The sequence below is a fragment of the Pseudarthrobacter siccitolerans genome, from assembly GCF_001046895.1.
GTDB lineage: Bacteria > Actinomycetota > Actinomycetes > Actinomycetales > Micrococcaceae > Arthrobacter > Arthrobacter siccitolerans.
Map to the genome: position 1 here is coordinate 114288 of NZ_CAQI01000042.1, position 54669 is coordinate 168956.

Genomic DNA, 54669 nt, shown 5'->3' on the forward strand with positions numbered 1-54669 from the left:
TGGCCGGCGGCGAGGTCCGCGTCGGTGACCTCACAGCAGAGCTGGGCCTGGCCCAGTCCACCGTCTCTGCCCACGTCGCATGCCTGCGCGATTGCGGCCTGGTGGAAGGCCGGGTGCAGGGCCGCAGCGTGTACTACTCACTGTCCCGCCCGGAACTGATGGACATGCTCGCCCAGGCCGAGGTCCTCCTTGCCGCCACCGGCAACGCGGTCAGCTTGTGCCCGAACTACGGCACCGGCAGCACCGGCGCAGCCCTGACGAAGGAGAACGCACAATGAGCGACGCCTGCGGCTGCAGCGACGAGAAGACAGAGACCGGCGAATCCGAAGAAGCGGAGGAAGCCGTAGGTTTCTGGCAGGTCACCGAGGTCCGGGCGGCCGCGGTTTCCGGTGCGCTGCTTCTCGCGGCATGGATCGCATCGTTGGCCGGGGGGCCCCAATGGCTGACACTTCCTCTGGAGATCGCCGCGCTGATCGTCGCGGCCTGGACGTTCGTTCCCTCCACCCTCCGCCGCCTCATGCAGGGCAAAATCGGGGTCGGAACCCTGATGACGATCGCTGCTGTCGGCGCTGTCGCTCTCGGGGAGTTCGAGGAAGCGGCCATGCTGGCCTTCCTCTACGCGATCTCTGAGGGACTCGAGGAGTACTCGCTGGCGAAAACCCGCCGTGGCCTGCGCGCCTTGCTGGACCTTGTCCCGGCCGAGGCGACCGTCCTTCGCGACGGCACCGAGGTCACTGTGGACCCGGCAGAACTCGTCCTCGGGGACCGGATGGTTGTCCGGCCCGGAGAACGCCTGGCCACCGACGGCAGGATCCTCACCGGCCGCACGTCCCTGGACACCTCGGCGCTGACCGGCGAATCCGTCCCGGTCGAAGCCGGGCCGGGCAGCGAGGTCTACGCCGGGTCAATCAACGGCACTGGCCCGCTCGAGGTGGAAGTCACCAGCACCGCGGAAAACAACTCCCTGGCCAGGATCGTGCACATCGTGGAGGCCGAGCAGTCCCGCAAGGGCCCGGGCCAGCGCCTGGCCGACTCCGTCGCCAAAAAGCTCGTCCCCGGCATCCTGATCGCCGCGGCCCTGATCATCGTCTTCGGCTTCATCGTCGGCGAACCGCTGCTGTGGTTCGAACGCGCCCTCGTCGTCCTGGTCGCGGCTTCACCCTGCGCCCTGGCCATCTCCGTACCCGTCACGGTCGTCGCGTCCGTCGGTGCTGCCAGCCGCATCGGCGTGCTCATCAAGGGCGGCGGTGCCCTGGAAACACTCGGCAAAATCCGCACTATTGCCCTGGACAAGACCGGAACGCTCACCCGGAACAAGCCCGCTGTCATTGATGTCGCCGCGGCCGGCACCGCGACCAGGGAACACGTCCTGGCCCTCGCGGCCGGCCTGGAGGCCCGCAGCGAACACCCGCTGGCCCGCGCCATCCTCGCCGCCGCCGAAGACCGGGCGGCCGTAACCGATGTCGACACCGTCCCCGGCGCAGGCCTGACAGGCCGGTTCGAGGGCAGGACCGTCCGCCTTGGCCGGCCGGGCTGGATCGACGCCGGAGCCATGGCTGCAGAGGTCGAACGGATGCAGCATGACGGTGCCACCGCCGTCCTGATTGAGGACGACGGCCAGGTTATCGGGGCTGTCGCGGTCCGTGACGAGCTGCGACCCGAAACCCGTGAAGTCATTGCCCGGCTCAGTGCCTCCGGCTACACCACGGTTATGCTCACCGGTGACAACCTCATCACCGCCACGGCGCTGGGGAAGGCCGCCGGTATCACGGAAGTCCATGCCGACCTCCGGCCCGAGGACAAGGCCGAGATCATCCGCACGCTCCAGGGCCGTGCCCCCACCGCGATGGTCGGCGACGGCGTCAATGACGCCCCGGCTTTGGCGACCGCCGACAGCGGCATCGCCATGGGCGCGATGGGCACCGACGTCGCGATCGAAACCGCGGACATCGCCCTGATGGGTGAGGACCTGAACCACCTTCCCCAGGTCCTCGACCACGCCCGCAGGACCCGGAGCATCATGCTCCAGAACGTGGGGCTGTCCCTGGCGCTGATCGCGGTACTGATACCACTGGCGCTGTTCGGCATGCTCGGCCTGGCCGCCGTCGTCCTCATCCACGAACTGGCCGAAATCGTCGTGATCGCCAACGGCGTCAGGGCAGGCCGGATCAGCCGCAAGACCACGTCCAACGCCGCCAAGCCCGCCCCGGCGCTGGAACCGGCAGCGTGAGCGCCGATACCGCTGTGCCGGATGCGCCCGCCCGGCAGTCCCGACGGTCCAGGACGGTGCTGCTTCTGGTGGCTGCCGTCCTGGCCGCAGCCGACCTGGTTGTCAAAGCCGTAGCCGAAGCGCTGCTCTCCACCGGCGTGACGACCGATCTGGGGCCGATCAACATCCGGCTGCTCTATAACCGCGGTGTCGCGTTCAGCCTCGGCGCGGACCTGGCACCGTGGGTCGTCATCGCCGCGACCGGGCTGATCATTGCGGCCCTGATCTGGTACACCGTCACCACTGCCCCTGCCATGCCCGGCCTCTCCCGGGCAGGAGCGGCCATGCTGCTCGGAGGAGCCACCGGGAACTTCATTGACAGGCTCGACGGGCAAGGGGTCGTGGACTATCTGCACAGCGGCTGGTTCCCTACCTTCAACCTCGCCGACGTGTTCGTCACCACCGGAGTAGCCCTCCTGGTCCTGGGAACCATACTGTCCCCGCGGTCACGGACTGGCGACTGAGCCCTCCTTCCGCCCTTCACCGGCCGCGCTGGCCTTGGAAAGGATGCACCCATGCTTGCCATCATCGCGGCCGCAGCGGCCATGTTCGCCGCCACCAACATCGACGACATCGTCGTTTTGACCGTCTTGTTCCTGGCCTCCGCGAAAGGCCGGCCCCGGCCCTGGGAGATCGTCGGCGGGCAGTACCTGGGATTCATCACCCTGGTCGGCATCAGCGTTCTGGCTGCCCTTGGGCTGGCGTTTGTCCCGGATGAATGGGTGGGCTGGCTGGGCCTGATCCCGCTGTTCATCGGCGTGGTCGGGCTGATCCGTTTCCTGCGCAAACGAAGAGAAGAGGAAGCGGAAAGGACCGTCAGCGCAGTCGGCCTGCTCAGCGTCGCCGGCATCACCATCGCCAACGGTGCGGACAACATCGCCATCTACACGCCGATCTTCCGCACCATGCGGCCTCAGGACACCGTGGTAACCATCATTGTGTTCCTCATCCTGGTCGCCGTCTGGTGCGCACTGGGACGCGTTGTGGGCACCCACCCGAAAGTCACTGAGACCCTTGAAAAGATCGAACACTGGCTGGTCCCTGCGGTGTTCATCGGGCTGGGTTTGTTCATCCTCGTCAGCTCCGGCGTCGTGCCCCTGCTGCTCAGTGCCTGAGCAGTCTTTCAGGATCCAATATGCCTCACGGACGAACCCGCAGCCCCTGACCCAAGCCATGCCGACACGCCTACCCTGACCAAGAAAGTACCACCGATGACACAGGCTCCGCCGACAACCACCACGCCCGCCGACCCCACACGGAAAATACGCATGATCATCTGGATAATCCTGGGAGTCGTCATGGCCGCCAGTTTGATCTGGTACGCAGTGTTCACCGCCAACAAACCAGAACCGGCGGCCCTGCAACCGGCAAGCGACGCCCAGCTGGTCAGGGATGATAGCCACCGGCTTACGACCCCAGCGGCCGAAAAGGCCCAGCTCGTGGAATTCCTGGACTTCGAATGCGAATCCTGCCGCGCCGCCGTGCCTCTTGTGGAAGAGCTCAAAAAGGAATACGGGGACCGGATCACCTTCATCAACCGCTACTTTCCCTTGCCCGGGCATGCCAACTCCGGCACCGCGGCCCTGGCCGTCGAGGCCGCCGCCCAGCAAGGCAAGTACGAGCAAATGGCCGCCAAACTTTTCGAGACCCAGTCACAGTGGGGCGAAAAGCAGGACTCCCAGGCAGCAGTGTTCCGAAGCTATGCTGAAGAACTCGGCGTGGACATGGGCACGTACGACGCAGCCGTAGCTGCCGAGGAAACCAAGGAACGAATCCGTAGGGACATCGCCGATGGCAAAGGCCTCGGCGTAACCGGTACGCCCACCTTCTTCCTCAATGGAGAGAAGCTCACCCTGAACACCGAAGACCAGTTCCGGCAGTTACTCGCAGATGCCGCGAAGTAGTGCCGGGTAGCCCGCTCACTGTTTTCGCCTACGCTCAGCTCGCAGCAGTGGCCGACGGGACAGCTGACATTCCGCTCGTCAACAGCTATCTGGACCAGAAGTACCTGAGACCAACGGACCGAAGTCATTGAACTCGGCCGAGACCCGTTTGTCCTCGCACTTCCGGCACGATTCGCAACAACATCTGAAACAGTGTCGTTGCGGGACTTCGCGGACGCACCCTGAGTCAGGCGCGCGGCCCGCCACGGGCTTCCGTACGGTCACAAGTTGGCAGCACCCAGGTCGGCTTCACTCCAGACCTCATCGCTCCTGCAGACAAACTACGACCTGATGCTGGATCTCGTGGCAGCTGGACTCGGGGTGGCCCTCGTTCCCAGCAGCACGGCGCGTTCCAGACCATCGGTCCAAGCCTGCGAACTGCGAGAATCCTTCGACTTGGCCCGCCCTGAAGCTTTGGTGAAACGAGCTTCATGATCAATCCCCTGCAACCCTGGAGCTGAGCGAATTGATCGCCCAGCGTTTCAGCCAAACCGCCAAAGCTCACGCCTGACGGTGCCGCATGAGGTTTTTGGCGTCGGCATCGCGTTGCGCCAGGAAAGGTACGCAGAAGGTGGCCTTCGGGCTCCGCGACAGAGTGATGGACGACGGTAATAACGGTGTCGATGTGATGCGCAGGCATAGTCTTCCCATGTTTACCGCACCTCCGGGCTGTGCCCTTAAGCATGTATGCGTGAAGGCATTTGCGCGGCGGCCGGTTTACCGTAAAACATGTGCGCGGAAGCAGCGCCTGCCCGAACCCGGCGAGCTGCTGCCCGGGCTCGCCGTGGGCGACGTACGAGCGGTGAGCGCGACCTCGACGTCACGCGCAGCAGGACAGCTTCGAGACGTCGGTGGTGAAGGCCTTGGCGACGATCCGGATGCCCTCGGCCATGGTCAGGTAGGGGGCCCAGGCATCGGCGACCTCTGAGATGGTCTTGCCGAGCACGTGGACGCCGGCGGCCGCGAGCTCGCCTGCGTCCTTGGCGACCGCGGTCAGGCCGAGGATCTCGCCGGTATCGGCGTTCGCGACCATCTTGATGAAGCCGCGGGTGTCCCGGTTGACCAGCGCACGGGGCACGTGGTGCAGCGGCAGGACCCGGCAGTCGCAGCGGATCCCCGCGGCGATGACGTCCTTCTCCGTCATCCCGACCGTGCCGATCGCCGGACCGGTGAACGTCACCCTCGGCAGCCGCGTGTAGTCCACCGACTTCTGGGCGTCGACGAACGCGTTCTCGACGACCAGGGTCCCGTGGTGGGCCGCAACGTACACGAACTCCGGGTGACCGGTTACGTCGCCCGCGGCCCAGATCCGCGAGTTGGACGATTGCAGCTGATCCGTGACCACGACCTCGCCGAACTCCCCGGTCTTCACTCCTACTGCGTCGAGGTTCAGCCCGTCGGCGACCGGACGCCGTCCGAGCGCCACCAGGACCTGGTCGGCGCGGAACTCCTGCTCCCCGAGGGACACGTCCGCCGTGACCACCGTCTGGCCCGTCGCCGCGTCACGGGCGACTCGGGCGGGGACCGCGCGGCGGACAACCCGGATGCCCTCGTCGGCGAACACCTCTTGCAGGGCCTTGGAGACCTCCGGCTCCTCCTTCGAGGCCAGTCGGGAGCGCACCAGTACGGTCACCGTTGACCCGAGGCGGGCGAATAGCTGCGCTTGCTCCAGCGCGACGTAGCCGCCGCCGAGGACCAACAGAGACTCGGGGACCTCGGTCAGCTCCATCGCCGTGGTCGAGGTCAGGTATCCGGTCTCTTCCAACCCGTCGATCGGTGGTGTCCAGGGCCGGGACCCGGTCGCGACCAGGTACTGATCGGCCTCGATGGTTTCGACCGTCCCGTCGGCCCCGGTGACCTCGAGGACCGGAGCGTCGGGCGATCCCGTGAAGGCCGCGTGGCCCCGCCGAACCTGCCAGCCGTAGGTGCCGGCAACGTCGACGTACTTCTCGCCCCGCAGCGATTCGACCAAGGCCTGTTTGCCGCCGACGAGAGCGGGCATGTCCACCGGGTCCGCGGCGGTGGCGATTCCCGAGAATCGCGCCGAGGCGTCCGCGGCGACGTGGCGTGCCTCCGCGGCGGCGATGAGCGCCTTGGACGGCACGCACCCGGTGTTCACACACGTCCCGCCGAAGGTGCTCCGCTCGATCATCACCACCGACTTGCCGAGCGTACTGGCACGGATGGCTGCGGCGAACGCGCCGCCGCCGGACCCGATGATCGCGAGGTTGTACTTCGTAGGCATCGCTGCTCCTGTCAACACTTGGACTCCTGCTCTGTCTCAGCCATACTGGACCTTCCAGTGCAGGGGAAGGTCAAGCGCGCTCCTGCTGAACGATCGGAGGCCGCAATGCGAATTGGCGAACTCGCCGAGCTGTCGGGCACGACAGCGAAGACGCTCCGGTTCTACGAGGAGCAGAGGCTACTGCTAGCGGCCGACCGCACTCCCTCCGGCTACCGCGACTACGGGCCCGAGGCCGTCGCACGGATCCACTTCGTCCACCGCGGCCAGGCCGCGGGCCTCACCCTCGCCCAGATCCGCCAGATTCTCGACATCCGCGACGGAGGCAGCGCGCCGTGCGAGCACGTCCGCGACCTGCTCGACTCACGCCTGAGCGACATCGAGCGGCAGATTGAGCAGCTCACCGCGCTGCGTGACACGATCATTTCGTTACGCGACGACGCAGCGCACCCAGATCCTGACCGATGTGATCCTGACCAGGTTTGCCGGTACCTCTGAGCCCCCCTCGGAGGACCCAGCACACGTTTTGCATACCAGCCATAGCCCCCAACCGCAGAAAAGCCTCGTCCGGATTCTTCTGGACGAGGTTTTTCTGCATGTTGTTGGGCTCTTCGACTCTACTGCGTTGGTGTCAGCAGTTTCCGCCGCAGCCACATTCAGAGTCGGCTGCGCTGGCAGCTGCTGCTTTTCGACGGCGGACAACGATGAGTGCGATGCCCGCGCCTACCAGCGCCACAACGGCGGCAAACCACCAGCCCGCGGCGAGGGCACCCAGCCCTGCCAGTACTCCTCCTGCAGCCAGGAACGGCAATGAGCAGGCCACCATGCATCCGATAACGGCAAGTGAGCCCGTGATCCAAGCCCACTTACTCTTCCCTGGTGACGCGGTCTTCTCAATTTTCGGGACGATCGTCACGGGGATTCCTTCTCTGTTGGGTTGCATTGCGAATGTGGTTGGATCACTGCCGCGGATTGTCACCTCGGGGTGCCGAACACGGTCTGCAGGGCGTCCTGCGCGTCCGCCGGGGCGCGTACTTCAAGCCGCAGCCCGGAGGTGTTGACCTTGAGTGTGAAGTCGAAGAAGGAGCAGCAGCTCACTTCTTCGGCGGCCAGCCGGACCAGCCCTGCTGCCCGCTCCGGGTTGTGCTCAAAGTCAAGGGCAATGCCATTGTCGATGCTGACCCGGCCCGTTGCGGTGGCAACGGCTCGGGACCACTCTTCCAAACGGGCCGGCAGTGTACTCCGGTCCAGGTTGCAGGCTGCTCCCAGGCTCTCAGGCACCATAGGCTTTGATGACGGCAGGAGTGGAAACAGTGTGGCACCAGGTGCCGGCGCAGGCCGGGTCCGCTCGTCGTGCTCTCCCGACACGAAGCAAGCGCACTCATCGCTGCACGGGCCATCCTGAGGTGCGGCCGAAAGCTTGGTCCTCGTCTGTTCCAGCTGGTCTGCCAAGGCGTTCAGTTCGGCGATCTGTTCCCGGGTGTCGTGGAGCCGACTGGCGACTATGTCGGCGAGCCGGTGCTGGACCGTGCCGCACTCCTCACTGTCCCAAGCGGCAACGAGATCCCTCACGTCCTCAAGGCTGATGTCCAGCTTCTTGGCCCGGGAGATCACGGCGAGACGGTCGAGGTCCCGTTCGTCATAGGCCCTGTAACCGTTGGCCTGCCTTGCAGCGGGGCCTATGAGCCCGATGTCTTCGTAATAGCGCAGAGTGGTCGCCGGCACTCCCGTGCGTTCGGCGACCTCCGAGATCCGCAAAGTCTTCATACCGACCACGGTAAACCTTCAACCCGGCTTGAAGGTCAAGTCCCGAGCGGGACTATTTACATCCAGCGTCCCGGTGGTCTCAGGTAAGCCGTTGGTGCTGAGCTGCAGGGACGATGAGCGGCAGGAACCGGACGTAGAGGACCATGCCGATCAGTTCGACGAGTGTTTGGGTGACAACGACCAAAGCGACCAGCGCGAGCCGGCCGGGAAGCGCCAGGGCCAACGGGAGCACGACCAGTGAATTGCGCGTCGCGCCGCTGAAGACAACCGCGCGCGTGGCCGCGGCATCGATACCGGCTGCCTTGGACGCGAGTAGGCCCAACGGAACCATTACCAGCAGGAACGCCGCGTAGAGAGGAACCACCGTAAGCAGCGAGTTCAATTCCTGGCCTACGCCGACGATCTGCGAGCCGACAACAACGGCCAGCGTTGCCATCATCAACGGAACCATCAGTAACTGCATCAACGCCATGACTGTCCGTCCCAGCGCTGACCTGCGGGCCAGTGCCTGGGTCAGCGCGGCCGCGGCCAGCGGGATGATGATGAGCACAACCAGAGCTTCCACGAAGGGTGCCGGGTCGATGGCCGCCACCAGACCGGGGCCGACGAAGACCAGCAGATAGATCGGCAGCAGGAGCATCTGCGCCACCATCAGCACCGGCGCGGCGACCAGGAGCCGATCGCTGGCTCCGCCGGCCAGGCCGGTGAACACGATGACGTAATCGATGCAGGGGGTGAGGAGCACCAGCAGAACACCGACCAGCAGTGCCCGGTCTTCGGCTATAAACCGGGTGAGGCCGAAGACAACCAGCGGGACGACAGCGAAGTTCAGAAACAGCACGGTCACCAGGAACCGCACGTCCCGCGCGGCCTTGCCGATGGAAGCAAAAGGGATGCCCAGAAACGTTGCGTAAAGCAGCAGCCCGAGTACGGGGTTGATGGAAAGCTCGAGCACCCCAGCCGAACCCGGTGCAAGGAATCCGATGGCACCGCCGGCAAGGATCGCGACGAGATACAGGGCAATCTGATGGCGTTCCATCCAGACCATGAGGTTTTGTGTGGTCACTGTGTCAATCGTAAGGGTGTGGTACCACCCGCTGGTGGCAAGACCTCGGATCGGCATTTACTGACGGGGTCCGCGCGACGGATCTGCGGTTCATATTGACGGTCCCTTCCGGGTCAGCGTGGTGCCAGCCGGTCGGACCGGAACCTGAAGGCTACCCACAGGCCGCATCGCCGGCAAATGTAGGTCGGTATCGGGCCAAGGGCATGGAGTTTCCTGCGGCTCATGGTTCTGCCGCAGCAGGCGCAGGGAAACTGGCTGTCAGAGTCCATGGTTCCTGAGCGCTTCCGCCAGCTGGTCAACGGTTGGCAGTCCTGAGAGGCCTTGGGGTGTTTGATAGACCCGGCAGGCGAGTTCATCGGCCGGCGCTCCCGCAGGGAAGATGTCGGTCCCGTCGATGGTGATGGTCGGCGATCCGGCGAATCCGCTGTCTTCGATGTCCGAGGGAGTCGTCAGTAGCCGCATGTGCACTTTGATCTCATGGCGGCCGAGGGCGGTGAGCGCTTTTTCGAGACGCTCACGTGCCTGGTCCGAGTTGGGGCATTCATCGATGTGGAGCAGTTCGAGTCTCATGACTTCATTCTCCCTTGCCCGGCTGGCGCTGTTGCGAGGGTCATGGGCTGTTGAGGTCCAGTTGCCGGGCGTGGAAGTCGAAATGTTTTGTTGGGTAGGCGTAGACCTCGTTCAGGGTCATTGACGGTTCGAAGAAGGGGTCCCATCTGTCCGGGAACGGCATTGATCTGGCCAGTGATCCGGGGCTCTCGCGTTCGAGTCTGCGGGTGATGGCGGCGATGGTTTTGTCCAGCTTGAGTCCCATCCGCCGCCTGTTGTAGAAGAGGGCTGCGCTGCGGGAGCCCCAGTAGTTGATGACGTCGAACGGCCGCGTGCCTGCGTTCAGGAGGGCGGCAAAGGCCTTTCCGACGGGTTTCGGCATGCGGCTGATGATGTGGACGAGCGGCAGGAGGGCGCGGACTACCATGTAGCCGAAGACCATGTGGAAGAGCAGTTCTTGGTTGGTCCATCGGGTGCCGTTACTCCTGCGGCGAAGATCTGCCGGGGTGGAGGTCTCCAGCCAGGTGTTGAGGTCGGCGCGTGCGCGGCTGTAGTCGGCGAGTATTTCTGCCTTGGTCGGCTGCATGCCGCTTCCTCCGTTCAGACCGGCAGCCGATTTCGGATCGTGCTGCTCCGCTCGGGCCGGGTGTGACCTCATTATTGCCCAGGCTGCAGGCGCAAAAAACTCCATCCCCCATCGCATCCAGCGAATCCTTCTCTGGCTGGACCAAGACCTTCACGGACCCGCGCCTATGAGCCGCCATCGTTGCCCGCCTCACCCTGACTTAAGTGTCATCAGGCCGCGCCTATGCGTCAGCGCTCAGTCGTCGGCTTTGCGCCGCTCAATCAACAGGGTGTGTCGCGCCACTGGCCCGCGTAGGGGCCGTGAGACATGCGGGCGATGCGGTTCCGGCGGCCCACGATTGCGAACCCTGCCGATTCGTGGAGCCGGAGGCTTGGCTCGTTTTCGGGAAATACGCTTGCCTGGATCGTCCAGATTCCGGCGATCTCGGTGGACTCGATGAGGGCATCCAGCAGTGCCGTGCCGATGCCCAGTCCTCGGGCTTCGGAGCTTACGTAGACCGAGTGCTCGACCACCCCGGCGTAGGCCGGACGTGAAGAGACTGGCGAGACCGCGGCCCAGCCTACGACAGTGTTCTCATCAGTTATCGCGACATGGCGGTGGGCGGACAGCTTCGAAGTGTCGAAGAAACTCCACTCGGGGGCCGTTGACTCAAAGGTGGCGTTGCCCGCTTCGATGCCCTCCTGGTAGAGCCGACCCACGGCGGACCAGTCCGTGGCTTCCATGCTCCTCAGAGCTACAGTCCGGGTCACAGGCTGGTCAGGATCCCCGCGACATCATCCAGCGCGCCAGGGACGAGGGAGTAGTAGGCCCAGGTGCCGCGCTTTTCACGGTGCAGCAGCCCGGCATCGACGAGGATTTTCAGGTGGTGGGACACAGTGGGCTGGCTGAGGTCCAGTGGTTCGGTGAGGTCACACACGCAGGTCTCGCCCGACGACGCTGATTTGATGATGGACAGCAGCCGCAGCCGGCCGGAGTCAGCCAAAGCCTTGAAGACCAGGGACTTCCGCTGCGCGTCCTCGGCACCCAGGACGGATTCCCCGGCAGGAGCACAACAGGAGGCATCCTGGGTTGCCGGTTCGAGGATTGGCAGTGAAGTCATCCATCCATTATGCCCGAATATCGACTTCCATCAATATGTGCAGTGCAGCTGAGTCGCGTGGCCGCGAACTCAGGATCCGGCCCTGCTCGAAGGATGCGGGACAACAACATCGTCGGCCGCCTGCGGGGCCGCCGGGAACAAGAGCGCAAGGAGGCCGACACCCACGGCCGCACCAAGGAGCTGCGCCCCGATAAAGCCGGGAGCCGAGGCGGGGCCGATGCCGGCGAAGGTGTCGCTGAAGATCCGGCCGATGGTCACGGCGGGATTGGCGAAGGAGGTCGAGGATGTAAACCAGTAGGCCGCGCCGATATAGGCCCCCACCGCGGGAGCAGCAAGGTTTCCGCGCTTGGTGGCGGCGAGAGAGAAGATCAGCAGGAGTAGTCCGGCCGTGGCGACGACTTCGCCAAGCAAGTGCCCGGACGTGGCGCGGTCCTTGCCCGATATGGATGTACCGACCTCGAACATCGCGTTGGCCAGGACGCTGCCGCCTATAGCCCCCAGGGTCTGCGCCACGACATAAATGCCAAACTCGGCCAGGGTAAGTCCTGTGCGGCTGCGCCTGCCCAGAAACCAGTCAACCAGCGAAACCACGGGGTTGAAATGTGCGCCGCTGACCGGACCGAAGACCAGGATGAGCACCATCAGGCCCAGCACGGTCGCCGTGCTGTTCTGCAGCAACTGCAGTCCCACATCGCTCGGGGACAGCTGCTGGGCAGCGATGCCCGAGCCAACGACGATGGCAACAAGCAGGCAGGTGCCGAGCAACTCGGCGACGGCGCGACGCCACAAGGGCGGCTGGTGTGAAGTCATAAGAACAGCTTGACGGAATAAATTAGTTCAGTCAAAATTGAACCAATGAAAACTGAGCGAATTGAGGGATTCCAGGCGAGGGTTGCGAAGCACGCCGCCCTCGCCGATCCTGCCCGACTGCGGATCGTCGACCTGCTGACCCTCGGGGACTACACGCCGACGGAACTGCAGGCCGAGCTTGGCATCCCGTCAAACCTGCTCTCCCACCACCTGCGCGCACTGGAAACAGCAGGCCTGGCCACACGCCACCGATCGGAAGCGGACAAGCGGCGCAGTTATGTCCGACTCGCCCCCGGCGCACTATACGGACTGGCACCCGGGAGTGAACACGCCGTGCGCCGCGTCCTGTTCATCTGTACGCGCAACAGTGCCCGGTCTCAGCTGGCCACCGCCCTATGGCGGCAGGCCAGCAGCATTCCCTCAATATCGGCCGGCACCCACCCCGCTGACCGCATCGCCCAAGGGGCCCTCGATGTCGCTCATCACCATGGCATCACTATCGAAAATGTCAGCCCACGCCAACTGGGTGACGTGGCAGCTGAGGAGGACTTCATCGTCACCGTCTGCGACAACGCCCACGAGGAACTGACCAGCGCCGGTGGAATCCACTGGTCCGTACCGGATCCCCTCCGACTCAACACCGAGGATGCCTTCGAGCGCGCCTTTGATGACATTTCACGCCGCGTCAACGACCTTGCGCCACGCCTGCACGTCGCTTAGGACCGACCCAACCACCGCCAACCAAGACTCGCCCGCACCCCCCATCAAATATTGACAATCATCAATGTATAGGGAAATACTCCATACATCGACGAACATCAATATCCGAGATTGGTGTGGCCGTGGGCGAAGCCACCCGAACTCAACACACCAACAACCAGGAGAATCCCGTGAGCACCGAAACCACCAAGAAGCCCTCCGTGCTTTTCGTCTGCGTCCACAACGCCGGCCGGTCCCAGATGGCAGCAGCGTTCCTCAGCACCCTTGCCAAGGGCGAGATCGAGGTCCGCTCCGCCGGTTCTCAGCCGGCAGACAAGGTCAACCCGGCCGCCGTTGAAGCAATGGCCGAACTCGGCATCGACATGTCCGCCGAAATCCCCAAGGTCCTGACCACGGAGGCGGTCAAAGAATCCGACGTGGTCATTACGATGGGCTGCGGGGACGAGTGCCCTTACTTTCCGGGCAAGCGGTACGAGGACTGGGTCCTGGAGGACCCTGCCGGCCAGGGCGTGGACGCCGTCCGGCCCATCCGCGATGAGATCAAGACCCGTATCGAGGGCCTGATCGACTCCCTCATCCCGGCCGCCAAGTAGCCCCGAACCCTGCGAGGAACACGCCCATGAGCAACGAACAGCTGATCATTATCGGGTCCGGCCCCGCCGGTTACACCGCCGCCATCTACGCCGCACGCGCCGGCCTGGCACCGCTCGTGCTGGCCGGCTCGGTCACCGCCGGCGGGGCCCTGATGAACACCACCGAGGTGGAAAACTTCCCCGGCTTCCCCGGCGGGATCCAGGGCCCGGAGCTGATGGACGGGCTGCAGGAACAGGCCGAGAAGTTCGGCGCGAAGGTCGTGTTCGATGACGTTACGGAAGTCCAGCTTTCCGGGCACTTGAAGACGGTGGTCACCGGAGCCGGCGAAACCCATCAGGCCCCGGCGGTCATCCTGGCCACCGGCTCGGCCTACAAGGAACTCGGGCTGCCCGAGGAGAAAAAGCTCAGCGGCCACGGCGTCTCCTGGTGTGCCACGTGCGACGGCTTCTTCTTCCGCGAACAGGACATCATCGTGGTGGGCGGCGGTGACTCCGCCATGGAGGAAGCGACGTTCCTGACCCGCTTCGGCAAGTCCGTCACCGTCGTGGTCCGCAAGGAGGAACTGCGTGCCTCCCGCATCATGGCCCAGCGGGCCAAGGACAACCCCAAGATCAGCTTCGCGTGGAACTCCGCCATCACCGCCATCCACGGCGACGCCAAGGTCACCGGCGTCACCCTCACGGACACCCGCACCGGCGAAACCCGTGAGCACGCAGCCACGGGCATCTTCGTCGCCATCGGGCACCTGCCCCGCACCGAGCTGGTCGCCGGCCAGGTCGACCTGGACGCCGAGGGCTACATCAAGGTCGACTCACCGACCACGTGCACCAACCTCCCCGGCGTCTTCGCCTGCGGCGACGCCGTGGACCACCGCTACCGCCAGGCCATCACCGCCGCCGGCACTGGCTGCGCTGCGGCCCTGGACGCCGAACGCTACCTGGCCGCACTGGAGGACGCGGACAGCATCGCCACTGCACTGGTCGAAGAACCGACCCACGCCTGACCAGCTGATAAGGGGAGGGGGTGAACTGGATGGACACCGGATGCTGCACCGACACGGGCTGCTGCGAAGAGGACGATCCGGACTGCTGCTAAGCAGCACCGCCCTGGCCTGCCGGACCCCGCATGGGCCCGGCAGGCACTCGACCCGAACCGCCACACCGCCGAAGAAAGTAAGAGAACAGCATGGAATCAGCGAAGAACCTTCCCATCGCCATCATCGGTGCAGGCCCGGTAGGCCTGTCCGCCGCCGCGCATCTGCTCGAACGCGGACTGGAACCGGTGATCCTCGAAGCAGGTCCTGCCGCAGCGGCTGCCATCGAACAATGGCGGCACATCCGGCTGTTCTCCCCGTGGCGGTTCAACCTCGACGCCGCTGCTGTCCGCCTGCTTGAGTCCACCGGCTGGGAATCACCCCGCCCCACGGCCCTGCCGTACGGTGGAGAACTCATCGACAACTACCTCGCTCCCTTGGCAGCAACCCCGGAGATCGACTCGCGGCTGCACACCAGGGCCCGGGTCATCGCCGTGACCCGGCAGGGCCTGGACAAAACCCACGTCGGGGACCGGGACACCACCCCCTTCGTTGTCCGCGTCGAACACGACGGCGCAGAAGTCCGCGACCACACCGTCGCAGCCGTCATCGACGCCTCCGGGACCTGGTCCACCCGAAACCCGCTCGGCATCTCCGGCCTGCCCGCCTTCGGTGAAACGACGGCCACAGACAGGATCTCCTCACCACTGCCCGATGTCACCGGCCGTGACCGCGCATCCTTTGCCGGCCGTCGCGTCCTCGTCGTTGGGGCCGGACATTCGGCTGCGAACACCTTGATCAATCTCTCGGAGCTGGCCAAGGACGAACCAAGAACGACGATCCTGTGGGCCGTCCGCGGGGCCAGCCCGGAGAAGGTTTACGGCGGCGGGGACGCCGACGGGCTGCCCGCCCGAGGCCAGCTCGGATCACGGCTGCGGCGACTGGTCGAGGCCGGCACGATCGAGCTGCACACCGGGTTCGGGATCGCGTCCATGAAAACGCTCGACTCCGGCGTGAGTGTCGAAGCCGCTGACGGACGCACCATCGAGGCCGACGTGATCGTGCCCTGCACCGGATTCCGGCCCGACCTGGAGATCCTGCGCGAACTCCGCCTGAACCTCGACCCTGCCGTCGAAGCGCCCGTCGAACTCGGCCCGCTGATCGACCCCGAATTCCACTCCTGCGGCACAGTCCCACCACACGGAGCCAAACTCCTCGCCCACCCGGAGAAAGACTTCTACATCGTCGGCATGAAGTCCTACGGCCGCGCCCCCACCTTCCTCCTGGCCACCGGCTACGAGCAGGTCCGGTCTGTTGCAGCAGCCCTTGCCGGCGACCACACCGCCGCCGACACCGTATACCTCCAATTGCCCGAGACCGGGGTCTGCTCCACCGACCCCGGCACCAGCTGCGACGTCCCCACAGCCACTGAGCCGAAAGACACTGGCTCCTCAAGTTCCTGCTGCGCGGCTCCAGAACCCGTACTGATCGGCATCCCCACCGGGCTGGCCCACGGCCGCTCCGGCCAAAACTGACAACCCCCACCACGCACACCACGAGCCGGCCCGACCCAAAGGGAGTACTGCCATGACCGAACCTCAGGAAACGACGCTGGGACTGCAGGACAACACCGAAGTACTGCACCGGATCAGCAACCGCCTCTCCGACCGTTTCGCCGGGACCTTCGCCGCCGAAACCGTTGAACGCTACGTCTTCGAGTCCTACACCGCCTTGGCCCGGACAGCGAAGATCAGTGCCTACCTGCCCGCCACCACCGAGCACTTCGCCAACGACCGGCTAGCGGCGCTGGCCAAGTCCAAGGGATCCATCGTCTCTGAAATCCCGGAAGTCCTCTTTGTCTGTGTCCAGAATGCCGGCCGTTCCCAGATGGCCGCCGCCCTGCTCAACGTCGAAGCCAAAGGCAGGATCCGGGTCCGCTCCGCCGGGTCCATGCCAGCATCCGAACTGGACCCCGCGGTCCTCGCGGTGATGTCCGAAATGGGCCTTGACTTAAGCAAGGACTACCCCAAACCGCTCACAGACGACGTCGTGCGCGCTTCGGACGTGGTCATCACCATGGGGTGCGGGGATTCCTGCCCCATCTACCCCGGCAAGCACTACGAAGACTGGGATCTCGCGGACCCCGCAGGACAGTCGCTGGACACAGTCCGGACCATCCGCGACGAAATCCACGCCCGCATCAAAACCCTCGTCGGATCCCTCCTCAGCATCGCCGACTAGAAACAGAAAAGAAAGAAGAAGCCCAAGCATGAACGAATCAACCAAGAAGCCCGCCGTTCTGTTCGTCTGCAGCAAGAACGGTGGAAAATCCCAACTGGCCGCCGGGCTCATGCGCGAACTCGCCGGCGACGCCGTAACGGTCCATTCCGCCGGGACCAAACCTGGGCCCGCCCTGAACGCCCAGGCTGTAGAGTCCCTGGCTGAGCTCGGAATCGACACCGGCGGCGAGTACCCCAAACCGGTCATGGACGAAGTACTCAACGCCGTCGACGTCGTCGTGATCCTGGGCACCGAAGCCAAACTCGAACCCCGAGGTACCGCACAATTCGAAATCTGGGAAACCGACGAACCGTCGGTCCGCGGCATCGAAGGCATGGAACGCATGCGCCTGGTCCGCGACGACATCAAAGAACGAGTCCAAGACCTCTACACCCAACTCGTTCGGAACTAGTCCAGGGGTCTAGCGTTCTCGTGTAGCGCCTCGGTGACCATTTCGAGTCTGACGACTTGGACTCCCGGGGCAACGGTCTTGTCAGCACCAGAGCCCTCCACTCAGCAGCAGCCATCTGCGTGCTCCTGGATGACGAGGACTCCTTCCTCTCAGTGCAGGATCATGTCTTCATAGCTAAGTATGGAGCCAGTCCAGCATCGCCGGACGATAGCCGGTAGAAGCGTCCTGGCTATGTGGAAAACCGCAGGTAACGGCATCGGAGCACTCTGCCCGTGAGCCTCCTGTGACCACCCAAATCCGAGCGGCGGCGAACCAGGGATGAGCCGCCAGTTCCGGGAACCTACGCGGAGGCACCACCAACTCTTTCCTTAACCCTCGACGGCGAGTTTGGCCGGCGCGTGCTGTCGGACCTCGACAGTTTAGTGAACATGTGGTGATCGCAGTGCGAGCGGCTGTTTGTGCTGAGTTTGCAGGGATTTTTTCTCCTTGGTCGTGCGAGGAAAACATACTCCTCTCATGGACCTCCGGGTCTATGTCCTTAACCATGTATGCGTGAAGGCATGCGAGCGGTGAGCGGGGACCTCGACGCGGAGATGAAGGCCAGTAGGCTAAGCCATCTCACCGCGGTCTCCGGGCTTCAGATGGTCCTGAACTCCATCAGCACTGGGCCTCGGACCGTTCTTCCGCACGCCTTGCGTCGACCCCGAGAGTCTTCGCCCCCACATGTCAGGTTGAGTTCTATGACCCACTCGTGACCTTGTCAGGAAAAGAAAGAAATGGACTCTCTTGTGACAGGGCGCGGTGGGGCGCTGAAGTCAGGATGGGGTGTGGTGATAGATGACCTCCGAGCGCTCACTCCCCACTCTGCTTTGTCGCGTTGGTCCTTTAACTACTGGATCCAGATTCGAGGTGGTGGTTCTCGCAGGAAAGCTTGTCCGTATGTCGACGCCTACTCCTACGGGAGTGGGACGCCTAGAATCACGGACATGAGCGCTGCCGATTCTGGACCTAAAGCGGAAGTGTTGTCGGTGGAGGATTGTTGGAAATACTTAGATGCTTCCTACATCGGCAGGTTGGCTGTTATCAGTGGGGGCTCGCCTGAAATTTTCCCGGTGAACTTTGTGCCCGTGAAGAAGACGCTTGTTTTCAGGACTGCCCCCGGGACCAAGCTCCGCTCCTTACTCACGGGAGCCCCTGTTTGTTTTGAGACGGATGGACTGAATGCTTACGGCACGGAGGTCTGGAGCGTTGTTGTGAAGGGCACGCCTGCGCCTGTCTCCGGCAATGAGCTGGAGTCAGAGCTGAAGGCGGCCACCCCGGATCGGGAACCTTGGGGGCCAGGGCTTAAAGATCACATGATCCAGCTAAGGCCGACAGAAGTGACCGGGCGCAGGTTCGCCGTCCATTCGCGTACGCGGTGGTGGCCGCCGTTGGACTTTTCCTCCGAGTGGACATAGCACGCACTAGCAGCTCACGGGAGATCGCCTGGTGAGGTTACGGTCTTGGCTGTCGAGGAATCACTGTTGTGCTGTTCTTGGGTGCTGTGTGGCATTGTCGTGCGGCGGGAGACGAGCACGGGGCCGTGGGAGTGATGAAGGACCGCGTGGGCTGTGGAACCGATGGTTCCTCTGACGACTCCATGGCCTTTGGTTCCCACAACGATGATTTGAGCGCTGCCGGAGGCCCGAATGATGGCACGGGGGATTGAGGTGTCGGTCAGGAGTTTTCTTTGGACAGACACGGCCGGGGCGAGGCTGCGCGCGGTTTTGAGGGCGGTTTGGAGCACTTCCTGTGCCGCGGAATGGGCGTCCAGGGGTTCACGGACTTGCCGGTAACCGGCGGGCGTGTGCTGGACGTGGATGATGGTGAGGCTGGTTTGCGCGGACGCGGCCATGGTGCAAGCGTCTTCCAGCGCTGTCGGGGATCCTGATTCGTCGACGGCTACGATGACGGGTCCTTCTGGATGGTCGTTGGAGCGGATGACGGCGACCGGGCAGGCCGCTGTTGCTGCCAGTTCAAGGCTGACGGAGCCAACGAGCAGTCCCATGAATCCGCCGAGGCCGCGGCTCCCCACCACGAGCAGCTCCTTCCCCGCGGAGAGTTTGACCAGGTGTGCGGTGGGCCATCCGTAGGGCAGTTCAGTTTGTATGTTCAGGTCGGGCTCGGCGTGCCGGGCATGGGCCAGGCCCTCTTCGAGGGTGATCTGGGCGGAACGTTCCAGTCCGCTGTCCGCGACTCCCGGGACGGGGCCGAGGTCAGTGGTCACCAAGGGCCACAGGGAGCAATGCACCAGGAGGAGCCGGGCGTTACGCCGGCACGCCTGCGTAGCGGCCCAACGCACGGCCTGCGCCGCTTCAACCGACCCGTCATAACCGGCCACGACAGTTTTGGAATCATTCACGGATTGCTTCCTAAGGGTCGGTGGTAGGGAGTTTTTCTACGTCTGCATGTGCCCAAAGTGTTGATGGCAGGGCAGTCCCGTAGGCAATCAAGACAGGACATTTGGCGTCCCGGCCCACTGTGGTGCTGACGGATCCGATGAGCACATCGCTCAGGGTGCTGTGGCCCCTGCTGCCGAGGATCAGCAGTTGGGCTGTAAGGGATTCGTCGAGGAGGACCTTCGCGGCAGGGCCCCGGCGGATGGCTTGTGCCACCTTTCCGGGTGAGGAAGTGCCGTAGGCACGCTCCACGGTTAGGGAGCAGATTCGCTGGGCCTGCCGGTCCGGGTCCGGGACGGTAGGGGTGACGCTGCCGAAAGGTATGTCGAAATCCCAGGCGGTGAGGGCCCTGATACCGGCATTCATTACCGAAGCAATGACTTGGGCCCAGCGCAGGGCGAGGATCGAGGCCAGGCTGCCGTCCACTCCGACAACGATGGTTGGTTGGTGTGGTGTCATGGCTTCCCCTTGGTCAGGGGAGCATGACGGGAAACGAGGCGGTGTGCTGATTCCGGGCCGCGCCGGAAGTGCGTTTCCTTGAACACCATTCTGGCCATCACCAGACCTGATGCGGCTGCCATTACGGCAGCCATGGCCACGCCTGCAACGACCCCGATCAGTGCGGTGAGCGCCGGTTCCTGGCCTGGCTGCCACAAAGGCGTCGAGATGGCCAGAAAGACCAGCAGCCCGGCGGCCCACGCTGCTGCGGTGGCCGGAATCCAGCGCCAGGCGCGGGCGACGTGCCTGCGCAGTTCAAGCCACTGCGCGGTTCCGATCGAGGCCAGAAGCGCGGTGGCGGCAAGGATTCCAACACCAACCTGCAGTGCCGGAGGCCAACGCGTCCACACGTGGCTGAACTCGCTGCGAGCCAACCCGATCATCCACGCCACTGCCGCGGCTTCTGAGGTGAGCGCCGTCCACCTCCCGATCGACAGCCCTGGCAGGCATCGCCTGAGGACGTGAGCTTGCGACCAGCCAAGAAGTGCGCCTTCAACGAGGCCAGCAGCGACCAGGAGGGGGAAGGCAGTGGCCGCGGGCAGTGTCGTGCCCAGTTGCTGCAGCAGTACCGGGGCAAGGAAGCCAGCGCTTTCGCCCAGTATCACCCACAACAACCACGCCCTGAGGAATGCACGGGCAGCAGTGACATGCTGGTGGGACCTGAAGGAGGCAGACATGACCAGGCCTGCCTTACTCGAAGGATGCACGGCGGGAATCGGTGGGCCTGGTCGTCCACAGATCGGGAGGGTTTACCTTGAACCTGCGGCCCGTCAGGGCGCGGGGTATCAGGCGCACGTAATGGTCCTTGGGGCCTGGCTCCCATGGCTCCAGCCGCTGGGCCTCTGCCCTGTCTTTTTCGTCCGGGTTCTCGATGAGGACTGTGTCACCACGTGCGACGACACTCCAGGCCTCCTCGCTTTGGTGTTCGTATCCGTCAATTTCGAGAACGGCAGGGCGGGCCGCCATGACATTCCATAGTTTCCGTCCATGGCCTGTGCGGAAGACGATGCTCCGCTCATCCAGGACATAGTTCACGGGGTAAATCTCGGGGTGCTCATCGACTACAAGGCCAAGACGACCGACTGTTCCTGCGGCCAGCAGCTCCCAGCATTGGTCAAAGGACAGGCGCGAATCGGCGCTATTGTCGGGCCGGCCGTTCCCTGCCGTGGGCTGGTTCATCGCTGGCCTCCGGAGGTGGTTGCTTCAATACCGGTGCCGGCCGCGTGCCGGACGGTCTTTTCGTGGGTGGTGATGATGAGTGCGCGGAGGTGCAGGGCTCCAAGGACCAGGAAGAACATCGACAGGAGTGCCGCGGGCCAGAAGGCTGCAGGGCTCAACGCTGCATTGAATAGTGGTTTGACGATTTCGCCGACGGCGAGGGAAAAGATCAGCGTGAAGCCCAGCACGTACAGGGCAGGAAGGAGGATCAAACCCAGTGGATGTGACCTGAAGGTCAGGAACGCGAGGATGAGGAACGCCGGCATGATGAAGCACAGGTCCAGAATGTAAATCGAATAAAGCGAATCGATTTGCTCCCCAGTACGCATGAGCGGAAGGAGCATCGCGATCCACAGCGGATAGAAAATGAGTGGTTGCAGGAGGGCCCCGGAGGCTGAAACCAGCCGCAGCCGTCTCGGCAACGTGACCTGCGTGACCTGCCCTGTTTCCCGCCGGCGGGCGGTGCCGGCGCAGACCATTGCCCAGAAGGACAATGCGAAGATCGCCATGTAGACCAGGTAGAGCCCGTTGTAGGCGCGTTCGATGGTGTAGATGCCGTAGGCGTAAAAGAGGTAGCCCAGGAGGCCGAGGGCAATGATCTGGGCCTTGGGCCGGTCCGAAGACCTGGCCAGCGAAAGGTAGAGCAGGCCGACTGCTGCGGCAGCCGATATGAGGTCTTGGGAGTAGGCGCCCGGGATGATGGAAGGGGCCACTATCCCTTGGTAGATGTCCGGGTTCCAGATTCCCGCAGCGGATACCACAAGGGTGAGCAGTCCGATGAGGGCCCACAGTGTCCTGTGGGCTTTGAGGTGGGTGAGCATTGGTGGTGTCTGCCTTCCGCAAAGATCGTCAACGGTCAACCGCCGTCGAAGGATCAGCATTCAGGGTCATCGCCTCGTGTCGTGGCGTCTGTGCTAGCTCCGCGGTTTCTGCTTCCAGCATTCCGGGGTTCTCCCGGGCCTAGTAGGGCCAAAGGTCATAGAACCCATCAGTGGCGGACGCGGGGAAGGACCCGCTGCCTATCCGTGCTGGGTGAGGTATCCGCCGAGCCAACGCTCCATTTCGCGGTAGGCGCTTTTCCTCACCGGCGCGGGGAAGAGGAAGATGTCGTGAACGGCTTTGGGTATCCACATCGATTCTTTGTGGGGAGAGAGTATGAAGAAGGTGTCTTTGGAAGCGGCAGCTTTGCGGGTCAATTCTTCTAACGGCCCAAGCCGAGTGGGGCGGGACATCGATGGACGAACGCCGGGCACCAAGTCTGCGGACTTGGCGGCATTGTCTAGACCGGGATCCGGGTCGGGACTAAGGCCCCTGTCCGTGGTGATTGGGAGGAAAAACAATGGAGGAGGACATGACGTAACCGGGCGAGGTGAGCGCCCCGATGGAGGCCAGGGCATGAAAAGCACAGCAACGAAAACGCAGCCACGGTCTGTTGCCCAGGATTCTGACGGGAAGAAGCGGACCGGTCTTCGCCGGAAGTTTGTTGGCGGATTCTTCCTCTACACCGGGGGAATTCACCTCGGGATTGTCGCGGCCGGACCTGACTTCTATGCCCCCTTCGCCCGCGAGACGTTCCTCCCTTTAATTGGGCAGGCGTGGGACAGGATCTTCATGGCATCACCGGTGGGCTGGGGCCTGGCGCTCTCGGCAGGGGAGGCTGCCCTGGGCGTCCTGCTCCTCCGTGGCGGCGCGTGGGCAAAGGCCGGCTGGGTCGGGGTCATCACCTTCCATCTGGCGCTCATGCTGTTCGGGTGGGGCTTTTGGCTGTGGAGTGTCCCCGCCCTTGCTTTCCTGATCCCGGCCGCCTGGCCGAGTGGCGTTCCACCGCGCGGAACTAAAGACCTTCACCTCCGGCCCGCCTGTTGCTCGTCGAGGACCTTTTGGCCGTGCCGGGTCAGTCCTCGGGGCTTGTAGACGGACAGGACGCTTGTGACCAGCAGCGCCAGTATTGCGGCGCCCGCGTCGAAGACCAGTTGGACTCTCATACCGTTCATGTCCGGGGGGCCGAGGTCTGTTGCCAGTGCCATTTCGGCCATCGCGCTGACTGGTTGCAGATGTACCAGTAACAGGGCCGTTGCCAGGGCGGTGATGATGAGTTTGATCAGGACCCAGTAGTGGCGGAACAGTCCCCAGACGGTGCCGAGACCGTGGACGATGCCGGAGATCAGGGAGGCAAGGCTTAGCGGGAAGATGATCATCCATCCGACCAGGTTCATGCCCACGTATGCGGCACAGACCAGCTGCGGGTCAGTAGAGGTGAGTCCGGCGATGGCGAGGACAAGGAACGCGGCGATGGCGCCCAGCCACCCCACGGAGGAGATGATGTGGACTGTCAGAGCTGCTTTCCGCACGACCGGGGGCATGATCTTCACGGCGTGTGGTTCATGACCATTCCGCCGCCGCTGAGGTGGATGACCGCGAAGGTCACCACCAGCACAGCCGCAACGACCAGAAATCCCTTCACCCACAGCGGCGTCTTATGCCTTGGGGTTTCTCTGCTGCCTGTGCTGTCTGGGTTGGGGCCCAGGTTCGTCATGATCATCCTTCGGTTGATTTTGTAAAACAGTATGTATTGAAAGGGTCAGTGTGTCTATTGTGCGTCAGGTTGTAGCATTCGGGTATGCCTAAGCTTTGGAACGAGACGATCGAGACCCATCGGGACGCCGTCCGTGGTGCGGTTCTTGACGCGACTGTCCGCCTCTTGGCAGGGCACAGTGCGTCAGGGGTGACGATGTCGGCGATCGCCCAAGGTGCGGGGATTGGTCGGGCAACCCTGTACAAGTACTTTCCGGATGTCGAGTCGATCATGCTGGCATGGCATGAGCGCCAGATCCAGGCGCATCTGGACGAGCTAGTTGGCATCAAAGGACAGGCTGTTGGAGCCCGTCAGCAGCTTGAAGCGGTTTTGCACGCTTATGCTTTCCTGTCCCGGTCCGGTCACGACGAATCGGATTCGGCGCGTCTGCATCAGGGAGCTCATGCAGGGCGGGCTCATCAGCACCTCATCAGGTTCCTGGCGGAGATTATTGCAGAGGGCGCGGATTCGGGAGTCTTTCGTGCGGACGTTGGTGCCGATGAGCTGGCAGCTTTTTGCCTTCATGCTTTGGGGGCCGCGGCAGGGCTGACTTCACATGAGGCCGTGCTGCGGCTGGTCAGAGTCACCCTGGATGCCCTGCAGCCCGCTCAAATGCCACGCACCTAGTGTGGAGGCCGGCGCTGCGCCGGCCTCCACACTTCCTTGGGTGCTCAGGCTTTCATCAGCCCAGGGATGCGAGGAGCTCGGTGCAGGCTTGCTCGCAACGCCTGCACGCTTCGGCGCAGATCCGGCAGTGCTCGTGCATGCCTGCGTGCTGTTCGCACTCGTCGCCGCAGGACTTGCACACGGTGGCGCAGGCCTGGAGCACGGCGCGGGTGATGTTGGCGTCGTAGCCGGTGTGGCGGGAGAGGATGTTGCCCGTCGTGGTACAGATGTCCGCGCAGTCCAGGTCGGTGCGGATGCATTTGGTCAGTTCGGCCACCATGTCCTCGCTGAGACAGGCATCCGCGCAGGCGGTACAGGCTTGTGCGCAGTCGAAACAGGCCGCAATGCATTCGGCCAGTTTGTGCGGGTCGATGCCGCCAAGGTCCTTGGGGTAGGCATCGAGCAGTTTGTGAGTGCTTCCGTGCGTCATTTTGTACTCTCTTCCATAGGTTTGAGTAGCTGAAAAATGTTCCGGACCGCATGGATTGTGTTTGCCGCGTCCGGGCCTGTGTTCGGTGTTCGCCTCCTTCCACTTCTCGTCGTGTTGTCTATGCCGGCGTGGTCGTCCTCGTGCTGGCAGGTATCCCTCTAGTCCGGGAGCCGGCTTTGCCGGTGAACCTTTAGTGCCCGTTCTTTTGCCCTGTAGGAGGTGAGTGCCGCACGGGGACGTCCGGCGGCTTTGAACAGGTCAGCGGCCCACTCGAACTCGGCTGCGGCAGCGAGGTAGAGACCCTCGTCAAAAAGCCGCCGCCCGATCTGGTGGCGGACCTGGGCTTCCCTGAATTTCGTGCGTGCAGCGCGGAGCGCCCGTTCCTGCACCTGTGCAGCGTCCTGCCAGCGGTACAGCCGTTGATAGGCATAGGCGAGAACGAGCAGCGGACGGAACGGATCTATGGACGCGGCCAGCAGCTGTTGGGCTTCGCTGACTGCTTCGTCACCCCGTCCCAGAAGGGACAGAACCCAGACGCGTTCCAGGTCGTCGGTACAGTCGCCCAGCCGGGCTTCCATCGCTTCCCGGTCCACGACCACGTCCCGCAGCGTGGCGGGGTCCACGGACCAGATCCTTTCCTGATGCTCCATTAATCAGCCGCCTACATTGTCATGATGAAAGGCCCGCAGGTACCGCCTGTGAGGGCGGTAAGCCCGGCGGTGTTCATCGCGCTTCGGGAGGGGTGCGGAAGAGATTGCCGCCGTCGGTGGATACGACGAGCCCTTCGGTGGTGGCGGCCCAGATCGTTGGTTTTCCGTCTGTCTTTTTCACTGCGGTGATCGCCTGGACCTGACCTTGGATCGATCCCGTTTGGGTCCAGGTGCTTCCCGCGTCCGTTGAATAGTGGACCGCACCGTCGGGTTCGACGCCGAAGACTTCGGTGCCGCTGGCGAAGGCAACGAATTGAATGACGGGGGCGGCGGTGTTCAGTGCCCAGGTTCTTCCGCCGTCGATGGAGCGTTGGAGACCGTCTCGGGTGGTGGCGAGAACGGTGTCGGTTTCAGGGTTGCCGGCCAGAACAGCCGGGACGAATTCGGCGCTGGCCGAGGTCCACGTTTTCCCATCAGGGCTGGTTTGAAGCGTTCCGTCGTAGGCGATGAGCCCGGACTTGGCTGTGGCGAGGGCGTGGAAGTCTGATTCGCCTTGGCGGGACAGTTGTTCCCAGGTTTTTCCGCCGTCCACGGAGCGGATCAGGCCCATGGGGTTGGGCATGTCCGAGCCGAAACCAGGGTGCCCGGAAGCATAGAAGACGCCCTGGTCAGCGGCTGCGGTGAAGCCCATCAGGTCATTGGTGTCACCTATCTGGGTGGCGGGGGACTTGGGCTGCTTGGTGACATCGAAGAGGCCTTCATGGGTGGCCAGCAGGACCTGATCCGTTTGGCGGTTCACGCTCAGGCCGTGGACGTGGGAGCTGGGAAGACCGGGGGCCGCAGAGGGCGGTGCGGTCCCGGCCGGTGAGCCGGTAGAACAGGCGGACAGGGTCAGCAGTAGGACGGCGGCCGCGGTGAGTCCGGCGGCGGAACGTCCTTGGGGCATAAAGTGCAGGGGCACGGGGAACTCCAGAATGGTGGTCCAAGGAAATGAAAGTTGGGGAAGGTGCCGGCCCCAGGGGGGACGGGGCCGGCACCGCGGGTGTGCTGGCTACAGGGTGGCCAGCAGGTCTTTCATTTCCTGGATTTCGGCTTCCTGGTCGCTGACGATGTCCTTGCTGAGCTGGACCGCGTCAGTGTTCTTGCCGTCGGTGGTTTCGGTCTTCGCCATCTCGACGGCGCCTTCGTGGTGGGCGATCATCTGTGTCAGGAACAGTTTCGCCGCTTCGGTGCCCTGGGCGGCCTCGAGCTTGGCCATGTCGTCCTCGCCCATCATGCCGGACATGCTGTGGCCCGAGGGCATGTTGGTGGGCATCTCGGTGGACTGTCCCCAGCTTTTAAGCCATCCGGTCATCTTCTCGATTTCCGGGCCCTGGGCGGCCTTAATCTTCGTCGCCAGGTCTGTCACGGCGGCGGGGATGCCTTCTTTGGCGAGCATGGTCTCGCTCATGGTCACGGCCTGGGTGTGGTGCGGAATCATCATTTGCGCGAACATGACGTCTGCGTCGTTGAACCCGGCCGAAGCGGCTGCGGAGGTTGCCGGGGCGGTGCTTGATGCGGTGCCGGTGCTGCCGTGGTTCATGCCCGGCATGCTGCTTCCATCCGAGCTGCTCCCGGAATTGGTGGAGCATCCGGCAAGGGCAATTGCTGCGGCGAGGGCGGCAGCGGAAACGGTCAAGGTTTTCTTCATGGAAATCAGGGTCCTCAAAAGTATCAGCGGGCGCGCACGGCGCCCTTGAGTGGTGTGGCGTAAACGCCGGCTGCCCTTGGGCGGGGCATTCCGGGGACGTAGGACCGCGCCAGAGTGTGGTCACGGCGCTGTCAATGCTGGTTTACGTCCTGCTGATACAGAGGTCACCGGGGGTGGGGCTGGCCGGTGAGAAGGAATAGTTCGTGCTGACTGCGGCCGCCGCACCGAAGTCCGGTAAGACATAAGGCGCTGTTCCCGGCACAGGGGCGGTGAGTGAGGTGTTTCCCTGGGCAAGGACACAGGCACCGTCACCGGCGGACATCTCCGGGCAGGAACCTGCAGGGGCGCAGGAAGAAGACGACGAGCCGGTTGCCGCTGGGGTAATCGCAGCCCTGTCCGCGGACGTCCCTGGTGGATGGGAGTGGCTGGAGGGAAGGCTGTCCAGGTGCACGGTTGACTGGGCGGCTGTTGCCGGCATGCTGTGCCCGGCGCTCATGTGGTGCGCCCCGGTCATGATGTGCATGCCGAAGATTCCGGCGATGATGGCCAGGGCTGCCGTCAGGAGGCCCGTCCGGAGGAGGAACGCGGTGAAGGGTCCACGAGATGGAGCGGTCACAAGGTTTCCTCCCTTCCGTGCAGGTTGTTCAGGCTCTTAAGCCTACCCGCAGGGTGTACCTGCCGGTCACAGCCTCTTATTCAACGTGTCTGGGAGGGATTGAGTTTCACCCGTACCGTCTGTGTCCATTGCCCGCGAATCGCCGGGGGATCGCCATCATCACCCCCGCGGTCCGGGTCAGCGCCGCCATGTTGGATGTGACGCATGGGGGAGATGAAACGGCGTTATGCAAATGTGACATGTGGGGAAAGTTGAAGTACGGTCAAAGCCGTGCCGGTTTCTCCGAGGGCGGCACTCCCGAGCAGACTTGCCTAACTCTGCCGCTGCTCGGGATCCGTTCGCAAAAATCGTCCGGCAGAGACGGGGAACCCAATACTGGCCTGCTTTCGGCGGGCCTTGGGGTGAAGCCGTGCCTGGTGCATTTCTTGCATCACCACGGCCGGGTGTCTCCCATCCGAATCCGACAGCTAACCTCGCAGGCAGTGGGAGAGGCCCTTTCATGCCCAATGGCAAAGCTCACGGCCGCCGCCGCGCGGTCCCTGTCCGCACCAGCCCCCTGGCTGTTTTGTCCAAGTCCGTTGCCGATAATGCCGGTGGTGTAGGCCGCCGGGCCGCCGTCATCGCAGCATCGTCCGGCCTTGTCCTGACAAGCGGCATTGCCGCCCAGGCAGCAGACGCCCCGGCCCAGCGCGAGGCCGAGCCTGCGTCGAACCTGGAAGTCACCAGCCAGGTGCAGACCCCGCTCAGCGCAGACGCCACGGTCCAGATCGCCTTCGAGCGTCCCGCCGTGAAGACAACCCCGGCACCCGTCGTGGAAGCACCCAAGCAGGTCGTCGTTGATGCCCCCACGGCGGCGCCCGCCGCGTCTGCCGCCGTCAGGACGCAGGCCGCCGTTCCGGCCAAGGCGCAGATCACCGTCACCCCAGCACCCGCGGCCCCGGCGGCCGCCGCGGCGGCGGGCGGTATCAACGCCACCATGGTGTCCTCTGCCTACGCCCAGATCGGCATGATCCAGGACTGCACGCGCCTGGTCGAAAACGCCCTCAACGCAGCCGGCATCCCCGTCGGAGACCTCGGCCCCATGCAGTTCATGAACTACGGCACCGTCGTCACCGACCCCCAGCCCGGCGACATGGTCATGCAGCCCGGCCACGTAGGAATCTACGTCGGCAACGGCCAAGTCCTTAGCTCTGGCCTGAACGGCAAGAACGAAACAGCCGTCCACCCTCTGACCTGGATGACCTCCAAGGGCGCCGTCACCTTCGTCCGCGCAGGCTAACAAACCACTGAAGGCCAGTTACTCAATGCCTTGGGGGCACTGAATAGCTGGCCTTTGGCGTTCCCGGCCGCCTGTAAGAGCATGGCGCACCTTTTCAGATGCTGCCGCCGCGGGTCCCCAGCATGCATTAGCGGGATCGGGATCGCATGATGCGGCGGCGGGTTTGTTCCAGCGCGCAGTGCAGTGCTGCCCGCCGGGGGACTTCTGACCCTTGCGGTGAACATTAGGTGGGGAAACACTGGGGGCAGCACGTAAAGAACTGGTGAAAGGGCGGTATCCATGGGCGGGAATGGCGTGTTTCGGATCGTTGTGGGGGTGGATGGTTCTGCTCCCTCGCGCCGGGCCTTGGAGTGGGCTGTGGAAGAGGCGCGGCTACGCAACGGCCAAGTTCAAGCCGTGACCGCCTGGGCGTTTCCGCCGGTGACGGTAGGGATGGAGGGCCTGATCCATGACCCGGATATTTTTCCCCAGGCTGCGCGCCGGCTCCAGGATGAAGCGCTGAAGCGGGTGGAAAGCAAAGGGGTCCCCGTCAGTGGCGAGGTTGACCAGGGCAGCGCGGCCACGGTCCTGCTCCGGGCGGCAGAGGACGCTGATTTGCTTGTTGTTGGTTCCCGGGGTTTGGGCGGGTTCACCGGGCTGCTGCTTGGATCGGTATCGAGCCAGCTGGTTCATCATTCGCCAACCCCGGTGCTCGTGGTCCGGTCCGGGTATGGTGCCGAGGAGTGATCCCTCTCGGCAGGCCTCGACGCAAAGTATCTGGATGCAGAGCCTGTGACAGCTGACCATTCGTCCCATCATCGGCCGGTCACCCATGGCCGGCAGGGCCCGGTTCCTTCAGGGCCTACCCTCAGGAACAGGCTCCATGCGTTGTGGCACACGCTGGTCGGTGTGGTCGGGCTGATCGTGGGGCTCCTGCCGCACGTCCTGCACCATATCGGGCTGCTCGCCGGGACCGCACTGGTCGCCGGTTCCGGCGGCACCGCCTTGTTCGGCGCGCTGGGGCTCCTTGCCTCCATTCCCATGCTGGTCAGGCTCTACCGGCGGTTCGGCAGCTGGGTTGCACCGGCCCTTGGCCTGCTGGTCTTCGCCGCTATGTTCTCCCTGTCCGCGTTCGTCATCGGCCCGGCCATCAGCGGCACCGGAGCCGGGGTAAACCCCGGGCCCGAACCCACCGTGGACCATACGGGCGACCACACGGGCCCTGGTCACTGACGCTCCCATCTGGCCAGGAACCGGGGATGTCGGGGAACCTGGCCTCCCCGGTTTCTGCCGGAAGGGTGAATGTCTACTTCGTTCCGGCCAGGGCGTAGCCGGAGGACCGCACTGCATCGACCAAAGCAGCCGGGTCGTGGGTGCCGGTGACGGTGAGCCGGGACCTCCCGCCAGGGACCAGGTCCACGCGCGCGGAGTGGACTCCCGATACGCCGGAGGCGGCCTTTTCAACGGTCTGGACACAGTGCCCGCAGGTCAGGCCTTCAAGGGCGTACTGGGCACCGGAAGCCTGCATCTGCGGCTGGGCCGCGGCTGTAACGCCGGCCTGGCTGCCCGTGGCCGGGGCGCAGCAGCTGCAACCGTGCTGCGTAGCGGAGGCCAGGGGAAGTTGGGTCCGTGATTCGCTGGTTCCACACATGTCAGTTTTCCTTCGGAAGAGGAATGCAAAAGGGGCACTGTTGGGGATGACCGGCTGTAACGGCTCCGGAGGCCTGGACAAAACCACGTCACTGACAACACCAACATAATACCCCCTGGGGGTATAGCTGCGCAAGGGTCCATATGGGGGAAATTCGTTCAACGGTGGCGGGTACGGGGCCTTTGTGCCCTATCCCGGTCTGGCGCTGTACACGGAGAATCGAGGCATGAGCAGTCTTCCCGGTTTACACGGCCCCGAACTACCCCGAGCAGCGCGCCCGCCATTCCCGCCTTGGACACAAACCTTGCTGATCGTCCTGATAGCCGCCGCGGCGGTCTACCTCATCACCAACCACTGGCTCCATATCCTGGACTCGCTGCCCTATCTTGGTGTGGTGCTGGTGATGAGCCTGTGCATGTTCGGGCACGGCGGCCACGGCGGCTCTCACGCGGGACATGGCGGGCAGGGGAGCGGGAACGGTTCCGGACGCCCAGGGTCCTCAGGAGGTGCCGGCCATGTCCACTGATTACGGGTATGACCTGTGGTGGCTGGTGATCATCAATTCGGCAGTGTTTATCATCTTCGCGTTCAGTTTTGTCCGGCCCACCACGAAGCTGGACTGGCGGGCGCTGGGCGGGTTTTCTGCGTTCATCGTGGCGCTGTTCACCGAGATGTATGGTTTCCCGCTGACCATCTACCTGCTCTCGGGCTGGCTGGGTGACCGGCTACCGGTCGGGGATCTGTTGAGCCACAACAGTGGTCACTTGTGGCAGGACCTTGCCGGGTGGCAGGGGGATCCGCACCTGAGCCCGCTGCACCTTCTGAGTAACCTGCTGATCGCGGCAGGGTTCATCCTGCTGTACCTGTCGTGGCAGGTTCTTTTCGCAGCCCAGCGGGACCACCGGATGGCGGTCACGGGCCCGTATGCCAGGGTGCGGCATCCGCAGTACGTGGGTTTTTTGATCATCATGGCGGGGTTCCTGCTGCAGTGGCCGACCCTGCTGACCCTGGTGATGTTCCCGATCCTGGTCATCGTTTACCTCCGCCTGGCCCGGCGCGAGGAACGGGTGATGGACGCCGAGTTTGGCGAAGCCTACGCGGCATACCGCCGGCAGGTCCCAGGGTTCATTCCCCGTTTCGGACACCGGTCCACGGACGCGGAGCAGAGACTGCAGAAGGGGCCCTGATGGACAGGCGCCCGTGCAGGAAACCGGGACCAGGGCCGGTGCCATGCTGTTCCTGGCCGTAAAGAACCTGGTTCAGGAAAAGACCCGGCTGCTGATCAGTGTTGGCGGGGTTGCGTTCAGCGTGCTGCTGATCATGAGCATCCAGGGCCTGTACCAGGGCTGGAGCAACAAGATCGGCGAATACATCCGGACCGTGCCGGCGGACTACTGGGTCACCCAGACCGGTGCGACGGACATGTTCCACACGCCCTCGGTTCTGCCCCTGACCGTGCGGAACTTCCTGACCGGTGTTGAGGGGGTCGCCAGCGCCAAACCGTTCAGCGGACGCCGCGTCGCCTTTGACCACAACGGCAAAGACATCAACCTCTACATCATCGCCGACGACGTGGAGAACAATGTCGGCGGCCCCGCTAGGGTTGTTGAGGGCAAAGCCGTCCCGGGCCCGGGCGAGATCATCATCGACTCGGTGGTCGGGCGCAGTGAGAACATCCGGATCGGAGACACCATCCCCGTCGCGGGCAGGACACTGAAAGTCTCCGGCTATTCCGAGGGCGGGTACATTCTCAGCTTCTCGTTCGCCTTCGCCACCAAGGCCGACGCCGAAGGCATCCTCCAGCTCCCCGGCGCCACGAACTTCTTCCTCGTCACGGTCAAGGACGGCACCGCCCCAGGGGAAGTGGCGTCACGGATTGAAGCTGACCCGGCGGTGGATGCGATCACCAAGGACAGGTTCGTGGAGAACAACACGAACATCGTCCGGGACACGTTCCTGCCCATCATCCTGGTCCTGCTGTTGATCGGCATTGCCGTGGGGATGACGGTCATCGGCTTGACCATCTTCACCTCCACCATCGAAAAAGCCCGCGAGTACGGGGTTCTGAAAGCCATTGGAGTCAGCAACCGCCAGCTCTACACCGTCGTGGTCGAGCAGGCCGTCACCGCAGCCGTACTCGGATACGCCCTCGGGGCGGGCCTGGCTGTGGTGATCAGCGCCGCCGCCGGGCAGTACGTTCCGGAATTCATCACGGAAATCCGGTGGTTTGATGCGGGCTGGATTTTGGCCGTTACCGTGGTCATGGCCGTGGTGTCCTCGCTGTTGCCGGTCCTTAGGCTTTCCCGCATCGACCCTGCCGAGGTGTTCAGGGCATGAGCGTTGTCTCCGTCCAGGACGTGTCCAAGACCTTTGGCGCGGGCCACACCTCAGTGACTGCCGTGGACCATGTCTCCCTTGACGTTGATGCCGGTGACATCGTGCTCGTGATGGGGCCCTCCGGGTCGGGTAAAACAACGCTGCTGTCAATGATCGGTACCCTGATGTCACCCACGGCCGGCCGGATCCTGATTTCCGGGCAGGACACCTCGGTCCTTTCACCGGCGCAGCTGTCCAGGCTGCGGCTGCAAGAATTCGGGTTCGTCTTCCAGACCTTCAACCTGCTCTCGGCCCTGACAGCGGAAGAAAACGTCATGATGCCACTGCTCACGGCAGGAGTTTCCCGAAAGCAGGCACGGGTCAAAGCCCGGGAATCGCTGGAGAAACTCCAGCTCGGGCACCGGCTCCGGAACCTGCCTAGGGACCTGTCCGGCGGGGAGAAGCAACGCGTTGCCATCGCCCGGTCCCTGGCCAACGACCCGAGCCTGATCCTCGCTGATGAACCTACCGCGAACCTGGACGCCAGGACCGGGCAGGACGTGACCCTGCTGTTGTGTGAAACGGCATGCCGGGAAAACAGGGCGGTCATCATTGTCAGTCATGACCAAAGGCTGCGGTCCGCCGCTAAACGGGTTATCACCATCGAGGACGGCCGCCTCACTGCTGAAGAGGGCGGGGAACACAACCTGCACTGCCGCATGCACACCGGAGCGGGGCTGTCATGAAAATGACTGATGACGAGCTTCGTGCAGCCTTGGCCGATCCGGCCGAGGACCCCGCCCGGATGGAACGGATAGCGGCCGAGATCGGAGCCGGTTTCGGTCTGCTCTCGGGCCGGCTCGGCAAGGCAGTGACTGTCTTCGGGTCTGCGCGCCCAGGCCCGGACGATTCCCGCTATCAGGCCGCGAAGGTCCTGGGGTCGCGCCTGGCCAGCGCCGGCTTCGCGGTCATCACCGGCGGAGGGCCTGGCCTGATGGAAGCGGCCAACCGCGGCGCCCTTGCCGCCGGCGGCACCTCTGTTGGCCTGGGCATTGAACTCCCGCGCGAACAGTCACTGAACCCCTACCTTGATGTGTCCATGTCCTTCCGGTATTTCTTCGCCCGGAAACTCATGTTCATCCGTTACTCCTCGGCGTTCATCGTCCTGCCTGGCGGTTTCGGCACGCTCGATGAACTTTTTGAAGCCCTCACCCTCGTCCAGACCGGAAAAATCCACGAATTCCCCGTAGTCCTAATCGGCGCCGGCCACTGGTCAGGGCTCGTGGACTGGATCCGTGACCATCTCCAGGACCAGGGCTTCGTCGCCGGCGATGACATCCGGCTCCTGCGGGTCACCGATGACCTCGATGAAGCCATCGAACTGATCCAGCACTGCCACCTGCGCCAGCTCGCCCTCTGAACCCGGGCGGCGGGAACATGAGCGCGCCAAATACACAGGTGTTGGGAGCCCCCGCGGCTGCAACGATGCTCTGGATTACCGGCGTGTGGGGTGTGTGCTTTTTGGCTATCCGGCTGGGTCTGGAGGATGCGCCGGTGCTGTGGTTCGCGGCCCTGAGGGCATTGATCGCAGCCGCAGCGCTGCTGCTGCTTTGCCTGGTTCAGCGCAGGAGGGTCCCCCGGGGAGGGCGGACCTGGGCGCTGATAACGCTGATGGGGATTGTGAATGTCACTGTTGCCTTTGCCGCGATGTTCGCCGGGACCGCCGGAATGGCCATCGGAGCCGCAGCGGTGCTGGCCAACGCCCAACCACTGCTGATCATCCTGCCCGCCTGGTGGATCTACGGTGAGGCCGTTTCGGTGCGGACTGTGTTCGGCATCATGGTCGGGTTCGCCGGGCTCCTGGTGGTCGGGATGGCCAGCGGCGGAGGAACAGGGGCGTGGCTGTCCCTGCTCGCGGCCGCAGCCGTCACCGCCGGGACCCTGCTCTCCCGTGCCCTGCACGGCGCGGACCTTGTTGCGGCAAGCGCCTGGCATTTCCTCATCGGTGGGCTGCTGCTGGCCGGTCTGGCCGCGCTCAACGAACCCGCCACCACGATCAACTGGTCCCCGCGGTTCCTTGCGGTCCTGCTGTTCCTGTCCCTGGTGGGGACGGCGGCGGCATTCCTGGCCTGGTTCCGGGAGGCGGGCCGGTCCCGCTTGGCTCTCCTGACGGCGTGGACCCTGCTTGTGCCCGTCATCGGTGTGGCTGTGTCCCTCTTCCTTCCGGGGGAACGTCCGCCCCTATGGGCAGCAGCCGGCACCGGCCTGGTCCTGGCCTCGCTCTGGCTTGTCCTTCGCCACCCGGGCGGCAGGACGGGCCAGGGGCAAGGTGACTAAAGACTCTGTCGGCAGGAGCCGGAAGGGACGAGAGTGATCTGAAGGGAACCGGTGGGTCCGGGGCGGGGAGGAAACAGCGATGATGTATTGGGACGGGAACATGGGCGTCTGGGGGTACATCCTGATGGGCGTGAGCTTCGTACTGTTCTGGGGCGCCGTCATCACCGCCATCATCTTGGCCTCCCGCTCCATGGGAGCAGGGAACCGCCGGCATGAACCCGGAGTGCCCGGCGTCGGCATCGCGGAGCACCTGTTGGCTGAACGGTTTGCCAGAGGTGAGATTGGCGAGAGCGAATACACCGACCGGCTCAATGTGCTTCGCCGCGGCCGCGGAGCATGACCAGCTCCACCGAATCCTGCCGGGACTGCGGCCCGCCCATGGGTATACGTTGGGTCTAACCGGAAAAGACGTCCCGGGCCGAAGCCCGTACGCAGTGAAGGTCCTGGCCCGGATGGCCCCGCCGTTGCCCACTCCCGGATTCCCTGCGAAAGGACCGCACCATGATCTGCTCACATCACACCGGCTCACCAACCCGACCCAGCCAGGATCAGTGTCCGGCAGGAGCGGGCCGGGCGGAGGAGGGGAAATGACGACGAACCTGCAACGCACAGTTGTGGAGGTTGGCGGCCTGCATTGGGCGACTTCCAAGGCGGTAGTGGAAAATGTGCTGCGGCAGCGGCCCGGGGTGATGGCTGTCGAGGCGAACGCGGTCGCCCAGACCGCCACGGTGAGTTTTGATCCGGCGGTAACCTCGGTAGGGCAGATCTCCGGATGGGTACGGGACTGCGGGTACCACTGCCGGGGCGTATCGGTCCCGGACCACGTCTGCTACCCCATGGACGACACAACGGGCACCGCCGGGATGAAACACGCCACCACCGCCAAACACGGCGGCGGCCATCAGGCCGCCGGCCATGTCCACCCCGGTACGGCCCAGCCTGAGACCTCCCATCCGATGCATCCGCATGCGGTGCCCGAAGACCACGCCGGAATGCACGCAGGCCATGCCCCGGAACCGGCAAAGCCTCACGCCGGACACCATCCGCCGCCCAGCCATGAAGGGCACGTCCAGCACGGCGGGGCGGGTCGGACCCCGCAGGACATGATGGGCCACGGCGGACACCATGCCGGGATGTCGATGGACGACATGGTCAAGGACATGCGCAACCGGTTCCTGGTCGCCGCGGTCCTGTCCATCGGGGTAACCCTGTGGTCCCCGATGGGCCGGGACATGTTCGGCTTCACCGTCCCCGCCCCGTTCGGACTCCGGGACGACGTCATCGCCCTGATCCTTTCCTTGCCCGTGATCTTCTACTCGGCCTGGATTTTCTTCGACGGGGCCTACCGGGCGCTGAAAGCCCGCACCCTGGACATGATGGTCCTGGTCGCGATCGCCGTCGGCACCGGGTGGCTTTACAGCGTCTGGATTACCCTCACCGGCGGCGGCGAAGTCTTCTACGAAGCCGCCACCGTCCTGGCTTCCTTCGTGCTCCTGGGGCACTGGTTCGAAATGCGGGCCCGGGGCGGGGCGAACGAAGCCATCCGCACCCTGCTTGAACTCGCCCCGCCGGTGGCCCTGGTCATCCGCAACGGGGAGACAGTGGAAGTCCCCACCTCCGAAGTGCAGACCGGGGACCTGCTGCTAATCAGACCCGGTTCCAAGATCCCGGTGGACGGCCACGTGGAGGACGGCCAGTCCGAGGTCGATGAGTCGATGGTGACCGGCGAAAGCCTGCCGGTGACCAAGATCGTCGGCTCCGAGGTGATCGGCGCGTCGATTAACACCACCGGCACGATGCGGGTCCGGGCCACGAAAGTCGGCGCGGACACGGCCCTGGCTCAAATCGTCGCCCTGGTCCAGGAAGCCCAGAACTCCAAAGCACCGGGCCAGCGCCTTGCCGACAGGGCGGCGTTCTGGCTGGTCTTTGTCGCACTGATCGGGGGAACCGTTACGTTCGCGACCTGGCTTGCCCTCGGCGCCGGGGTCCAGGCGGCCATGCTGTTCGGCATCACCGTTGTCGTGATCACGTGTCCTGACGCGCTGGGCCTGGCCACCCCGACGGCGATCATGGTCGGCACCGGGCTCGGCGCCAAACGCGGGGTCCTGTTCAAGAACGCAACCGCCCTGGAGGTCTCCGCCCGGATCGACACGGTCGTCATGGACAAGACCGGTACGTTGACCAAGGGCGAACCCGAAGTTACCGATGTCGTCATTGAAGGGATCGAGGAGGCCGAACTGTTGGCGCTGGTCGCCGCCGTCGAGCAGGAATCCGAGCATCCGCTCGCCGCGGCCGTTGTCCGCCACGCCCGCGAAAACGGTGCACCCGCCCTGACCGCCTCGGACTTCCTGAACGTGCCCGGCCACGGCGCCGGCGCCATCGTGGAAGGCCGCCGTGTCCTGGTGGGGAACCGCAAACTCATGGCCGATGAAGGCATCGATCTGGGCCCTCTTGCCACGGTGCGCGATGACCTGGCCGCGACCGGCCGCACCGCCGTGCTCGTCGCCGTCGAGGGGAAGGCCGCCGCGGTGATCGCGATGGCCGACGCAGCCCGGGAAACCGCCGCTCCCGCCGTGGCCGCCCTGCACGAAGCAGGCATCGAAGTCGTCATGCTCACCGGAGACAACGAGGCAACCGCCAAGAGAATCGCCGGCCAACTGGGCATCGACACCGTCATCGCCGAGGTACTCCCCGGGGACAAATCGGCCAATGTCGCCCAGCTTCAGCAAACGGGGAAAAAAGTCGCGATGGTCGGCGACGGCGTCAACGACGCCCCGGCCCTGGCCCAGGCCGACCTCGGCATCGCCATCGGCGCCGGCACCGACGTGGCCATCGAAACAGCCGACCTCGTCCTGATGCGCTCAGATCCCCTCGATGTCCCCATCGCCCTGCGCATCGGCAAAGGCACGCTGCGGAAAATGCGGCAGAACCTGGGCTGGGCCGTGGGCTACAACGCCATTGCGCTGCCCACCGCGGCCGGAGTCTTCGCCTTCGCCGGGATCGTCCTCAGCCCCGAAATCGCTGCCCTGTCGATGTCCGGCTCCAGCTTCCTGGTCGCCGTCAACGCCCTACTGCTCAAACGGCTCCGGCTGCCCCGCCCGGAAACTCCCGAAGCCACCACCACCCGCACCTCCCAGCCGCTCACCCCGGCCGGGAACCGCTAAGGGGCGGCCATGGATCTGCGCCTCATCTCCCACGTACTGTTCCTGCGGGCCGCCTGGCGGAAGCGTGACCGCTGGGATCCCGCCAGGATCGCAGCCCATCAGGACCAGGCGCTCAAGGAGCTGCGCCACGCGGCCTATGCCGGGTCGGAGTTCTACCGCCGCCACCACGCCGGCCTGCGCGATGCCCCATTGGACCAGCTGCCGCCCGTGACCAAAGCAGAGCTGATGGAGCACTTCGACGAGGCCATCACCACCCCAGACCTGACACTGGCGGAACTGGAAGACCACCTGCTGTCCCTGACCGAGAGCCGCGGCGACCCCGGCCTGCCGTGGAAGGGCCAGTGGTGGGCGGCAGCGACGGCCGGGACCACCGGCCGGCGCGGAACATTCGTCTGGAACCGCGCCGAATGGGCGACCATCCTGGCCTCCTACGCCCGGGCCAACGACTGGGCCCGGATCTCCGCGGGGCCGACCCGGCCGCTGAAGATGGCCCTGGTCAGCTCCCGCGTCCCCACCCACCAGTCCGCCGTCGTCGGCGCGTCGCTGCGCTCCAAGCTGGTGCCCACCGTCCGCCTCGATGTCACCGCCTCCATGGATGAGAACGTCGCCGCCCTAAACCGGTTCCAGCCCCGGATCCTGGTTGGCTACGCCTCAGCGCTCAAACCCCTCGCGGCCGAACAGCGGGCCGGACGGCTGCACATCGCACCCCAGGGCGTCATGTCAGCCTCCGAAGTGCTCACGCCGAACACGGCAGCAGAGCTTGAAGCGGCCTGGGGGAGTGCCCCCTTCGACGTCTACGCCGCCACCGAAACCGCCGGCATCGCCTCCCCGTGCATCCAGCGAAACCGGCACGTGTACGAAGACCTTCTAATCATCGAACCCGTGGACCAGGACGGAAACCCCGTACCGCCACACACGACCGGGGCGAAGCTCCTGGTCACCGTCCTTTTCTCGAGAACCCTGCCGCTGATCCGCTACGAAATGTCCGACACCGTACGCCTCGGCGGACGCGGCTGCCCGTGCGGCCGCTCCTTCACCCTCCTTGAGGACATCGAAGGCCGCCTCGAAGACGTCCTGCACCTGCCGGGAAGGACAGGGGCCGTCACCGTACACCCGATCGTGTTCCACCACGTCCTGGACCAGGCAGCCATCGCGGGATGGCAGATCATCCAGGAACCCAACGGGCTTCGGGTCCTTCTCGCAGGCCTCACCCCGGGAACCACCCCAGAAAACGTAGAGACCACACTTTCCCGCGCCCTCACCGAGGCAGGCGTTGCAAAGCTCCCGATCACCATCCACGTAGTGGATCAACTCGAACGGACAGCACTGGGGAAGGCCCCATTCGTCCGCGGACTCAAGGCTCAGCGATGAGATACCTGCTGTCCATCCGGGCCCCCTCAGCGAGTGGCAGCAGCAGTTCCCGGACTTCTGCGTCCCGTCACCGTTCTTTCCGCACCACGAGGCAGGACTTTTCGATGAACGACCACCAGCTTTCACTGACGCACGAACCCGCCCTCAGCCCGGAACAGGCTGACCGTATCCATGCCTGGTGGCGAGCCGCGAATTACCTGTCCGTTGGTCAGATCTACCTCATGGACAATCCGCTCTTACGCGAACCGCTGCGGCCGGAGCACATCAAGCCCAGGCTCTTGGGACACTGGGGCACAACCCCGGGCCTGAACTTCATCTACGCCCACTTGTCCCGGGCCATCATGGAACAGGACCTGGACATGATCTACATCATGGGCCCAGGCCACGGCGGACCCGGCCCGGTCGCCTCAGCATGGCTTGAAGGTACCTACAGCGAAACATATCCGGACATTTCCCAGGACCTGCCCGGGATGAAGCGGCTGTTCCGCCAGTTCTCCTTTCCCGGCGGCATCCCCAGCCATGTCGCCCCGGAGACCCCCGGGTCCATCCATGAGGGCGGGGAGCTCGGGTACGCGCTCTCACATGCCTACGGTGCAGCCTTCGATAACCCCGACCTGATCGTCGCCGCCGTCATAGGTGACGGCGAAGCAGAAACGGGTCCACTGGCAGCGAGCTGGCACTCCAACAAATTTGTCAATCCGGCCAGGGACGGAACGGTTCTGCCGATCCTGCACCTGAACGGCTACAAAATCGCCAACCCTACGATCCTGGACAGGATCAGCCATGAGGAACTGGATGCTCTGCTGCGGGGATACGGCCATACACCGTTTTATGTTGAAGGTTCAGATCCGGAACAGATGCATCAGGACTTCGCCCGGACCCTGAACGCTTGCCTGAACGAGATTCATGAGATCAAGCGGGCGGCGAGGGAAGACGGGCGGACCGGCCGGCCCCGCTGGCCCATGATCGTCCTGCGCTCTCCCAAAGGCTGGACAGGGCCGGTGGAAGTGGACGGGCTGAAGGTGGAGGGAAGCTGGCGTTCCCACCAAGTGCCCTTCACCCAGGCCCGCGAAAACGAGGACCACCGGGAAGTTCTGGAGCGGTGGCTGCGCAGTTACCGGCCGGAGGAACTTTTCGACGAGGCCGGAACCCCCGTACCGGCGATCGCCACGCTGCACCCTGCCGGTCAGCGGCGCCTCAGCGCGAATCCGCACGCCAACGGCGGGCTGTTGCTGCGCGACCTGCGGATCCCTGACTTCACCGCTTATTCCGTGCCCGTGGACAGGCCCGGCACCGGGGCTGTGGAATCCACCAGGGTCCTGGGAACGTTCCTGCGGGACATCGTGGCCGCGAACATGGACAACTTTCGGGTCTTCGCCCCCGACGAGAACAACTCCAACAGGCTCGGGGCAATCTTCGATGCCACCGACAGGTCCTGGAACGCCCGCACCGTTCCGGAGGACGACCACCTCGCCCGCGACGGGCGGGTCATGGAAATCCTCTCCGAACATACCTACCAGGGCTGGCTGGAAGGTTACCTGCTCTCGGGCCGGCACGGGTTCTTTTCCTGCTACGAGGCCTTCATCCACATTGTCGACTCGATGTTCAACCAGCACGTCAAATGGCTGAACACGACCAACGACATCCCGTGGCGGCGCCCCGTCGCGTCCTTGAACTACCTGCTCACATCCCACGTGTGGCGGCAGGACAACAACGGGTTCTCTCATCAGGACCCCGGATTCATCGACCATGTGATCAACAAGAAGACCGACGTCATCCGCGTCTACCTTCCGCCGGACGCCAACACCCTCCTGTCCGTCACCGATCATTGCCTGCGCAGCCGTCAGTACGTCAATGTCATCGTCGCAGGCAAGCAGCCCCAGCTGCAGTACCTGGACATGCAGCAGGCGATCGTGCACTGCACCAAAGGCATCGGCATCTGGGACTGGGCCAGTTCGGACGCGGACGGGGAACCCGACGTCGTCATGGGCTGCGCCGGCGACGTGCCAACCATGGAGACCCTGGCCGCCGTCGACATCCTCAAAGAACGGTTCCCCGACCTGAAAATCCGTGTAGTCAACGTTGTTGACCTCATGCGCCTGCAGGACGAGGCCGAACACCCCCACGGCCTGTCCGGGCGGGACTTCGACGCGCTGTTCACGACAGACAAGCCCGTGATCTTCGCCTACCACGGCTACCCGTGGCTTATCCACCGGCTCACCTACCGCCGAACGAACCACGACAACCTTCACGTCCGCGGCTATAAGGAGGAAGGAACGACCACCACACCGTTCGACATGTGCGTGCTCAACCAACTTGACCGGTTCACCCTGGCCGTCGATGTCATCGACCGGGTACCGAGGCTGAAGGACGTTTCGGCGCATGTGCGCGAGGAACTCAGGAACAAGCTCATTGAGCACCGCCAATACATCCGCACCCACGGCGAAGACATGCCCGAAATCCGGAATTGGGAATGGACCTCGGGGCCTGTACCCGCCAGCACAACGGCCGATGCGGCAAAGGAACCCGAATAGCTTGGAAGAGGTCAACGCGGCACCGCGCAGTGGCCCTGGCAGCGGCCCGGGCACCGGGGAGGCCCACAGGACAACGGCGCCCTACCAGGCGGTGCTGTTCGACATGGACGGCGTGGTCACCCAGACCGCGGCTGTCCACGCGGCAGCATGGAAGCGGCTTTTCGATTCCGTCCTTCAGGATCCCCGGCTCCAAGGACACCCACGACGTGACCCCTTCGACATCGACGCTGACTACCGCCGGTACGTTGATGGCCGGCAGCGCGAGGACGGTGTCGCCGCCTTCCTCGCCTCCCGCGGCGCCGAGGTTCCGCCAGGGTGCCCCGATGACGGGCCGGATGCCTGGTCAGTTCCAGGCCTCGCGGCCCGCAAAAATGCCCTGTTCCTTCAAGCGGTGGCAGATCAGGGCATCCGGGCATACCCCGGCACAACGGCCCTGCTGGTGCGCCTGCGCAACGCCGGTATTCCCGTTGGCCTGGTCACCGCAAGCCGCAACGCTTACATACTACTGACCGCTGCCGGCCTTGAAACCGCGTTCGACGTCATCATCGACGGTCAGACCGCCGCCGAGAACGCACTGCCGGGTAAGCCGGACCCGGCTATGTTCCTTGCGGCAGCCCGCCGCCTCGGCGTCGCGCCCCGGCACACCGCCGTTGTTGAAGACGCCGTTGCCGGCATCCAGGCAGGGCACCAGGGTGGATTTGGCCTGGTCGTGGGCATCGACCGCGGCGGGCACAGGGAACAGTTGGAGGATGCCGGTGCCGACATCGTCCTTGGCGACGTCGCCGAACTGGATCTGGGGGTTTCCCGGACCAACCCCTGGATGCTGGTCTATGAAGGCTTCGACCCTGTCCACGAAGGCCACCGCGAGGCGCTGACCGCGCTGGGCAACGGCTACATGGCCACGCGCGGAGCCCGGCCAGAGCACAATGACGACGGCATCCATTACCCCGGCACCTACCTGGCCGGAATCTACAACCGGACAACAAGCACTATCCACGGGCGCGACCTGGAAGAAGAGCACCTGGTCAACGTCCCCAATTGGCTGCCACTGGATATAGCTTTCGGGGCCGGCCCCTGGTGGTCACGCGGCGGCATCCAGGTCAGCGACGAACGTACCGAAGTCGATCTGCGCGCCGGCATATCAACCAGACACGCAACCCTCACCGGTCCGGACGGGAAACAGCTCACCGTCGTGCAGCGGCGGCTCACCTCCATGGGCAAAGCCCACCTGGCGGCAATGGAGACAACCCTGTCAGCCCGCGGGTTCACTGGCACACTCCGCGTCCGGGCGGGCATCGACGGGGCCGCTGCCAACACCAACGTCCGCGACTACGCTGGCACAGGGCAAATGCACCTGACAGCGCCTGCCTTCGACGTGACAGACGCAGAGACCATCCTGTGCGAAACCGAAACCACCCAAAGCCGGATACGGATCGCCCTTGCCCTCCGGACCGTCATCACCGGTGACGCTGCCGTAACTCCCGGCACCACCCGGACCAGCGACCGCCGGTACCAGCGGCAATTCGAGCTCCGGCTAATCGACGGACAGTCACTCACCATAACCAGCACCGCAGCGATAGCCACATCACGGGACGCCGCCATCTCCTCACCCAAGACAGCCGTCCTTGCCGAGCTCTCCCAGAACACCACCGGATTCAACCCCCTGGCGGAAGAACACAAGCAGGCATGGAAGCGCCTGTGGGAACTCTTCGGAATCAGCATCGATGGGGACCGGCAGTCCCAGCTGGTGCTCAACCTGCACGTATTCCACCTGCTCCAGACAATCTCCGTCCACACCGCCACCCTGGACGCCGGCGTACCGGCCCGCGGCCTGCACGGCGAAGGGTACCGAGGCCACATCTTCTGGGACGAACTGTTCATTTTCCCCGTGATCGGGCTCCGACTTCCGGACACCAGCAGGGCGCTGCTGGAGTACCGCTGGCGCAGGCTGGATGCGGCCCGGGCAGCCGCGCGGGACCAAGGCCTCGAAGGAGCCCTGTTCCCCTGGCAAAGCGGCAGCGACGGGCGCGAGGAAACCCCCCGCCAGCTTTACAACGCCCGGTCCGCCCGGTGGATGCCGGATAACTCCAGCCGTCAACGCCACGTCGGCCTCGCTGTCGCCTACAACGCCTGGCAGCACTTCCAGCTCACCGGAGACCGGGAGTGGCTACGTCTCCGCGGCGGCGAACTGATCATCGAAGTGACCAGACTATTTGCATCCCTCGCCACCTTTGACCCGGAAGGGGAAAGGTTCCACCTTTCAGGGGTCATGGGCCCCGACGAATATCACGACGGCTACCCAGGTGAACCCGGAGCCGGTCTGCGCGACAATACCTACACCAACGTCCTGCTCTCATGGGTGTGCGATCGCGCCGCGGACGTGCTCGCAGAACTTCACGGCCACCCCCGTACTGACCTTACGGACCGACTGCACATCACCGATGAGGAAATCAACAACTGGGCCAGGATCAGCCGCAGACTCACTGTCCCATTCCATGCCGACGGCATCCTCAGCCAATTCGATGGGTACGAAAACTTGGCAGAACTTGATTGGCCACATTACCGGTCCACGTACGGCAACATCGGCCGGCTCGACCTGATCCTCGAGGCCGAGAACGACGCCACCAACCGCTACAAACTCGCCAAGCAGGCAGATGTCCTGATGCTCGTCTACCTGCTGGGTCCGGAAGGCCTGACCAGGCAGCTTCACCGGCTCGGATACACGTTCACAGAGTCCGCCCTGCAGCGGACCGTCGAATACTACCTCGCCAGAACCGCCAACGGCTCGACGCTCAGCCGGGTGGTCCACGCCTCGGTACTGGCACGGATGGATGAATCCCGGGCCTGGCAAATCTTCCGCGAAGCGCTGGTCTCGGACCTGGACGACACCCAAGGCGGTACGACCCAGGAAGGCATTCACCTCGGAGCCATGTCCGGGACGGTGGACGTTGTCGTCCGTGCTTTCGCCGGCCTGCAGCCAGAAGCCCACGCCCTGACTTTCTCTCCCCGGCTGCCGCGTCCGCTGAAACGTGCCGCATTTCAAATCCAGTACCGGGGACACCGCATCAAAGTAACACTCAACACAGACAAACTACGGATCCAGCTGCAGCCATGCGCTGCAGCCCCCATTCAGATCGGCGTAAGAGGACAATATCAAGAGGTCAGCGCTGGGGATGAATTGGAATTTCTCCTAACAGAGAAGCGATAGCACCGCCTAAACCAACGATGCACGCCGCTTCGTACACCCGGTGCAGACGGCTCCTACAAGAGACAGGGGCTCTCCTCCTCCATCCGGATTCAGTGTCCCGATCCTCTGCGCCTCAAATCCCTACCGGATAGGAGGCGCCGGAATTCCCCTCCGCGACACCAACAGCACCACGCTATCCCGCACATAGGATGAGCCGGTGACCGAGGAACCGAAAAAGCGCCGCTTCTTGACCACCCAGCAGGTAGCGGAAGAGCTCAACGTGAGCTCCAATCAGATACGGGCACTGCTGAAGACGGGGCAGTTGCGTGCCATTCAGGTCGGAGGCCGGGTCACCGGACCTCAATGGCACCCATCATGCCGAGATCCTCGTGATCCAGAATGTGGCAGTGGTAAACGGAGCGGCCGCGGAAGTCTCTGAAAGCCACCCTGACCTTCACAAACCCGAAGGCGGGCACGTTAACCACGTCCTGCCACCTGACGGTGTTCGTTCCTTGGCCATTTTCCTCGACGATTTGCATCGGCCAGACGTGCAGGTGGAAGGGGTGGTCCATGGGGCTGGTGTTGGTCAGCGTCCATTCCTCCACATTCCCGGCCGCTACCGTTGTGTCTGTTCTGGCCTTGTTGAACTCCCTGCCGTCGATGGTAAAACTCATCATGCCACCGACCATGCCCATGCCCATGCCGGCGGCCAGGACAATCTGACGGCGGGCCGCGACGGCACCGGACCGCAGGTCTCCCAACCCCAGCTGGGCCGGCACAGCCGCCGGGGCTGCGACCGGGTCGCCCGCTACGCGGAGGGTGGCCAATGCTGCGCCGTCAGGCTGGCCTGCAGGGGCGCTTGCTCCGGATCCCGGTCCCATCATTCCCGGCATGCCTCCCCGGTTCTGGTAAAGCGCGCGCAGCACGGAGTCCCCGGCCGTGGTGGTCACGAGGAGGTCTGCCCGGTTTCCGGGTATGAGGAGCAGCTCGTCAACCGTCTCGGGTATCGGGAAGCGGCCGGAGTCCATACCGAGGAGCTGCAACTGCTGTCCGTCCAGTCGCAGCCGGAGGTAGCGGGACACACAGGTGTTGATGATGCGCCACCGTTCGCGTTGTCCTGGGCGGGCGCTGAATTGCGGGTTGCTTTGACCATTTACGAGAATCAGTTCACCCTCCCGGCCCATCACCCGTTCCATCACCGGGACTTCCAGGATGTTCCCGAGGCCGTCCAGGGTGGTGTCTGAGATGACCAGTACTCGTTCCGCACTTGACTCGATGGGTTCAAGGTCTTCGACGATGATTGCTCCGAAGAGCCCGGCGAAGATCTGATCCGCGACGATGCCGTGGTAGTGGGGGTGATACCAGTACACGCCCGGGGGATGGTCCTCGGGAAGATTGTATTCATAGTCGAAGGTGCTGCCGGGGTCGACCGAGACGAAAATGTTGTCCCCGTTGCCCACGGGGGAAACATGGAGGCCGTGCACGTGCAGGTTGGTGGCTTGGGTCAGCTTGTTGACGAGCCCGATCTTCAGTACGTCGCCGGCCCGTACGCGCAGTGTCGGACCCGGGATGCCGCCATTGTAGCCAAGGGCTGCGGCCTGCCGGCCGGCCAGCAGCATCTGTCCGGGTGCAGCCTCAAGCCGTACCTGCAGGTGGCCGTTTGTGCTCCGTTCTTCCGAAGGCTGGGCCAGGTCGCTTCCCGTAACGGGCTCCTCCTCCCGCGACGTCAGGGTCCAGACCAGGCCAGCACCACCCGCCACTGTCCCCGCGAGACCGAGTCCGCCCAACAGCAGCGCCTGTCGGCGGCTGATGGGCTTCACTACGGGCCCTCACCGAGCACTTGGAGGGTTTCACGGTACTGGTCCGCGGTGAGCTCTCCTCTCGCGAAGCGCTCAGCCAGGATCTGACGAGCCCTGTCCCCAGTTGCCGACGCGGATCCGCCTGGCCCCGTAAGGTCCGGCCGCCGGTATCCACTGCGGACACCGCCGCCAAAGACCCTCACCGCCAGCAACACCAGCAGCGCAATCCCAAGGAACAGCAGAAGAGTCCAGAGCCACATCCACCCCATGCCCTGTCCGTAACCCCACATCATGACCGGCGCCTTTCGCTTCGAAGAGTCACTCCAAGTCTTCACCGGGCGTCACCGAGCACGTAGAGTCCAAGGTCCCGGTCCACCCGGCCCAGTTTCCACGCATCAGCACCAGCCGGCGGTTGGCCGGCTGATAGTTAAGGCCAGCGCAACCAAGGGGGAGGCGCATGCCGCTTCGCACCAGCGGCAGGCGTCGGCCCAGATCCTGCCGTGCTCGTGCATACCGGAGCGCTTTCACGCCCCCTGTTGCCGGGTGCACTTTCGGACCACATTATGGCTACCCGGAGATCACTACTTTCAGGGCGTTAGTCTCTGCTGCACGGCCGAACGTGTCATAGGCGTCCATGAACTCGTCGAACCCGAAATGGTGGGTCGCGAACTTTTCTGCCGGCAGCTTTTTCTGTGCGACGAGCTTAAGCAGCATGGGAGTTGTATTGGCGTTCACCAGGCCCATACTGATGTTGACGTTCTGGATCCAAAGCTTCTCCAAATGCAGTTCGACTGATTTGCCGTGTACGCCGACGTTGGCTACCGTGCCTCCCGGCCGGACAATTTCGGTGCACATATCGAAAGTGGCGGGGATTCCAACGGCCTCAATGGCCACATCAACTCCTTGGCCGTCCGTGTGGGAGAGCACATGGTTTTTCCAGTCGGCTTCTCCGGATTCGACGATGTGGGTGGCACCGAAGCCGCGGGATTGCTCCAGACGGTTACGATCCAAATCAATGGCGATGATAGTGGCTGCCCCGTAGAGGCCAGCAGTGGCGATGGCCGCCAGTCCCACGGGACCTGCACCAACCACCGCTACGGTGTCTCCAGGTTTGACCCTGCCGTACTGAACCCCGATTTCGAAACCGGTCGGGAGAATGTCCGAGAGCATGACAGCCTGTTCGTCACTGACGCCTTCGGGTAGCAGATGCAGGGAATTTTCGGCATAGGGGACGCGGACGTACTCAGCCTGGGTACCGTCTATCAGGTGACCGAAGATCCAGCCGATGCCTGATGCGCCTTCGTCACCCAAGCAGTGCGAATAGAGTCCGGTCTTGCAGTTGGCACAGTGGCCGCAGGACTTGATGCAGGAGATGATGACGCGGTCCCCGGGCTTCAAGGTGGTGACGGAAGAGCCCACCTCGGTAACGGTCCCCACGCCTTCGTGGCCCAGGATCCTCCCTTCCTGTACGGCTGGGACGTCGCCTTTGAGGATGTGCAGGTCTGTCCCGCAAATGGTCGTGGTGTCGACCTTGACGATCGCATCACTGGGAGTGCGGATCGATGGATTCGGCACTTCGGTCCAGGTCTTTTTCCCAGGACCGCCGTAGACAATGGCCTTCACTGTTGCTCCTCGCTTGATGGTGCTCGACGTGCATCTCCTCAAGAATGGCGGAGGGGGCGACTACGCCGACAGGGCCATAAGTCCCCGGATTTGGAAGGGCGCACGGCGGAACGTCCCTGGCCGCAGAAAATAGCCATGAACCTGGCCTAACCGGCCCACGCCAGCAACGAAATAAAAGCAGCCTGCAACGAGGGTATTAGGAAGGGTCAGCACGCTCCCCGGGACGATCTCCCAGAGGCTGCAGCTTCTCATCCCCGAGACGCCGTTGATCCGCCCGGCGTTCGTTCCAGCACCTCAGCGCAGGTCAAACGCTCCGGCGCCGTGGATTACCCCTGGTGTTGGAGAACAAGGGTAGTTGGGCATTCTTCCCAATTTCAAACATCACGTAGCCAACAGGTTCTGCCCGCAACGGTCCGGCAGAATTTTCAGCCGTCTTGTACCTAATCGGCCGGCTCCAACGGGGCCCACCATTGCATGGGCGGGCCGATGACAAATCTACGACCGGTGATCTCCTCGGGTGTTACCCGGATGAGACTGTTCTTGGCTCCTGCCTGCCAGGGGAATAGCCCTGCATCTGCGGCGTCCTGGAAGTCTTCGGCGTCGTCCACAACGGCAGCGCGGCCCTTTATGACGACGCTCCACGCGATGGTGCCGTATTGGTTCAATCCGTCGGCTTCCAATGAGACGACTCTACGACCAGCCACTGCAACCAACTTTGTTCCTTCACCGGTGCGAATCAGCAAGGTACCGTTGCTTGGAACGTAGTTGACGGGGAAGATTTCCACCGTTTCACCCCGGGTAAATGCAATCCTGCAGAGGGACGTTGATCTGAGATATCTTCAGCATTCATGTACGCCAAGGGTTTCGGCTTCCGGTTCCGTTGCTGCAGTGTCCATCATGGCCGTAGCCTAAGCTGGGGAGACCCGGCTCGGTAGGGGAGAAGGTCCCGCAGAATCAGTGCTACTTAGCTCGTACACTGGCCCCAGGACATCCGTGCTACCCGGGCGAAGGTCGTGGTACCGGGAAGGGCACACTACCCTAAAGCCTGCGACTCCCCAACTGACAGCCCGCAACGACGCGGGCGGCTTCACAGGAGGTCGGACATGAGCACTGAGCCGTGGCGCTCCCCCATGAAGGAAAGAGCGGAGGACCTCCTCCGGGACTTTGTTGCTCGTGCAGATGAATTGCTGCAGACCCAGGAACGGATGAACGGCCTGTTGTCCGCCGTCGTGGCCCTGGCCGAGGATTTGAGCCTGGAAGCCGTTCTGGACCGTCTTGTCCGGTCAGCATGTGAGCTCGTGGGTGCCAAGTACGGCGCAATGGGGGTCATTGGCGAAGACCGCAGTCTGAGCCATTTCATCACTGTGGGAATCGATGATGAGGGGATTAGGTCTATCGGGAACCTGCCAACAGGGCATGGCGTGCTCGGGCTGTTAATCCGTGAGCCAAAGCCGTTACGCCTGCACGACCTGGGCACCCATCCCATCACTTCCGGCTTCCCTCCCAACCATCCACCCATGAAGTCTTTCCTCGGAGTGCCGGTCCGCGTACGGGACGAAGTGTTCGGCAATCTCTACCTCACAGAGAAGACCGGTGGGCAAGATTTCACGCCTGAGGACGAAGACCTCGCCGTAGCGTTGGCGGCCGCTGCAGGTGTAGCCATTCAAAATGCCCGTCTCTTTGAAGAGAGCAAGCGACGCCAAAAATGGCTCGAAGCTGGAATGGAGCTGAGCAGCCAGCTGATTATGACGGCACATTCAGAAGATGCGACCAACCTGGACCTTATTGCCGAAACGGCCCTGAGGGTGTCAGACTCCGCTCTTGCTGTGATCGCTGTTCCATCTGGTGACGGTGTCCTAAGGTGCAGGTCTTGCCTGGGAGTTCAGGGCCTGCATGCGGGGCAGGAGATTGCCGCTTCCGGGATAGTCTCCAGAGTTATCAAAACAGGGGAATCTCTTGTGGCTCGGGATCCGCAGCAGGTGTTTGGTGCCGAGGTGGCGGAAAAGCTGGGTTCGGTGCTGGTGTGCGCTATCGGTCACAGCGCCAGTGAGAACGGCGTGTTGTTGCTCGCCCGGCCCCAGGGTTCCACTGCCTACAATCAAGCTGAACTGGAGTCCAGCGCACTGTTCGGAAGCAGGATCGGGCTGGCACTCGATCTGGCGCGTGTCCATGCCCTCCGTGAACAAAATCTGCTGTTCACGGACCGGGAACGAATTGCCCGCGATCTGCATGACCTTGTGATTCAGCGGCTCTTCGCCGCCGGACTGAGCATCCAGAGCCTGCGCCGCTATACGCTCGACTCTGTTGCCCATGAACGCATTGCGGCCGTAACTTCTGAGCTGGATGACACCATTAGGAAACTACGGGACACGATTTACTCGCTCCGGACAGGGGAGGAAGACCGCGCACCGCTGACCACCCGCGTCTTGCGGGTGGTCCAGCATCATTCCCGGCACTATGCGGTGGAACCAACACTGGCCTTTGCCGGCCAGGTGGACGGTGCGGTCGCGGAGAATGTAGCCGGGCATTTGCTCTCCGTTCTATCCGAGGGGCTAAGCAACGCCGCCCGACACTCAGGGGCGGAGGACATTCGCGTGACACTATCAGTCAGTGAAGATCAGGTTGAGCTGGTGATCCAGGACAACGGCTGCGGTTTCAAAGAACCGGCGCGGGTCAGCGGCATCGCCAACATGCGGCACCGCGCAGAGTTACTGGGCGGTACCTGTAATATTCAGAGCGCCCCGGGGGAAGGGACCCGGATTATCTGGTCTGTAGACCGCCTATAACCCAATCAGTCGGGACTCTATTCCACGTCCTGCGCGTTTCTGGTGACGTAGACGGCGGCCTGTGTCCGTCGTTCGAATCCCAGTTTCGCCAAAATGGACGATACGTAGTTCTTGACCGTCTTCTCGGCAAGGAAGAGTTCATCGCCGATCTGGCGATTGGTCAGTCCTTGGCCGATCAGCGTCAGGACTTTTTTCTCCTGTGCGCTGAGGACTTCCAGGCGGGGGTCGGTTCGAGCCGTAGTAAGACCCTCGATAATCCGTTGTTCAACTCCGGGTTCGAAAAGTGACTCACCTGCCGCCGCTCTGCGGATGCCGGCGAGAAGATCATCGCTGCGAATCTGTTTCAAGATATAGCCGGACGCGCCCGCCAGGACCGCGCCGCGGATGGCCTGCTCGTCGTCGTAGCTGGTCAGGATCAGGCAACGAAGCCTGGGATCGAGGGAACGCACATCCCGGCAAACCTCAATCCCGGTGCCGTCGGGGAGACGACCGTCCAAAATAGCGATATCGGGACGCAGCACGGGGATACGTCGCGTCGCCTCAGCCGCCGAGCCGCTTTCACCGACCACGACAAATCCTTCACCCTCAAGCAGGTCCCTCAGTCCCTGCCGGACAAGTTCGTGGTCATCGAGAATGAACACCCGGATTGGTACTTGGGGACCTGCAACGTCCGATTCCGGTTCATGCCTTTGCACTTAACGCTCCCAGCTTCCTCAGCCCCCAGCCTGCACCCGTACGGCGGGCGGGGCCCTTGAGGAGGGCCTAGTGCCCATTCTTCCTTCGCAGAGTATCCACTGCTAGGGACCAAAGACCGCAATTAACGGTATTGCCTGCCCGGCTGTCCATGGCCTCCGTTGGCCCTATTGCTCAAGCGGCGGAGGAACCACGTGTGGACGCGCTGGCCAGCGACAGCGCTGAGCACGGCTGGAAACCATTGCTCGGTCGAGCCCTGGCGGACATGCAGGTCATCCAGAGCTTCAGTCCACGAGCGGCGGATGTCGTCAAGGTCGTCATGATCGGCACCGGCGAGGAGCCGGAGGCTTTCGGAGTCAATGCCTTCTGCCAGCCACTGCGCAGCGATGCCTGGCAGCTCCTCCACGAAGATCAAGCCTGCGTCGAACAGCACCGCCGCCTGCTCCGGCGTAGGGGTAAACATGATGGCGCCATCATTCCCGGCCATGGCGTGTCTCCTGCCGCAACCTTCGTCGGTGCACCAGAATACGGACGATCCGGTACAGGCAGAACAGAATCAGAGCCGCATAGACCACCCCAAATAGCACTGATCCCGCAACACCCAGTACCGGCCCGCTTTCGCAGTAGCTGGTTCCTTTACCCGGGGCGTAATCGACGCAATGTCCTGCCTGCGAGAAAATTGGCGGGACCAGGAAGACCAGCACCAGAAGTATGCCCACGGTCCAAGGCCAAACCTGCCCCCAGGAGCCAGCTGACTTCCTGCCGGGCACAGTCATCGCCGCCTGAGCCTTGAAGGGGCAGCCCACACATCCCTCATGGCAGATCTGATTCCTGCGGTGTGAATCCTGCTTCTTCGTTTTGGCGCCGCCGCTCATGTGCCTGGATGATGCCGTCACGGACTGCGGCGCGGATAACGCCGTAGAGCACGTAGAAGAAGATAGCCGCGAAGACGAGATTCAGGACGATGGCGTTCAGGTCGGTCATGGTTGTGGACTTTCCTGCCAGTACTGCTGTGCCTGCGCCGCGGCGTCGCGCAGTTGCCGCCGTTAAGGACGATGGTGCTTTCGGCCATGCCCATGTCTATCCACTGGGCGACCAGCCGCAGGTCCCCGGCCGGCGGCAGTGGCCAAAGCCAGAGCGACCCGGTGCCGGCCACTTCGTCGTCGTTACTGTTGCCGTCCTTGACCCAGAATTCGAACACCGGGCCCTCCGGTTCCTGGCCCATGTCCATGGATGGTCCGTACATGGTCTGAGAAGAGGTGGTCGCCTTCGTGCCGTCCAGGAACTGCACGCCGAGAAGGAGGACGGAGTCGACTGAAACGACCCCGTCCTCCATGTGAGGGCCGCCGCGTTGAAAAATCGCGTTCAAATCCGCCCACTGCCTGTCATCCTGGTCAGTGCGGCGGTACATCCACGACACCTCGAAAGTGCATCCGGTTGAGAAGACCTTGGCAGCCTGGCTGTGACAGGTTTGGATGGCCCCGGTAGGACGGCTATTTCTGGCCCCACTTCGTGACTCGCCGGCAACTCGTAACGGGCTGCCGAGCCGGGCAAGCTCTGCAAGCCCTTCCGGCAGGTCCTTGCGCAACTGCTCATTCACTTTCTGCATGCCACGCTTGCTGGTCCACCCATCGGTATGCTGAAAGGCGTCGATGACGTCCTGGTGCGCCAGGTAAGTGACGTCCAAAGCAACCTGATCATCGTGGTCGGCCCGCAGGCGTTCCAGCCAGGCGGAGCCCGGCCGGGGGCATCCTGACGGTCTCAGACAGAGAGTCGTCACAGCCGAGTGACAGTCCCAA

General features: G+C 63.8%; 59 protein-coding genes, 1 pseudogene and 1 riboswitch (1 of these 61 cut by a window edge). Of the genes and pseudogenes, 30 read left to right on the plus strand and 30 right to left on the minus strand.

The annotated features are described in order from the left end of the window. The 5 genes from ARTSIC4J27_RS09730 to ARTSIC4J27_RS09750 form a co-directional block, all read left to right on the plus strand. On the plus strand, positions 1-278 hold the 3' portion of the coding sequence (locus ARTSIC4J27_RS09730) for an ArsR/SmtB family transcription factor (protein ID WP_050055002.1). The gene continues 109 nt to the left of window position 1, outside the view; only the last 278 of its 387 coding nucleotides appear in the window; its start codon lies off the left edge, out of view; the stop codon is at positions 276-278. Further along, positions 275-2230 (plus strand): heavy metal translocating P-type ATPase, encoded by a 1956-nt coding sequence (locus tag ARTSIC4J27_RS09735; RefSeq protein ID WP_050055003.1) that lies wholly within the window; start codon positions 275-277, stop codon positions 2228-2230. Before ARTSIC4J27_RS09730 ends, ARTSIC4J27_RS09735 begins: the two co-directional genes overlap by 4 nt. Then, positions 2227-2733 (plus strand): signal peptidase II, encoded by a 507-nt coding sequence (gene lspA, locus ARTSIC4J27_RS09740; RefSeq protein ID WP_050055004.1) that lies wholly within the window; start codon positions 2227-2229, stop codon positions 2731-2733. Before ARTSIC4J27_RS09735 ends, lspA begins: the two co-directional genes overlap by 4 nt. A gap of 51 nt (positions 2734-2784) precedes the next feature. Continuing rightward, positions 2785-3384, plus strand: coding sequence for a cadmium resistance transporter (locus ARTSIC4J27_RS09745; protein WP_050055005.1), 600 nt, complete (start codon positions 2785-2787; stop codon positions 3382-3384). A 96-nt stretch (positions 3385-3480) separates the two neighbouring features. Continuing rightward, a complete protein-coding gene (locus tag ARTSIC4J27_RS09750) occupies positions 3481-4173 on the plus strand; it encodes a DsbA family protein (RefSeq protein ID WP_050055006.1) in 693 nt (230 codons plus the stop codon). An 859-nt stretch (positions 4174-5032) separates the two neighbouring features. On the opposite strand, the gene merA is transcribed toward ARTSIC4J27_RS09750, so the two are convergent. After that, positions 5033-6457 (minus strand): mercury(II) reductase, encoded by a 1425-nt coding sequence (gene merA, locus ARTSIC4J27_RS09755; RefSeq protein ID WP_050055007.1) that lies wholly within the window; start codon positions 6455-6457, stop codon positions 5033-5035. A 105-nt stretch (positions 6458-6562) separates the two neighbouring features. On the opposite strand from merA, the gene ARTSIC4J27_RS09760 reads away from it, so the two are divergent. After that, positions 6563-6952 (plus strand): heavy metal-responsive transcriptional regulator, encoded by a 390-nt coding sequence (locus tag ARTSIC4J27_RS09760; RefSeq protein ID WP_050055008.1) that lies wholly within the window; start codon positions 6563-6565, stop codon positions 6950-6952. A gap of 133 nt (positions 6953-7085) precedes the next feature. On the opposite strand, the gene ARTSIC4J27_RS09765 is transcribed toward ARTSIC4J27_RS09760, so the two are convergent. The 8 genes from ARTSIC4J27_RS09765 to ARTSIC4J27_RS09800 form a co-directional block, all read right to left on the minus strand. Next, entirely contained in the window at positions 7086-7370 is a 285-nt protein-coding gene (locus tag ARTSIC4J27_RS09765) for a hypothetical protein (protein WP_050055009.1), read from the minus strand. Positions 7371-7429: 59 nt separating this feature from the next. Continuing rightward, positions 7430-8221: a MerR family transcriptional regulator gene (locus tag ARTSIC4J27_RS09770; RefSeq protein WP_083435395.1), complete on the minus strand. Its 792-nt coding sequence runs from the start codon at positions 8219-8221 to the stop codon at positions 7430-7432. A 79-nt stretch (positions 8222-8300) separates the two neighbouring features. Then, positions 8301-9260, minus strand: a complete 960-nt coding sequence (locus ARTSIC4J27_RS09775) for an arsenic resistance protein (RefSeq protein ID WP_050055169.1) — start codon at positions 9258-9260, stop codon at positions 8301-8303. Between the two features lie 285 nt (positions 9261-9545). Then, on the minus strand, positions 9546-9857 hold the full coding sequence (locus ARTSIC4J27_RS09780) for a thioredoxin domain-containing protein (RefSeq protein WP_050055011.1): 312 nt from the start codon (positions 9855-9857) through the stop codon (positions 9546-9548). Between the two features lie 40 nt (positions 9858-9897). Continuing rightward, a complete protein-coding gene (locus ARTSIC4J27_RS09785) occupies positions 9898-10422 on the minus strand; it encodes a DinB family protein (RefSeq protein WP_050055012.1) in 525 nt (174 codons plus the stop codon). Between the two features lie 260 nt (positions 10423-10682). Beyond that, positions 10683-11144 carry a GNAT family N-acetyltransferase gene (locus ARTSIC4J27_RS09790; protein ID WP_152683833.1) on the minus strand — a complete coding sequence of 154 codons (462 nt, stop codon included), beginning with the start codon at positions 11142-11144 and terminating at the stop codon, positions 10683-10685. A 23-nt stretch (positions 11145-11167) separates the two neighbouring features. Further along, entirely contained in the window at positions 11168-11521 is a 354-nt protein-coding gene (locus tag ARTSIC4J27_RS09795) for an ArsR/SmtB family transcription factor (RefSeq protein ID WP_050055013.1), read from the minus strand. A gap of 69 nt (positions 11522-11590) precedes the next feature. Continuing rightward, complete coding sequence (locus ARTSIC4J27_RS09800) at positions 11591-12331, minus strand: aquaporin (RefSeq protein ID WP_050055014.1); 741 nt, start codon at positions 12329-12331, stop codon at positions 11591-11593. A 45-nt stretch (positions 12332-12376) separates the two neighbouring features. Here ARTSIC4J27_RS09800 and ARTSIC4J27_RS09805 point away from each other — a divergent pair, with 45 nt between their 5' ends. The 7 genes from ARTSIC4J27_RS09805 to ARTSIC4J27_RS09835 all read left to right on the plus strand — a co-directional run bounded on the left by ARTSIC4J27_RS09805 (position 12377) and on the right by ARTSIC4J27_RS09835 (position 18827). Then, complete coding sequence (locus ARTSIC4J27_RS09805; protein ID WP_050055015.1) at positions 12377-13051, plus strand: arsenate reductase/protein-tyrosine-phosphatase family protein; 675 nt, start codon at positions 12377-12379, stop codon at positions 13049-13051. Positions 13052-13221: 170 nt separating this feature from the next. Next, positions 13222-13644: an arsenate reductase ArsC gene (locus tag ARTSIC4J27_RS09810; protein WP_050055016.1), complete on the plus strand. Its 423-nt coding sequence runs from the start codon at positions 13222-13224 to the stop codon at positions 13642-13644. A gap of 26 nt (positions 13645-13670) precedes the next feature. Then, positions 13671-14648: a thioredoxin-disulfide reductase gene (trxB, locus tag ARTSIC4J27_RS09815; protein WP_050055017.1), complete on the plus strand. Its 978-nt coding sequence runs from the start codon at positions 13671-13673 to the stop codon at positions 14646-14648. Positions 14649-14830: 182 nt separating this feature from the next. After that, a complete protein-coding gene (locus tag ARTSIC4J27_RS09820) occupies positions 14831-16213 on the plus strand; it encodes an FAD-dependent oxidoreductase (RefSeq protein WP_050055018.1) in 1383 nt (460 codons plus the stop codon). A 52-nt stretch (positions 16214-16265) separates the two neighbouring features. Then, complete coding sequence (locus tag ARTSIC4J27_RS09825) at positions 16266-16919, plus strand: arsenate reductase ArsC (RefSeq protein ID WP_050055019.1); 654 nt, start codon at positions 16266-16268, stop codon at positions 16917-16919. A gap of 28 nt (positions 16920-16947) precedes the next feature. Continuing rightward, complete coding sequence (locus ARTSIC4J27_RS09830) at positions 16948-17370, plus strand: arsenate-mycothiol transferase ArsC (protein ID WP_050055020.1); 423 nt, start codon at positions 16948-16950, stop codon at positions 17368-17370. 986 nt (positions 17371-18356) lie between these two features. Further along, positions 18357-18827 carry a pyridoxamine 5'-phosphate oxidase family protein gene (locus ARTSIC4J27_RS09835; RefSeq protein WP_050055021.1) on the plus strand — a complete coding sequence of 157 codons (471 nt, stop codon included), beginning with the start codon at positions 18357-18359 and terminating at the stop codon, positions 18825-18827. A gap of 14 nt (positions 18828-18841) precedes the next feature. Here ARTSIC4J27_RS09835 and ARTSIC4J27_RS09840 read toward each other — a convergent pair whose 3' ends face one another. The 7 genes from ARTSIC4J27_RS09840 to ARTSIC4J27_RS22770 all read right to left on the minus strand — a co-directional run bounded on the left by ARTSIC4J27_RS09840 (position 18842) and on the right by ARTSIC4J27_RS22770 (position 24060). Further along, a complete protein-coding gene (locus tag ARTSIC4J27_RS09840) occupies positions 18842-19771 on the minus strand; it encodes a universal stress protein (RefSeq protein ID WP_083435396.1) in 930 nt (309 codons plus the stop codon). A gap of 10 nt (positions 19772-19781) precedes the next feature. Next, positions 19782-20267, minus strand: a complete 486-nt coding sequence (locus ARTSIC4J27_RS09845; protein WP_083435397.1) for a universal stress protein — start codon at positions 20265-20267, stop codon at positions 19782-19784. Further along, positions 20264-20983 (minus strand): hypothetical protein, encoded by a 720-nt coding sequence (locus ARTSIC4J27_RS09850; protein ID WP_200900783.1) that lies wholly within the window; start codon positions 20981-20983, stop codon positions 20264-20266. The genes ARTSIC4J27_RS09845 and ARTSIC4J27_RS09850 overlap by 4 nt, the downstream gene beginning before the upstream one ends. 13 nt (positions 20984-20996) lie before the next feature. Next, a complete protein-coding gene (locus ARTSIC4J27_RS09855) occupies positions 20997-21485 on the minus strand; it encodes a pyridoxamine 5'-phosphate oxidase family protein (protein WP_050055023.1) in 489 nt (162 codons plus the stop codon). Then, a complete protein-coding gene (locus ARTSIC4J27_RS09860) occupies positions 21482-22345 on the minus strand; it encodes a hypothetical protein (RefSeq protein ID WP_200900784.1) in 864 nt (287 codons plus the stop codon). Before ARTSIC4J27_RS09860 ends, ARTSIC4J27_RS09855 begins: the two co-directional genes overlap by 4 nt. 1023 nt (positions 22346-23368) lie before the next feature. Continuing rightward, the gene (locus ARTSIC4J27_RS09870) at positions 23369-23896 is read right to left on the minus strand and encodes a DUF2269 domain-containing protein (protein ID WP_200900785.1); all 528 of its coding nucleotides are present in this window, start codon (positions 23894-23896) and stop codon (positions 23369-23371) included. Continuing rightward, positions 23893-24060: a hypothetical protein gene (locus ARTSIC4J27_RS22770; RefSeq protein ID WP_161799562.1), complete on the minus strand. Its 168-nt coding sequence runs from the start codon at positions 24058-24060 to the stop codon at positions 23893-23895. Before ARTSIC4J27_RS22770 ends, ARTSIC4J27_RS09870 begins: the two co-directional genes overlap by 4 nt. 84 nt (positions 24061-24144) lie before the next feature. Between ARTSIC4J27_RS22770 and ARTSIC4J27_RS09875 the strand changes: the two genes are divergently transcribed. After that, on the plus strand, positions 24145-24726 hold the full coding sequence (locus tag ARTSIC4J27_RS09875; RefSeq protein ID WP_050055025.1) for a TetR/AcrR family transcriptional regulator: 582 nt from the start codon (positions 24145-24147) through the stop codon (positions 24724-24726). Positions 24727-24781: 55 nt separating this feature from the next. Here the strand turns inward: ARTSIC4J27_RS09875 and ARTSIC4J27_RS09880 are convergent, their stop codons facing one another. The 5 genes from ARTSIC4J27_RS09880 to ARTSIC4J27_RS09900 all read right to left on the minus strand — a co-directional run bounded on the left by ARTSIC4J27_RS09880 (position 24782) and on the right by ARTSIC4J27_RS09900 (position 28151). Then, complete coding sequence (locus ARTSIC4J27_RS09880) at positions 24782-25195, minus strand: four-helix bundle copper-binding protein (protein ID WP_050055026.1); 414 nt, start codon at positions 25193-25195, stop codon at positions 24782-24784. Positions 25196-25353: 158 nt separating this feature from the next. Next, a complete protein-coding gene (locus tag ARTSIC4J27_RS09885) occupies positions 25354-25845 on the minus strand; it encodes a hypothetical protein (RefSeq protein WP_050055027.1) in 492 nt (163 codons plus the stop codon). 73 nt (positions 25846-25918) lie between these two features. Then, positions 25919-26806: a F510_1955 family glycosylhydrolase gene (locus ARTSIC4J27_RS09890; protein ID WP_235436624.1), complete on the minus strand. Its 888-nt coding sequence runs from the start codon at positions 26804-26806 to the stop codon at positions 25919-25921. Between the two features lie 90 nt (positions 26807-26896). After that, positions 26897-27535: a DUF305 domain-containing protein gene (locus ARTSIC4J27_RS09895; protein WP_050055028.1), complete on the minus strand. Its 639-nt coding sequence runs from the start codon at positions 27533-27535 to the stop codon at positions 26897-26899. Between the two features lie 142 nt (positions 27536-27677). Next, a complete protein-coding gene (locus ARTSIC4J27_RS09900; RefSeq protein ID WP_050055029.1) occupies positions 27678-28151 on the minus strand; it encodes a hypothetical protein in 474 nt (157 codons plus the stop codon). A 308-nt stretch (positions 28152-28459) separates the two neighbouring features. Further along, positions 28460-28647, plus strand: a riboswitch (cyclic di-AMP (ydaO/yuaA leader). A gap of 3 nt (positions 28648-28650) precedes the next feature. Between ARTSIC4J27_RS09900 and ARTSIC4J27_RS09905 the strand changes: the two genes are divergently transcribed. The 3 genes from ARTSIC4J27_RS09905 (at position 28651) to ARTSIC4J27_RS09915 (ending at position 30642) form a co-directional block, all read left to right on the plus strand. Beyond that, positions 28651-29430, plus strand: a complete 780-nt coding sequence (locus ARTSIC4J27_RS09905) for an NlpC/P60 family protein (protein WP_050055030.1) — start codon at positions 28651-28653, stop codon at positions 29428-29430. Between the two features lie 279 nt (positions 29431-29709). After that, a complete protein-coding gene (locus ARTSIC4J27_RS09910; RefSeq protein WP_050055031.1) occupies positions 29710-30156 on the plus strand; it encodes a universal stress protein in 447 nt (148 codons plus the stop codon). A 162-nt stretch (positions 30157-30318) separates the two neighbouring features. After that, the gene (locus tag ARTSIC4J27_RS09915; protein WP_235436625.1) at positions 30319-30642 is read left to right on the plus strand and encodes a hypothetical protein; all 324 of its coding nucleotides are present in this window, start codon (positions 30319-30321) and stop codon (positions 30640-30642) included. A 73-nt stretch (positions 30643-30715) separates the two neighbouring features. Here the strand turns inward: ARTSIC4J27_RS09915 and ARTSIC4J27_RS23195 are convergent, their stop codons facing one another. Further along, the gene (locus tag ARTSIC4J27_RS23195) at positions 30716-31060 is read right to left on the minus strand and encodes a heavy-metal-associated domain-containing protein (RefSeq protein ID WP_050055033.1); all 345 of its coding nucleotides are present in this window, start codon (positions 31058-31060) and stop codon (positions 30716-30718) included. 304 nt (positions 31061-31364) lie between these two features. Between ARTSIC4J27_RS23195 and ARTSIC4J27_RS09925 the strand changes: the two genes are divergently transcribed. The 12 genes from ARTSIC4J27_RS09925 (at position 31365) to ARTSIC4J27_RS23550 (ending at position 46408) form a co-directional block, all read left to right on the plus strand. Next, positions 31365-31586, plus strand: coding sequence for a DUF2933 domain-containing protein (locus tag ARTSIC4J27_RS09925; RefSeq protein WP_050055034.1), 222 nt, complete (start codon positions 31365-31367; stop codon positions 31584-31586). Further along, positions 31576-32247 carry a methyltransferase family protein gene (locus ARTSIC4J27_RS09930; RefSeq protein WP_050055035.1) on the plus strand — a complete coding sequence of 224 codons (672 nt, stop codon included), beginning with the start codon at positions 31576-31578 and terminating at the stop codon, positions 32245-32247. Before ARTSIC4J27_RS09925 ends, ARTSIC4J27_RS09930 begins: the two co-directional genes overlap by 11 nt. Before the next feature lie 13 nt (positions 32248-32260). Continuing rightward, positions 32261-33397 carry an ABC transporter permease gene (locus tag ARTSIC4J27_RS09935; RefSeq protein ID WP_050055036.1) on the plus strand — a complete coding sequence of 379 codons (1137 nt, stop codon included), beginning with the start codon at positions 32261-32263 and terminating at the stop codon, positions 33395-33397. After that, a complete protein-coding gene (locus ARTSIC4J27_RS09940) occupies positions 33394-34122 on the plus strand; it encodes an ABC transporter ATP-binding protein (RefSeq protein ID WP_050055037.1) in 729 nt (242 codons plus the stop codon). The genes ARTSIC4J27_RS09935 and ARTSIC4J27_RS09940 overlap by 4 nt, the downstream gene beginning before the upstream one ends. Continuing rightward, on the plus strand, positions 34119-34796 hold the full coding sequence (locus ARTSIC4J27_RS09945; RefSeq protein ID WP_050055038.1) for an LOG family protein: 678 nt from the start codon (positions 34119-34121) through the stop codon (positions 34794-34796). Before ARTSIC4J27_RS09940 ends, ARTSIC4J27_RS09945 begins: the two co-directional genes overlap by 4 nt. 17 nt (positions 34797-34813) lie before the next feature. Next, positions 34814-35713: a DMT family transporter gene (locus ARTSIC4J27_RS09950; protein ID WP_050055039.1), complete on the plus strand. Its 900-nt coding sequence runs from the start codon at positions 34814-34816 to the stop codon at positions 35711-35713. Positions 35714-35792: 79 nt separating this feature from the next. Next, positions 35793-36053: an SHOCT domain-containing protein gene (locus ARTSIC4J27_RS09955; protein ID WP_200900786.1), complete on the plus strand. Its 261-nt coding sequence runs from the start codon at positions 35793-35795 to the stop codon at positions 36051-36053. 247 nt (positions 36054-36300) lie between these two features. Then, the gene (locus ARTSIC4J27_RS09960) at positions 36301-38877 is read left to right on the plus strand and encodes a heavy metal translocating P-type ATPase (protein WP_200900787.1); all 2577 of its coding nucleotides are present in this window, start codon (positions 36301-36303) and stop codon (positions 38875-38877) included. Between the two features lie 9 nt (positions 38878-38886). Next, positions 38887-40248 (plus strand): phenylacetate--CoA ligase family protein, encoded by a 1362-nt coding sequence (locus tag ARTSIC4J27_RS09965; RefSeq protein ID WP_050055040.1) that lies wholly within the window; start codon positions 38887-38889, stop codon positions 40246-40248. Positions 40249-40352: 104 nt separating this feature from the next. Beyond that, complete coding sequence (locus ARTSIC4J27_RS09970) at positions 40353-42782, plus strand: phosphoketolase family protein (RefSeq protein ID WP_050055041.1); 2430 nt, start codon at positions 40353-40355, stop codon at positions 42780-42782. A gap of 1 nt (position 42783) precedes the next feature. After that, positions 42784-45990 (plus strand): beta-phosphoglucomutase family hydrolase, encoded by a 3207-nt coding sequence (locus ARTSIC4J27_RS09975; protein ID WP_235436627.1) that lies wholly within the window; start codon positions 42784-42786, stop codon positions 45988-45990. A 196-nt stretch (positions 45991-46186) separates the two neighbouring features. After that, on the plus strand, positions 46187-46408 hold the full coding sequence (locus tag ARTSIC4J27_RS23550; protein WP_083435400.1) for a helix-turn-helix domain-containing protein: 222 nt from the start codon (positions 46187-46189) through the stop codon (positions 46406-46408). Here the strand turns inward: ARTSIC4J27_RS23550 and ARTSIC4J27_RS09980 are convergent. The 4 genes and pseudogenes from ARTSIC4J27_RS09980 to ARTSIC4J27_RS09995 form a co-directional block, all read right to left on the minus strand. Continuing rightward, positions 46320-47789 (minus strand): multicopper oxidase family protein, encoded by a 1470-nt coding sequence (locus ARTSIC4J27_RS09980; RefSeq protein WP_050055042.1) that lies wholly within the window; start codon positions 47787-47789, stop codon positions 46320-46322. The genes ARTSIC4J27_RS23550 and ARTSIC4J27_RS09980 overlap by 89 nt on opposite strands. After that, the gene (locus tag ARTSIC4J27_RS09985; RefSeq protein WP_050055043.1) at positions 47789-48061 is read right to left on the minus strand and encodes an SHOCT domain-containing protein; all 273 of its coding nucleotides are present in this window, start codon (positions 48059-48061) and stop codon (positions 47789-47791) included. The genes ARTSIC4J27_RS09980 and ARTSIC4J27_RS09985 overlap by 1 nt, the downstream gene beginning before the upstream one ends. Positions 48062-48335: 274 nt before the next feature. Further along, on the minus strand, positions 48336-49391 hold the full coding sequence (locus tag ARTSIC4J27_RS09990; protein WP_050055044.1) for a zinc-dependent alcohol dehydrogenase family protein: 1056 nt from the start codon (positions 49389-49391) through the stop codon (positions 48336-48338). 440 nt (positions 49392-49831) lie between these two features. Continuing rightward, positions 49832-50215 (minus strand): annotated as a pseudogene (locus ARTSIC4J27_RS09995) (pyridoxamine 5'-phosphate oxidase family protein); the annotation flags it as partial. 279 nt (positions 50216-50494) lie between these two features. Here ARTSIC4J27_RS09995 and ARTSIC4J27_RS10000 point away from each other — a divergent pair. Next, positions 50495-52177: a sensor histidine kinase gene (locus ARTSIC4J27_RS10000; RefSeq protein WP_050055045.1), complete on the plus strand. Its 1683-nt coding sequence runs from the start codon at positions 50495-50497 to the stop codon at positions 52175-52177. Between the two features lie 17 nt (positions 52178-52194). On the opposite strand, the gene ARTSIC4J27_RS10005 is transcribed toward ARTSIC4J27_RS10000, so the two are convergent. The 4 genes from ARTSIC4J27_RS10005 to ARTSIC4J27_RS22480 all read right to left on the minus strand — a co-directional run bounded on the left by ARTSIC4J27_RS10005 (position 52195) and on the right by ARTSIC4J27_RS22480 (position 54557). Continuing rightward, positions 52195-52818 carry a response regulator gene (locus ARTSIC4J27_RS10005; RefSeq protein WP_050055046.1) on the minus strand — a complete coding sequence of 208 codons (624 nt, stop codon included), beginning with the start codon at positions 52816-52818 and terminating at the stop codon, positions 52195-52197. 176 nt (positions 52819-52994) lie between these two features. Beyond that, complete coding sequence (locus ARTSIC4J27_RS10010) at positions 52995-53357, minus strand: hypothetical protein (RefSeq protein WP_050055047.1); 363 nt, start codon at positions 53355-53357, stop codon at positions 52995-52997. Next, the gene (locus ARTSIC4J27_RS22775) at positions 53344-53745 is read right to left on the minus strand and encodes a hypothetical protein (RefSeq protein WP_161799563.1); all 402 of its coding nucleotides are present in this window, start codon (positions 53743-53745) and stop codon (positions 53344-53346) included. The genes ARTSIC4J27_RS10010 and ARTSIC4J27_RS22775 overlap by 14 nt, the downstream gene beginning before the upstream one ends. A gap of 17 nt (positions 53746-53762) precedes the next feature. Next, positions 53763-54557 (minus strand): hypothetical protein, encoded by a 795-nt coding sequence (locus ARTSIC4J27_RS22480; RefSeq protein ID WP_152683834.1) that lies wholly within the window; start codon positions 54555-54557, stop codon positions 53763-53765. Between the last annotated feature and the right edge of the window lie 112 nt (positions 54558-54669).

Excerpts from the sequence above, each read along its gene's own strand:
- ARTSIC4J27_RS09735 (WP_050055003.1), top strand. The coding sequence starts at position 275 with ATGAGCGACGCCTGCGGCTGCAGCGACGAGAAGACAGAGACCGGCGAA.
- ARTSIC4J27_RS09745 (WP_050055005.1), top strand. The coding sequence starts at position 2,785 with ATGCTTGCCATCATCGCGGCCGCAGCGGCCATGTTCGCCGCCACCAAC.
- ARTSIC4J27_RS09750 (WP_050055006.1), top strand. The coding sequence starts at position 3,481 with ATGACACAGGCTCCGCCGACAACCACCACGCCCGCCGACCCCACACGG.
- merA (WP_050055007.1), bottom strand. The coding sequence starts at position 6,457 with ATGCCTACGAAGTACAACCTCGCGATCATCGGGTCCGGCGGCGGCGCG.
- ARTSIC4J27_RS09760 (WP_050055008.1), top strand. The coding sequence starts at position 6,563 with ATGCGAATTGGCGAACTCGCCGAGCTGTCGGGCACGACAGCGAAGACG.
- ARTSIC4J27_RS09770 (WP_083435395.1), bottom strand. The coding sequence starts at position 8,221 with ATGAAGACTTTGCGGATCTCGGAGGTCGCCGAACGCACGGGAGTGCCG.
- ARTSIC4J27_RS09775 (WP_050055169.1), bottom strand. The coding sequence starts at position 9,260 with ATGGAACGCCATCAGATTGCCCTGTATCTCGTCGCGATCCTTGCCGGC.
- ARTSIC4J27_RS09780 (WP_050055011.1), bottom strand. The coding sequence starts at position 9,857 with ATGAGACTCGAACTGCTCCACATCGATGAATGCCCCAACTCGGACCAG.
- ARTSIC4J27_RS09785 (WP_050055012.1), bottom strand. The coding sequence starts at position 10,422 with ATGCAGCCGACCAAGGCAGAAATACTCGCCGACTACAGCCGCGCACGC.
- ARTSIC4J27_RS09790 (WP_152683833.1), bottom strand. The coding sequence starts at position 11,144 with ATGGAAGCCACGGACTGGTCCGCCGTGGGTCGGCTCTACCAGGAGGGC.
- ARTSIC4J27_RS09795 (WP_050055013.1), bottom strand. The coding sequence starts at position 11,521 with ATGACTTCACTGCCAATCCTCGAACCGGCAACCCAGGATGCCTCCTGT.
- ARTSIC4J27_RS09800 (WP_050055014.1), bottom strand. The coding sequence starts at position 12,331 with ATGACTTCACACCAGCCGCCCTTGTGGCGTCGCGCCGTCGCCGAGTTG.
- ARTSIC4J27_RS09805 (WP_050055015.1), top strand. The coding sequence starts at position 12,377 with ATGAAAACTGAGCGAATTGAGGGATTCCAGGCGAGGGTTGCGAAGCAC.
- trxB (WP_050055017.1), top strand. The coding sequence starts at position 13,671 with ATGAGCAACGAACAGCTGATCATTATCGGGTCCGGCCCCGCCGGTTAC.
- ARTSIC4J27_RS09820 (WP_050055018.1), top strand. The coding sequence starts at position 14,831 with ATGGAATCAGCGAAGAACCTTCCCATCGCCATCATCGGTGCAGGCCCG.
- ARTSIC4J27_RS09825 (WP_050055019.1), top strand. The coding sequence starts at position 16,266 with ATGACCGAACCTCAGGAAACGACGCTGGGACTGCAGGACAACACCGAA.
- ARTSIC4J27_RS09830 (WP_050055020.1), top strand. The coding sequence starts at position 16,948 with ATGAACGAATCAACCAAGAAGCCCGCCGTTCTGTTCGTCTGCAGCAAG.
- ARTSIC4J27_RS09835 (WP_050055021.1), top strand. The coding sequence starts at position 18,357 with ATGAGCGCTGCCGATTCTGGACCTAAAGCGGAAGTGTTGTCGGTGGAG.
- ARTSIC4J27_RS09845 (WP_083435397.1), bottom strand. The coding sequence starts at position 20,267 with ATGACACCACACCAACCAACCATCGTTGTCGGAGTGGACGGCAGCCTG.
- ARTSIC4J27_RS09850 (WP_200900783.1), bottom strand. The coding sequence starts at position 20,983 with ATGTCTGCCTCCTTCAGGTCCCACCAGCATGTCACTGCTGCCCGTGCA.
- ARTSIC4J27_RS09855 (WP_050055023.1), bottom strand. The coding sequence starts at position 21,485 with ATGAACCAGCCCACGGCAGGGAACGGCCGGCCCGACAATAGCGCCGAT.
- ARTSIC4J27_RS09860 (WP_200900784.1), bottom strand. The coding sequence starts at position 22,345 with ATGCTCACCCACCTCAAAGCCCACAGGACACTGTGGGCCCTCATCGGA.
- ARTSIC4J27_RS22770 (WP_161799562.1), bottom strand. The coding sequence starts at position 24,060 with ATGACGAACCTGGGCCCCAACCCAGACAGCACAGGCAGCAGAGAAACC.
- ARTSIC4J27_RS09875 (WP_050055025.1), top strand. The coding sequence starts at position 24,145 with ATGCCTAAGCTTTGGAACGAGACGATCGAGACCCATCGGGACGCCGTC.
- ARTSIC4J27_RS09880 (WP_050055026.1), bottom strand. The coding sequence starts at position 25,195 with ATGACGCACGGAAGCACTCACAAACTGCTCGATGCCTACCCCAAGGAC.
- ARTSIC4J27_RS09885 (WP_050055027.1), bottom strand. The coding sequence starts at position 25,845 with ATGGAGCATCAGGAAAGGATCTGGTCCGTGGACCCCGCCACGCTGCGG.
- ARTSIC4J27_RS09895 (WP_050055028.1), bottom strand. The coding sequence starts at position 27,535 with ATGAAGAAAACCTTGACCGTTTCCGCTGCCGCCCTCGCCGCAGCAATT.
- ARTSIC4J27_RS09905 (WP_050055030.1), top strand. The coding sequence starts at position 28,651 with ATGCCCAATGGCAAAGCTCACGGCCGCCGCCGCGCGGTCCCTGTCCGC.
- ARTSIC4J27_RS09910 (WP_050055031.1), top strand. The coding sequence starts at position 29,710 with ATGGGCGGGAATGGCGTGTTTCGGATCGTTGTGGGGGTGGATGGTTCT.
- ARTSIC4J27_RS23195 (WP_050055033.1), bottom strand. The coding sequence starts at position 31,060 with ATGTGTGGAACCAGCGAATCACGGACCCAACTTCCCCTGGCCTCCGCT.
- ARTSIC4J27_RS09930 (WP_050055035.1), top strand. The coding sequence starts at position 31,576 with ATGTCCACTGATTACGGGTATGACCTGTGGTGGCTGGTGATCATCAAT.
- ARTSIC4J27_RS09940 (WP_050055037.1), top strand. The coding sequence starts at position 33,394 with ATGAGCGTTGTCTCCGTCCAGGACGTGTCCAAGACCTTTGGCGCGGGC.
- ARTSIC4J27_RS09945 (WP_050055038.1), top strand. The coding sequence starts at position 34,119 with ATGAAAATGACTGATGACGAGCTTCGTGCAGCCTTGGCCGATCCGGCC.
- ARTSIC4J27_RS09950 (WP_050055039.1), top strand. The coding sequence starts at position 34,814 with ATGAGCGCGCCAAATACACAGGTGTTGGGAGCCCCCGCGGCTGCAACG.
- ARTSIC4J27_RS09955 (WP_200900786.1), top strand. The coding sequence starts at position 35,793 with ATGATGTATTGGGACGGGAACATGGGCGTCTGGGGGTACATCCTGATG.
- ARTSIC4J27_RS09960 (WP_200900787.1), top strand. The coding sequence starts at position 36,301 with ATGACGACGAACCTGCAACGCACAGTTGTGGAGGTTGGCGGCCTGCAT.
- ARTSIC4J27_RS09965 (WP_050055040.1), top strand. The coding sequence starts at position 38,887 with ATGGATCTGCGCCTCATCTCCCACGTACTGTTCCTGCGGGCCGCCTGG.
- ARTSIC4J27_RS09970 (WP_050055041.1), top strand. The coding sequence starts at position 40,353 with ATGAACGACCACCAGCTTTCACTGACGCACGAACCCGCCCTCAGCCCG.
- ARTSIC4J27_RS09985 (WP_050055043.1), bottom strand. The coding sequence starts at position 48,061 with ATGATGTGGGGTTACGGACAGGGCATGGGGTGGATGTGGCTCTGGACT.
- ARTSIC4J27_RS10000 (WP_050055045.1), top strand. The coding sequence starts at position 50,495 with ATGAGCACTGAGCCGTGGCGCTCCCCCATGAAGGAAAGAGCGGAGGAC.
- ARTSIC4J27_RS10010 (WP_050055047.1), bottom strand. The coding sequence starts at position 53,357 with ATGGCCGGGAATGATGGCGCCATCATGTTTACCCCTACGCCGGAGCAG.
- ARTSIC4J27_RS22775 (WP_161799563.1), bottom strand. The coding sequence starts at position 53,745 with ATGAGCGGCGGCGCCAAAACGAAGAAGCAGGATTCACACCGCAGGAAT.